This is a genomic window from Flavobacterium sp. IMCC34518 (genome assembly GCF_027111095.2).
Lineage (GTDB): Bacteria > Bacteroidota > Bacteroidia > Flavobacteriales > Flavobacteriaceae > Flavobacterium > Flavobacterium praedii.
In genome coordinates this window covers 2,731,788-2,785,432 of sequence record NZ_CP114284.2, presented here as the reverse complement: position 1 = coordinate 2,785,432, position 53,645 = coordinate 2,731,788, and the positions used below count along the sequence as shown (strand labels likewise).

Below are 53,645 nucleotides of genomic sequence, written 5' to 3'. Positions count from 1 at the left end.
TAATTGTTTTGCCTGAAACATCGCCCATTTGTTCTAGAATTTCAAAAATGGCAGTTGGTGGTGTGGCTATCAAAATTACATCTGATTTTGCAACGGCTTCATTTATTGAAAAAATAGTTGTGTTCTGATTTTTCATTAACTCAACGCCTTTAAAATTATTCACATCTTGCACACCTAAATTTATGGTATGTCCTTTTTTTGACCAATTGGTCGCTAATGCACCGCCTACGTTTCCAGTGCCAATAATTGCTATTTTCATTTTTTTCTTTTTAGTAAATAATTTCTAGTTCAAATTGTTCTATATTTTGCAAATAAAGTTTCCAATATTGTTCAGCTATTGCTTTTGGGCTATACTTTTCATCGTTGGGATTCACAAAACCACAAACGGTTAATTGAGCGATATGAACATTAGTTCCAGTTGCTTTTTTCTGAAATGCTTGAACTAAATTTCTTAAAGCTGCTTTTCCAACACTCAATGATGTTAATTGATCGTCTCCACTCAAAGCGAAACCACCATTGGTAACAAAAAGGTTCCCTTTATTTTCTTTGATACAGAAAGGCAAAACCATTTTCATTAGATTAAAGTAACCACCAACATTAACATCCATTTGTTCTCTGATAGTTTCCCATTTTTGGTCTAAAATATCCATTCCAGAAAATGCCACGGCATTGTATAAAATAACTTCTGCATGACCTTCTTTTTCTTTGATGGATAGTAGCGCACTTTTCAAACTATCTTGATTAGCTACATCTGCAACAGCATAAGTAGCATCTATTCCATTTTTAGCCAAGTCCATAACTTGCTCTTGTAGTTTGCTTTCTGTTCTCGAAATGAGAGCAATCTTGAAATTTTCTTTACCAAACTTATCAGCAACACCTTGACTTATTCCAGGTCCTGCTCCTATAATTGTAATTAATTTTTTCATACTTAAAATTTTTATGAATTAATATTTTTGTGAAACTTATAGGGGCTATTAAAAGAAATGTACACACACATTAAATAAAAAAAGGTCGAAAAAACCAATAAAACCAATACTTCACACCAAAAAAGGTCGAAAACTGGAATAATTTAAAATGTGCATTTAGCTACTATTAAGTACCGTTTTACTACCATTGAAATAGCGATTAATTACCCATATAAGCTACTAACTACCACCTACGCCTATAAATATACATAAAACTACTATTTACAAGCCTTAACGACCTTGTTTTAATGAAAAGCTTGCCTATTATGGCAGGCTTTTTTTATGCCCAAACCCCAAACTTGCCCAAAAACGTTATTTAGGTAAAAAACTCTATACATGGACAAATAGATGGACAAATAGGTGGACAAAAAACACCAAAATAATAACCCGAAACTATACCGAAACTACACAAAAAAGGTGTTTAGTACTTAAAAACACTTTGAGTTAGGGGGTGTAAATACATGAAAAACACATAAATATAAATGTTAAATCCTTGATTAATTGAGGTTTTATGTTCGTTTTATGGGCTTGCCAGCATGAATAACAGTACTACTTTGGTTTCGCTTCACATTTCCTAGCACCTGATAGAGTCTTTTTACATCATCAATATGGACATCAAAGGGTTCGTGGATTAAACGCCCGGAACTCTCATATTTTTCCTCATTAACGGAACATGCTAGCCAGTTTTGTGGCAGATCACTTTTTTGGAGTCTCTTAATAACTCTGTACTCTGTTGTTTCTATTAGATAGTCTTGACCATACACAACTAACCTTTTATTTTGAACCTCTCGCAATGCTGCAATACTTCCTGACTTGTATTCCGGATACATACTATCTCCATGTACGCGCATTGCTGCGGTAGCATCACGAAACCAGTCCCCCGCATCAATCATTTCTACAGATTCATGAGTTGGGTCAAGCATAGCCGTTTCTAGGGTTCCTGCTGTGGCCACACCATCATATAATGGGATTAGTTTTTTCTCTTCACGAGTATGATTTATAGAAGGTTCACTAAAAGCATTCAATTTTTCTTTTAGCATGGATCCTGTACCTGTTAGAAGCCAATCTAAATTCAAATCTGAAATTTCCGATAATATATTTTCGATTGTTTTTGAATTCACAGGTGTTTCACTTGCTTTTCCTCTGAAATTAGCAGACGTAACACCTATTTTTTTGTAAAATTCTTCCTTGGCAATCCCTTTATATTCAAGTAATTGAATAATTCTTTTTTTTATCATCGCAAATATATTATCGGTTATTTGTTTTATAGAAAATATATTTTCTATATTTGTAAAACAAAATACAAAATACAAGTTTTAAAAAACACTTTCAAAACATAGTATAAAAAGCAAAGATATGAAAATAAGAATCCATCCAGAATTTAAAACCCAAATGGCAACGGAATTTAAAACCAGTAAGCAAAATGTGAAAATGGCACTTGACTATTACAATAATTCAGAGTTAGCAAAAAAAATAAGGCTAAGAGCTAAAGAGCTTTTGTTGCAAGAAGCGGAAGGAATAGTAATAGAGGATTAATCTAAATAATAACGGCATACCCTACCAATGAAATTACCGAAACTAAAAACGAGACTATGCAAACCACTTCACAAATTGAGAGAAGCTTATTCTGTTTTGAAAAAACGGGTTTGTAGTTTTCTTTATTCTGACGGATTTGTTCTTGCACCGATTCCACAAGATCCTTGCCCATCCTGCGGTGCTGAACTAGCACAATGTATAGGGCTGATGTCCCAAAAAGGATGGACAATAATAGGGACAGTAGTAAAGCATAAAAAAGGAGGTTGTTGTGATATGGTGGTTTCTCTAAAGACACAAGTATTGCAAGCAAAGCACTCGCAACGGTAACTATATGTTTTAGAAAATCCATTAACAAGTCACGAATAGTTTCTTTTAGTTGGACAATTTGCTCAATAGATGAATTAATACTCATATCACTATAATTTTTAAAGGTTAGATGTTTCAAATATAGTGATTACTCCCGAGTGGCACACTCCTAGTTTCGAGTACTGGGCGGGAACAAAAAAAGACCATTTAAACCCTGTTTAAATTATGTACGAACACCATAATAACCTACTATCCATCCCTGCTAAACTTCTTTATGAGGACTGGGGATTGGTTACTTACAAAAACTATCTAAAATTATGCACCCGAGGAAAATTAGTCCGTACCAAAGAAGGACGTGGACCAGGTAATGAACCGTTTGTAAGTTTTCACGATTTACCAGTGCATCAAGGTGTTGATTTTAAAAAACTGTGCATTGAAGCTTTAGGTGAACCCAAGGAGGTTGTGGTTCGCAATAAATTAGAAAACTACATTATTCCAGACGTCAAAGCAATACGATTTTTCGCAGAACACCGCAAACCTTGTGGAAAACCTATATCACTTGAAGATCAAAGAATAAAAGCAACCAATGCCATCATTTTAAATGCCATTCGAATAGTACTTAATGATCGTTTAACAAAGTCTAAAACATTCGGGCGAAAACCAACTGAGATTTGGAAAAATATTAGTGATGCCGTTAATGCTATCAATCCAAAAAAATGGAACTTCTCTCTACCTGGAAACCCTAGACGATTAAAAGCCAAATATGAGGAGTATTTAAAAAATGGCTACGAAGTTCTTCTTCACAAAGGTGAAGGACAAAAGAATGCTCAGAAAATCAAAGATGATATTGCCGATTTTATACTTGCTAAATATTGCTTACCAAACAAAATGTCTATCCCTGAAGTATTGCAGGATTATGATAGGGAAGCTGTCAAACGCAACTGGGACACTTTGACCGAAGCAGCTATTTATAACTGGCTTTATGAACCCGAGAGAGAACGCATCTGGACACTAGCGCGCCACGGAATATCTGCCTACAACAAAAAGTACAAACACACTATCACTAGAGATAGAAGCGACTGGTTTCCTAACGCATACTGGGCGATTGACGGCACAAAACTTGACTGGATTCACTACTGGGATGAAAGCTCTAATAAAATGGGCGCAAAGCTTAAAATTGACGTGATGTTTGATGTCTATTCCGAAAAAATAATAGGTTGGGACTTATCCTTTACCGAAAGTCATATAGAGCATTTCAAAGCGGTTAAAATGGCGGTTAATGAGGCACAATGTCGCCCTTATTACCTCACTTATGACAATCAGGGAGGTCATAAAATGGATAGAATGCAATCGCTTTACGATTCACTTATGGCACTCGAAGGTGGCATACATCATCCTAATAAAGCCAAAAATCACGGTAATCCTGCCGAAAATTTATTTCAAAGAATACAACAGCAAGTTATAACCAAATTTTGGTTTTCAGACGGTCAAGGTGTGACCGTTAGACGTGACGACAATAAGATGAACACCGATTTCATTCTTGAAAATAAAGATCATTTGAAAACAGTTGACGAATTACAAAAAGCGTGGTTAGCAGCTGTCAATATTTGGAACGATAACAAACATCCACATTTTAAAATGAGCCGTAGCGAAGTCTATCAGCATGAAATGCCAATGAAAGAACCTCTTACGCTTTGGGATATAATGGATAAGATGTGGATTGAAGAAACCAAGAAACTAGTAACCTACAAAGGTTCTGGAATGAATCTAAACATTGGCGGTGTCGATTATGAATTTGAAGTTTACAATAAAAAAGGCAAAGTCGATAGTGATTTTAGGTACAAAAACATCGGTAAGAAATTTAAAGTACGGTATGATCCCGATTTTCTGGACGGATATGTCCAACTCTACTCCAAAGACGAAAAAGACAATTATGTATGGGTAGCCAATGCAGAACCGAAACGCAAACATCAAAACATACCCGCTTTAATGAAAGAAGGCGACAAAGAAAGATGGCTTGCCGATATGCAAGTTCGAAAATTAGAATTAGAACAAACGCAACGAGAATTAAAAGCACTCGAAGATCGTACAGGCATCAATAGACAATCGCTAATAGAAGACACCGATTTGCTTATAAAAATGGGTGGCAATATGACCAAAGTAGAGCAATTAATAACCGAAGCAGTAGATAACGAATACGATTTTTAACCTAACCAACACCAGCAATGACAACAGAACAAAAACACCAAATTACAAAAGAGATAAAACACCTATGCGCTTTGACATCTCAAAACAAAGTAGCGACGAAAGCAGGTGTATCATCGGCTACCATTAGCCAAATGATAAACGAGAATTGGGGATTAATAAAAGATGAAATGTGGCGTAAAGTAAAAGTGAAGCTTCGCATTGAGTTGGATTGGAAAACCGCCCAAACCACCAATCTAGAATATATCTATCGCCACGCCGAAAAGGCAAAAGAAAAGTCTATCAGCTTCGGAATATCCTACGATGCAGGAGCGGGCAAAAGCCAAACCTACAAGTTAATCGCAAGCACATTACCCAATGTTATTTATATCGAATGTAAAACATTTTGGAAATCAAAAAGCTACGCAAAAGCACTCGTTACAGCTTGTGGATTAGATGATTTTGGCACAACCGAAGATTTAGTAGAGCGGTTTATTGACCACTTAAGCGGTTTAGACAAACCACTAGTAATCATTGACCAAATGGATAAGCTAAAGGATGGTTCGATGGATTTCTTTATAGACTTCTACAATGATTTAGTAGGGCATTGTGGTTTTTTATTATCTGGAGTTCCTGCACTCGAAAAAAGAATCAAACGAGGTGTAAAAGCAGATCGCTCTGGGTACTTCGAGTTGTGGTCTAGAATTGGCAGAAAGTTTTTGAAACTAAAACCACTCACACTAGCCGATGTAAACGCTGTTTGTGTAGAAAACGGCTTAACAGACCTCGATAGAATAGAAACTATTTTCGGCAATTGCGAAGGTGATTTAAGAAGGGTCAAGCAAGATGTAGAGAGTTATTACCTAAATCAAAAAAAGGTAGCATAAAATGATAAAAGTCCCCAGAGCATACAGTTACGAAGATATTGAAAGAATAAAATTTAAAACCATAAAAATAGACGAAGAATGGAAGGAACATTTAGGCGAACCGCAGTTGGGCAATAGTCATTGGTTAGTATATGGCGGTTCGGGACAAGGAAAAACATCTTATGTGTTGCAAGTGGTCAAACAGATATGTGTGAACTCTCAAAAAGTACACTACAATACTTCGGAGGAGGGTATGAAAAAAGGGTTTAAAATGGCTTTGAAACGAAACAATATGAAAGGAGTTACAGGTTTCAATTACCATCAGGAAAATATAGTTCAGTTAACGGCAAGGTTAAGCCGACAGCGACAACCAAAGATAGTAGTAATTGATTCGGTTCAATATTTTTTTAGAAAGATGCGAACCGAACATTATTTCGACTTTATCAGCCAGTTCCAAGACACTACATTTATTTGGATTAGTGGAGCTGATGGTAAAAAACCAAAAGGCAAAATTGCCGATGACATTTATTATGATGCAGACATAGTGGTAAATGTGACAGATTATCAAGCTGTAATTGAGAAAAACAGATTTGAGGCCTACGAACCTCGCATAATATGGCAAAAAGGTTACAACGACAGACAAGTTAAACTATTAGAAAAAGGATAAGCAATGAATATAACAACCCAAAACCAAATTAAAGATTACCTACAATGGTCATCTGAAGAATACGAGGACAGACTATTATTAAGCATGATGAAATGGTGCCAACTTTATGGCCAATATCCAAGCATCGTGCAACAACTATTGGCAAATGCTCAGGTTAATAAATGGTTTATGAGCGAGTATCACAAATGTGAGCTTCAATTCTTAAAAATTGTAAATGTTATTCCTCCACAACCCGACCAACTTCAGGCACACTACAAAGCTTGTACAGCTAGAGTAATGGTAATTCATCCCAAAGCATTGTTAGAAAAAATTAAACGAAATAAGGACTTTTCAAATCTAATAGTAACTCATACACCAGTTTATTATGCCAACTAACATGACCCCACTACAACTCGAAAACAAAATTACCGAGCTAGAACAATCGCTACAAGACAATCCAAATAACCCAAACCGAACCATAATCGAAACCGATTTAAGAAAGCTAACCGAAGCTAGAACCTACGAGCGTGACACCTTCGATTTAAGAGAACATAATTTCCAAAACGTATGAGTACAGTTCAAATAATTAACCGTCACGATGATTTGTTTGCAGTATTAATCTACTGTTCAGAACAACAGATATTTGGAAAACCTGCTTGTTTTACCACATTAGAACGCATCTGCATCAATCAGGAACGGGGCGCATTGCTAAGCCAATTAAACCAAGAAACGCCCCAAAGCGAAGTTAGGCAATACCAATGCCCACCAAAATTAGAGAGCAAAATTCGCTTTATCACCCAAAAAGTAATCGACAATCACTTAATAACAAATTAAACCCATGAGTACAACAGAAATGATCCAAGAAGCAACAAAAACAGTAGATTTATTAAAAGACTTTACAGCAGAACAATTAAAAGAAGCTTTGGCAAAAGTAGAAGCAAAAAAAGATGATGATCGTCAAGCCTATAAGGATTTAGTAGAACAAACAGTACCCAAAGCCATATTTAAATTATGTACTGCATCCGAGATACTTTCAAATGCCAAAACCGAAGCCTTTCAATTTTTCGAAGATATTCTAAAGCTAAAAGCCGATGTGTACGGAATTAAAGAAAAACAGCAATCTCATACCTTTTCAAGTGATAAAGGCGAAATCACAATCGGATACCGTATTACAGATGGTTGGGACGATACAGCAAACACAGGAATTGCCAAAGTAGAAAAATTCATTACTTCACTTGCTAACAATCCCGAAACTGAGGCACTGGTAGAGGGCGTTTTTACACTGCTAAAAAAGGATGCCAAAGGAAATTTAAAAGGGAGTAGAGTTTTGGAGCTTCAAAAGCTTACCCAAAAATTCAACAATGAAGAGTTTACCGATGGTGTAGATATTATTTCAAAGGCGTACAAGCCTGTACGCTCTGTTTGGTTTGTAGAGGCGAATTTAATAGACGAAAATAAAGTAAAGACACCAATTCCTTTGTCTATGTCGGCGGTTGATTTTTCAAAAGGTTACAAATTTGAATTCTACAATGAACCAGTAATTGAAACCGATGCAGTCGATTAGTTGCACTACAGTACTGCTAGCCATTCTCCTAGCAGTACTCAACGGAAAAGCCATTCTAAACTACTTCGAATGGCTTCGATTCAAAATTAAGATTTATTTCAAACAGCTAGAAAACAATGAGAGTAACCATAGCCCCAATAACTGACCACGAAAGCTACCAAGTAAATGAACATTACGTTTATAAAGACCAGTTCAATAACTGGACAAGCAAAAGTGATCTGTCCGATAAAGAACTTAGAGCCTTCCGCAATTATGAAAAGCTCGTGATTAACAATCCAAAATTCAAAAAACACACCAAAGCAACATATAAAGGATAACAATTATGTCAAAAAAAGAACAAAAATTAGAAGTACAAATTCAGTTACAAGTAAAGATTCTAAGCGCAATTCAAACCTGTTTTGATAAAGATTCCGAAAACTATATTGATATAAATCAAATAGAGAAAGACGGAAATCTAAACGATTTATTTCACGTATTAGGCACAAGAGTGCCGCAGCACATTTTTAGCAAAATAACAGGTCAAAAACCTGACCCATTAGAGTTCAACCATATTTGTAATAAACTGATTTTTCAAGATAGAGAAGACACAAAATAAGTTGAGTTAGTCGGTGTCCCGAGTGAAAATGGCTTTTGCGGGTTCGAGTCCCGCCTCGGGAGCAAATTTAAGACAATAAGACAATGAGTAATTATACATTAAGGAACATATCAGTTCCGTCATCGAAGGCTGTTGTGATTGAAAAAGATGCCGAAACGGTATTATATATTAATCCTTATAAAATAGATCCGCTGAAATATAAAGAACTACAACAGGTAATAATCAAATTTTTAAATAATGACAGCAACTAAACCAAGAATCTACACAGGGGAAGGCTCACCCGTTGATGATTATTTCAATCCAAAGTCAACGACCCCGACCCCGAAGAGTAGCCAGAACCAAGACCAAAGCAACTGGGGATTATTCGATAAAAATAACCAACAGCACAAAACACTACTCTCGTTACTTAGACAGGCACAATGGACAATACCGCACGAAAGATGGGGTGAAGTGGCAGACTTACCAAGGCTAAGCGAGTTTTTAAAGAGCGATAAATCACCCATTAAAAAGCCTTTAAAAAAGATGGAACCGTGGGAGGTTTCAAAGATAATAGAAGCTTTCAAGGGAATAGTAAAATCAACATACAAGTAAGATGAAAGAAGAACTCATAAAAGATTTCCACTGGTTAATGTTTTGGTGTTTTACGTCAGGTTATGCTGCAGGTATTTGTACATGGTTATCATGGCCATCTAAAAAGAAATCTACCAAAACAATCTATTGCTTTCAATGTGAAATTGAAATGCCTGTTCAAGTAAAAAACGGACGCCTTTACTGTGCCAATTGCAAGTTATATCACAAACATGGAACATTATAGCATCATAGAAATATGTCCCCACGACATAGCCGAAATAGTGGTACTTGAAAGTATTGTTACATGTGAAAGAACCATACTAGTTTGTGCCGAATGTGGTGAACCATTATCAGAACCTAAAATAGAATGTTAATATGAAAATAAAACTAAAACTTAGCTCTGACGAACTAAGGGTAATTTCCGAAAAAGTGAGCCTTGTAAACACAATCAACTTACAGCAATTAGGAAAAGAAAAAAAAAGCGCTTATAGCATCTTGATTGATATTGTTGATAAAGTAGTACCAAAGGCTCAAAAATTAAGCCGTCAGTTAGCTATAGCCGACAAACCGCATGAGCTAACACTCAAATGGCACGAAGCGGAAGCCTTGGAGCAATATTTATTACACTTTGAGGAAAGCGATATTTTTTCAAGCAATTTAATTCGAAAAGTAACCAATAAACTTAATCAAAAATTAGCATAATGCCCATAAAAAGTAAAGTCCCGAAACCTACCGAGAAAGCTGAAAGTATATTTCAAACCGAAGCAAGGCTCAAAAAAGAAGCTCTTGAAATATCAAAGAATTTCAAACACACCAAACCCGTAATATTATTAGCAGCTAATGGAACTAAAAGACAACTTAATTAAAGATTGGCAAATGTTGATGACAGGAATCAAACAGATTGCTCAAAAGGTACCTGAATTTAAAGTAAAAGTTCAGCCTGATAAATACATAGTAATTAACAAATACAAAGTGATTTGCCACTTTATAAACAATGAATATGTAGAGGCTAAAGTAAGTTTTAATGATGAAGATTACTTAACAGTCCGTCATGTAAAAAGCCACGCTTCAACAGTAGAAACCATTTTAACATTTATACGAAACAATCCAAAACCATGATAAAAAAAATATACATCGCTGGTAAGGTAACGGGATTGCCATTTAAAGAAGTGGCAGTAAAATTTTGCACTACGGCCACTCAAATAAAAGAATTAGGACTTGAATTTGTAAACCCTGTTGAGTTAGTGCAAAATAACTTGTTTGGAGATGCTGAAATTCGCCAAAGTTCAGAGCGTGAAATATGGGTTTTTGCAATGAAAAAATGTATTAATGCCATTTTGGAGTGTGACGGTGTAATCCTTCATGATGACTGGATGCGAAGCAAAGGCGCAAAACTTGAAGTTGAAATATGCGACCAATTAGGCATACCCACTTTTAATAACCTTAATGATCTCCAAGAATGGAACAACTCACAACGTACCGAGCCAAAGGCAAAGAAATAGGATTAGTATTCCTATTTAAATATGATTTAAACGGCAATTTAAAGCTCTTTGAAATATCTGAAGGGGAATTGAATGAAGAACAAATAAAGTGGTTGTTTTCTCATTTTCCTGCTACCGAAAGCATAATGAAAACTATTTGGATGAGAGATAAAAAATACAAGAAAGTATTTGAGGTTGAAAAGTCACCCGCCGATCTATGTTTTGAAGCACTTTGGAAATTATACGATCATAAAATTGCAAAATTCCACGCTGAAAAGGCATTTGAAAAACTGAAAGAGGAATCGGTTATCAAATGTTTTCTATCGATTCCTATTTATAAAAAATATCTAGCACACAGCAAAATAGCACAAGCACATCTTGCCACCTATATCAATGGTAGATATTACGAAAATGAGTATAAATAATAAAAGCAAATACTAATGCCAAAACAATTTACAAAGGTTACCAAAACCTACTCGACAAAAAACAAATTACAACTCTTAATTTTAAATGAATTGCAACTAATAGATTGTATTCTTTTTACCAATAAAAATGAAGCTTCCAATTTTGTAAAACAGCTTTATGAAAATGCATTAAGAAGCTACAAAGGTAATGCAGCGGTGCCTTCGCTAAAAACTCATGAAGCAAATAAAGATGACACACTTTTTTATGTGGATGATGTCATCAGTATTTCAATGTATAACGTTCAAACTGATTTATCATGATAACAAAAAACATGGCTGAACTCGAAAGAGAAGTCCAAGACTACCAAAAAGTTGCTAAGTCTGGTAAACTGAAATGGCAAAAGAAAAAGAACAAGATGACTCATTTAACTCCTAAAAAGAAAAAGAGAAAATGATACTACCATTTAGCACACAGATCAACAGCAAGCCAACCTATTTTATTGAAAAAATATGGCTTGGACTTTTAAGAAGTCATTTAAACCTCATAGGTTATCATAGATTTAGAAATGAAGCTGCTATAAATAATGTAATTGATCAATGGGATATTCCAGACAGCATATATCCAAAGTTCAACACTATCCGAGACGATAAAAACAACCGTTGGAAAGTAGGAACAATAATTGATTTCTTTATCAATTGCCGTCAACCAAATATGTTTCGGTTTGCTCCAGTTCTGCCAGTGGTGAGTACACAAAAAATTCTCATTACATACACAAAAACAAAAAAAGCAATGGTATTCATTGATGATAAATGTTTTTACATGCAAGATTTCTCGCTAGAAAGTAATAATAAAATGCTACACTTAGCACATAACGATGGATTCGACACAATAGAGGATTTCTTTGATTACTTTAATAAAGACTTCACGGGTAAAATTATTCACTGGACAGATTTAAGGTATTAGAAAAAAAATACTACATTTGAAAACTAATTAAAAAAATAAGCAATGGATTTAACACAGGAAGAATACGAGCAAAAAAGGCGTGAGGTAATTGCTAAATTCAATAAGCAATTTATTGAAAATAATTACAGTACTGATGCATACACACACAAGGCCGTTGAGCTTTTAACTAGAGGAGTTAATCCTTATGAAATTATTGAACATTTAGTAACGGCTAATCAGGAACTCTTAAAAGAATTCGATAAACTGATTAGAAATCATACACAGCCACCCATTATATTAAAAGAAGATAAATAGAAGATAAATAACTATAAAACTAAAATTATGAAAGTATTAAAATGGGTTGGAATTGCATTTGTGGGATTAATTGTTTTAGGTTTATTATTACCTGATAGTGATAAAAAAACCAAAGCTACTTCCAACACAGTAGCCACCGAAACAGAAAAAGAAGACATTGAAGTTATTAGGCATAATGAAACTACAACTGACATGACTAGAACTGTACATGTTGAAGTAAAAAATAATACAGATAAATTATTGAGTACAGGTCTTATAAAAATAGTGTACACCGATAAAGGCAATAATATTGTTGGGACTGGTCAGGGTACTATTTTAAATCTTGGTGCGGGTAAAACCAAAGTAGTTGATTGCCTTGCAATGAGTATTGATGGCGCAACAAATTATGAGGTACAAGTTGAGCCAATGTTATATGAATAATTTAACTGAATGACCGATGGATTTTATATAATCAGTCCAGAACTTAAGTAAACACTCAAAAACAATTTAATACCATTTTACCCACTTGAAAAAGTGGGTTTTTTTATGCCATAAAAGTTTTTTATATTTGTCACATGCCAAGAGATATAAACCTACAAAATCAAAAAAAACAGGAGATTGTTGCTTATTTCAATAAGCTCTCTTCGGTAATGGATTTTGGTGTAAAAAAGTATACTATTGCATATTGCACAGCGGCGACAGCTCAAAAATTCTATTTGCGTCCCAAAACGGTAGAAACCTATATTTATCGTTAGACTTCAATATCTCCGTACAAATTGCTTTGATTGCCTACTGGTGGCACAACTTCCCTAATTACTTCCGTTTCCATTTGCTCAAACTTCATATTTACATACAAGTCTTTTGCCGAATCATCAATCATTGTTAACTCATAGCGTTGCACGTACAATATACCCGCCCCGCCTGTTTCTACGGGGTTAAATCCTGTGCGACGCATATTACTGTAGTAATTACCAAAAGTAGCGTGAAAACAGGCGTTTATTTGCGCCAAATAATCAAGAAAATTAAGGGCTTTTTGTTGCTTCTTACTTCCTTTTGACGTGTCTGCAAAGGTTTCGTAGAATAAATAGAGATCTACCTGCAGGCGTAATTCTTGAATTTTTTCACCTTGATCTTCGGTACCCAATACACGGTATCCAAAAAATACTGCAGGTGATTTAAATGGATGCTCATCGGCCATAAATGAAACTTGCTCGCTCCACAAATCTATATGCTTTATTTTTGGAATATTATCGGTAATTCTTTGCTCGTGTTCTAGGTATAAGTTTTTTAAATCTTTCATTTAAAAGGTATTTAATTAGTTTTTAAATCGTTGTAAAATCATCTTTTTAAACTTAGCATCAATCAAATTATTAAAAGCTTCGGACGGTCCCATAAATTGGCGTTTAGGTATTGTAAAGGTAAAATGTGTTTTCTTAGTCAATGCCATTCCTTTGTATTTGCCTTCGCCTGTCTGTTTGTATTTGAACCAAAAAAACTTTCGCATTTTGGCAGTTACAGGTATGTTTACTAAGCCTCCTTCATTATTAATTTTAGCATATTTAGAATCAGAGCTAGCAACAACCTGCTGAATACTACTACTTGATATTTTTACACTATCGCGCAAAGCTCCTGATTGGGTCAAAATGGCACGTCCCGAATCAGTATTGTTTTTTCGCTCCTGCCATGGTTGTATTGACGTATCAAGAAAACCTTGCCTTTCAAAATTACCCATAATGAAATTTATCATTTCAACCTCGGCAATTGTCTGTGCATCAATGATTAATTGGCGACCTATTTTATTAAAATCGGGGATTTTCTCTAACATGTTGAATATTTGTATATATTTGCACTATATAAATGAGGGCGCGGATCGGTAACGATGCAAGCCCTCTCCCTTTTTTATAGAATTCCTTCCAATTTTCCGTACTCCTTTTTTAGTATATTATCTCTGGTCAACTCCACTGCTTTACCATTTCGAATAAAGAAAACCCGATCAATTTGTTTTCCTCTTGTTGGACTAAACTTATTCGATAATTGCTTTGTAATATCCTCCAATTTTAGCTTTTTAATGTTGTCCAGGGAAAACACAATTGAGTAATGATTTTTACCTATTCCCATTTGTTTTTTAGCATTATCAAAGCTGTTGGTAATCCCTTTTATAGATTCAATGTTTTTCAAATCAGAATTGAGTCCGTTAATTTCATATTCTGGGTTTTTGCGGTCTTTTATAAACTCACTGTGAGGCTTAATTTTTACGTTTATACCCAATTCGTCTACTAGAATTTTGGCATACTTATGGTTTGACTCAATATCATACGGGTCTGCCCATGTAGACACTTCTAATGTTGCTTTTTTATTGGTATGAACTAAATTATAATCGGGTTCTGCAAGCTTCATGTTTTCAAAACTTGCCTTGATTTTTTTGGCATCGGCGGCTGGAAATATAAAGTAAGGATGTTCCTCTTCATTAAATGCCATATTAGTTTTACCTACGTTTCCATGAAAGCCTGGTGTTGGGTTTCCTTCGGGAGTTCCTTTGGTTGGTTCCGCATCAGATTGAATGGTATAACATCTACAAGGACCCCATCCATTGGGTGGATACCATTTGTCCCAATAAGGATCATCAATTGGTTTAGTAATATCATGCTGACTTTGATGCTCTGGACGTACATGATTATCTTTAACGGTTTTATAAGTCAAGTTTGGGTATAAATGCTTTTGACTTTGATATTTTTGCCATTTTTCTGCCATTGCACCCGAACGATTAGCAACTCCATACTCCTGTTTTAGGTATTGTAAATTGTATTGCTCATTCACTTTCAAAGCCTCTTTTTTGAAGTCGGCAAATGATTTATTTTTATCTAAAAAGTAATTCATCTTTGCCAACTCTTGATACGTTTTTGCACCCGAAAAGCGATACAAGTTTTGGTTGAGCTGTAATTTGCTCTTTGCATTTGTACTGTAATCAACAAAGGTATTACCGTAACCATCTACTAAAGCTCCTTTAACATCGTCCAAAATTGTGGTCAATAAGTCACTATTCAGATCAGAAGGTTTTAACGTTCCTTCGTGTAGCTGTTTGGCAACTTTCTCAATTAGTTTAGTATAATTAGTTAGTTCAACAGCTTCAAATTTATCATGTTCGTGATCACATTTATGATTGTAAAATGCTATAGTTTCGTTCTGTAAAAAGCTACTGGCTGTAACTTTTGAGACTTTTTTTTTTGAGTACCAGGATTAACCGGAGGAACTGGCAAAGCATCTTGTTTCATTCCTGTAATTGGAATTCCTGTTTTATCAGTTATGAATTTAATGTCTGGTAAAAAACCTGCATTAGCTAATTTCACGGCTGCATCAACTACTTCGATTGGTGTCATTTCTTTGGACTCATCCCAATCGAAAGTGTAGTTTTTCAGCACTCCATATATAGGACTAATCAACTGTAAACGCCAAATAAGTTCTGCATTAATTAAATCCTTAATATCCGTTTTATCGGAATCATGACGATCTTGAGAAACGTCTTGCATTACTTTTAGACTGCCATAGGTTCCGGTAGCTCCTGCATCGGTGGTACCGTCCTGACCTAAAATTCTTTTAGTCATTTCGGAGTTACGTCGTTCTATGTGCTTATCAAAAATCTCATAAGAACTAGATCCAGTCGAGTTCATTACTTCAATTTTTTCATTGCCTTTCAACACCGCCCAATGGTTGCTTACCATGTTAGCCATCATATCGGCTAATTCATTCTCACGACTTTCGCTATAGCTGTCAGTTGTAACCCAACGTGGTGGAATACCATATTTTTCAATATATTCATTCCAAGCTGCTAGAGCAAATTTCTTTGCCAAAGCATCGGGCGCAACATCTTTAAGGATACCTAAGTCTTTGTTTTTACCTATTTGAATGTAATAGGGTTTTAGCGGATCTTCTTTGTACGAGTAACCTGTTTCGTCTCCGTTTTCTTTTACAATTAATCCTTTGAGAGGTAAAACGTTTTCTTGCTCTATGGCGTTCACGTTTTCTAGTCCCATTGTTTCGGAATTCAAGTCCCAAAGTTCTACAACAGTTGTACCTCTGAATTTCGCTGTAATAGCGTGGTGAATGAATGAGTTGAACCAAGGTAGCTCAAAAAGCTTATTTATTTCGGGATTCGTTTTCCCTGAAGCATCTACAAGTTTAAAACGGGATTGCTTTATTTTTAATGTCCGGCTTTCTATAACGCTTGCTAAATGACTATCTAATAATATACTGTCGTATAAGTCTAATAAAGGCTTACGATTTGCATTTTCTGCAAGCTGCGCCAATGTCATTGCATCTTTCCACTTTTTTAGAGTTTGAACTTGCAGTGATTTGCTCTTTGGCAATATGATGTTTGACGGTCTATTGTCGTAGGTTCTACCTACTTTTGCTCCTTGTGCCATAATTATAAATAAAGGTCTTCGTTTTTACTATTGCCCCATTTTACTTCTTTACGAGTAATTTCCAGTACAGGAAAAGCGGGTGTTTCTTTACCGTCCTTAACGTCTTTTAGCCATTGCATTGCCCATTTGTATTCCTCACTAAAAGTGGTGGGAATTTTGCGAGCTTTGTTTCTCTTTACAATGCAATAGTTGACCAGGGCGCATAGCACTTTTTTAACTAATGGTTTGTCTTCATAGTCTTCACTAGTCAGGAATATTTTAGCCACATCGTAGCGGTCTCTAAACTTACCTTTCATTAGAGCTATATTTTCAAGTTCTACGGTATCGAGTATGTCTAAATCGTCTTCGATGCTATCATCTAGATAGTCCTCAAATATTTGAGCGATTAAGTCCTTCTTTTCTAAAAAATATAGTGCCATTAGTATACGTGTTTGCGTTCAACTCTTCCAGTCATTGGCTTTCCGCCTTTTGACTTTTCATAAATATGTTTTGATAAAAAGCTAATGCATTGCTCGTCAGAATCGGGTGCATCATCGTGTCCGTGATAGCCCGGTTCTATGCCTAAAAGTTGCGCTTTGCCGACCTGAGTGTCATTATGGCTTTTTAGTTTTTCGTTCCAATACACACGTCCATTTTGATAATAAGGATGTATCGATACAATTCTATCGTATTTTTTAATTCGGGGATTGTCAACTTTAGTCATTCGTAAATCAATTTCAAATGCGTCCTCAACTTCTCTTATTGTTCGCTCCACTTCGTCATTCCAGAATTGTGCTTCAAACCTCCAATGTACCCTTACGCTTTTAGGAAGTTCCTTTTCGTAGTCAGCCATAAATTCAAGCGCAGCACGCATTTTTGTTTTTTTGACAAAACAATCAATGAGGTAGAACTTTTTTTCTTTGAGCCCCCAAATCCTTACTGCATTGTAATCGGCTGTGGCAGTTCCTGCATAGGCAACATCCCAATGTGCAACTACATGCTCGAAATGGTCTAATCGGGGGAGTTTGCTCCATTGGATTAATTCCTCTGTAAAAATCTTTCCTTTTACGTGAGGCTCATTATTGTATTCAGCCAAACAAGGCAAAATGCCAATTTCCTGCTCTAAAATTTTATAGTAATCAGGTTTATATTTTTCTTTCCATCGTGGAGCATACGTTACTTTGTCGTAAGCCTTAATGTGGTGTACTTTCCATTTTGGATTTAAGATTTGTAACTTCTTTTGAATCATGATTGGAAATGCTGCATTATTTGACTGTATAAATCGTCTAATTTCGCCGTCCATTGTTGGAATCAAATCATACAAAATCCACTCGACAACATCGTCCTGACGTTTCTCATTTTTGATAGTGTCTTTAGTTTCAATATCGTCAGGAACTAAATAGTTAGGACGTTTGTCCTGGACACGCAAACCCCTTACAGATTGTCCCATACCAAGAGCCTGACCAATGAAACCGCTTTTAGTTGTGAAAAATCCCTCTTCCCAACTTCCCAGCATCTTTTGCTCCCCAAAGTCGGCTATAATTCTAGGGTTGTTTTCCAATTCTGCCCGAATATCGGCAAGCAATTGAATAGATTTTTTTTCATTGTTACCAATGATTACCAAATACATTGGCTCTTTTTTTAAATAATGTAGCCAAAAAGGAATAAGAATATCGGTTGTAACTGATTTTGCTAATCCACGGCCCCACTCTGCAAAACCTTTGAATACTTTGTTTTTGGCAACCATATTGGCAAATTCGACATGAAAATCAGCACAATCAGCAGTAGCATAATGAGGAAAGTAATAATTAACCATAAAACGATAATCCTTGCTAGCTTTCTCAATACGTACAAGTTTTTGTTCCTTTGTCTCGTTTGGGTCAACAGAACCACCCGAGGCACGAATTAAGTTTATCTTTTCAAGAAACCGTTTTTGCGCTATTTTATCAAGATGCTTCATTATATATTACCTCTAAAGCTGTGCTCTTCCGTCAATGATTTTATTTCGTTTGTTTTGAAGTTATAAGCGATGCCTACAACTTCCTTGCGTTTGTAGTTTTTGTGTCCTATTTTTTTATAGGATACTATATCTCCCACTTTGGTTTCTTTAAAAAAAGCATCTTTTAATAAAGCTGCAGCGATTTGTATTTTCCAATCGTGGGAAGTTGCTTTATTAAGCAATAATGAAATGATAAGTTTAAACATGATTTAATTAGTATTTAAGGGCTAATTCGTTAGTATGATTTTCAAAGAATTCCATAATCTCTAAATGTATTTTTGGATTGACTTTTACCAGCATATCGCTCATAATTAAGTCCATCACATTGATGTAGGTGTTATACGGAATTCGGTATTCTTTTTCGAAGCCGTCCTTTGCTTTGTTTAGTTTGGCCAGTGCATCTACAAGTTTTGTTTTTTGGTCTTGTTTGGCATCGGGGTCACTTTCCATTGCGACCAAGTTTTCGGCATACATATCAATTAGGCTATTGATGTTTTTTAAGCCGTTTTGTTGAGAGCCTAATAATGCGTTCCTTCGTTCCTTCCACTTGAATTTTTCGACCCAATCGCCCACAGTTTTTTCACTAACTCCAACTAATTGGGCAATGTCTTTGGCTGTTTTCTTGCCTTTGATGTATAAATCCTCTGCGAGCTTTTGCTCTCTAATTTTTGCCATTGATGTGCTTTTTCTAACACAAAATTGCACAATCATTACGTAATGAATTGATACTACTTTCTTAGGTCAGGAATACAAACCGCATCAACAGGAGTACACTCCTAACGTTGGATTCATGATTTTTTTTGTCCCCGAAATAATCCAAATTTTGTCATCACAATAATTCGCAACACACTATGAAAACAGTAAAAATCTAAATGAAAAGCGCCTATAAACATATATGTATCATTGGTGCTGGAGGAACTGGATTAACAGCCGCCACATTTTCCGCCTTAGCGCATGATTATCCTTTGGTAATTACGGCGGAAGCAAAAGACAATACAGCTTATCTAAGAATTACGGGATTGATTTATGAGTGGAATAATTCTGCTGAAGAAATCACAAGAAAAATAGATGAGTTTTTAGCGCAAGGAATACAGGATGTTGAAGTATATCTTAATGGTCCGGGTGGCGATGTTTTTCAGGCTGCCGAAATCGAAAACCAAATACAACGCTTTCCGGGTTCTAAAAAAGGAACTGCGGGCGCATTGCTAGCATCTGCATATACAAAGATTGCCTCTTCACTGGATGAATGCATTCAAGCCGAAAACGGACAATATATGTATCATAAACCATCCGGGCATTTATCGGGTAATGAGGATGCAATTGCCTCTGGTTTAAAGTTGCTTCAAAATATGTCTATTCAATACAAAGAAGCCTATTCCGCAAAAACTGGTATTTCTGTAGATGTTATTGAGGCCAATTGGTCAAAAGGCGATGTTTGGCTTTCTGCCAAAGAAGCTGCTGAGCTAAAATTTATTTCAGGGGTAACCAAAAAAGCTCCTATTACAAAGGAAACCAAAGCACTTTTTCAAGCTTGTGGTTCTCCGACAATTCCAAAAATTACAAATCACACAAAACCTTTAAAAACTATGGATCAAAAGATCATTGCTCTATCCTTAGGGCTTCCGGAAGATGCTTCCGAAGAAACAATCAAAGCAAAGATTCAAGCCAATAAATTGGCGGCTGAGGAAGTTGCGGGATTGAAAGCCGAAAAGGCTGCCAAAGAAAATGCGGACGCTACAGCCAAAGTAGACACTTTGATTAATGATGCAATCGCTGAGAAAAAAGTAAACGCTACACAAGGCGAAAGTTTGAAAACATGGGCGAAAACTGATTTTGCGGGTTGTGAAAGCTATATCAAAGGACTTACAGCTTTAGGAAAAGTATCGGCTGCGATTGTTCCGGGTGCTGCAGGAGCAGTAAAAGCATTTGCAGAAATGACAGAAATTGAATTACAAACAATGGCTCAGGATGATCCTGAGGCATTCAAAGCGGCATACGTTGCATCACTTGAAGTAAAAAAATAAGAAGACAAAAACTAGAGAGAGAAAAACAGGCTGCAACGCTTTGAGCCGTAGCCTGTTTTTAGTAAAAAAAAACAAAAATCAATAATAAAAAATATGAAAAAGTTAGGATTAGTATTAGTGATGCTGTTGTTATCAGTAGTATCCATAGCGGGAACTTTTAACCACAGTATTCCAAAAGAGCATAAGGTAAACTTACGTACTTGTGGTGTTTCAATTGTCGATGGCGATTTGTTGAACGAATTGAATGAGAAATTCATTTTAACCAAATTCAGAAGTTTGGGGACATGGCTTTCAGAAGTTACAAGTAAGGATGCTTGGGTGGGTAACAATACCATTAAGATTCCAAAACGTAAAGGCGATAGCGCACCAGTTGTATTAATAAACAACACTGTGTATCCTATGGTTTCCAGTGGAAGAGATGACGAGCAAGTAGTTGTTTCACTTAATAAATATTCTACCGAAAACAGACACGTAACACAAGATGAGTTGTATGCTATTGCTTACGACAAAGAAGGTGATATCAATATGGAGTTGAAAGAAGAATTGGAAATAAAAGTGACTGAACATGCTTTGTATTCTATATCTCCTGTCTCTAATTCTGCCAGTACACCAGTTCTTGAAACTACTGGACCATTAGATGGAACTCGTAGACGATTGGTAAAAGCGGATGTAATTCGATTAAAAGCAGCCTTAGACAAAGCCTCTGTACCAAAAACAGGACGTATCTGGGTAATGAGTTCTACTCATGCAAACGATTTGTTAATTGAAGATTCTGTATTTGAAAAAGGTTACCAAAACCGTGTTGATGGTGCAATCGCTATGAGTTATTATGGGTTCAAAATTTATGAAGAGGTATATACACCAACATACCACGCTACAACAAAAGGGAAATTAGCTTTTGATAGTGTAACGGCTGGTAGAACATCTTCTATAATTTTTCACAAATTAAGCTGTGTAAAAGCAAAAGGAACGGTTGACCGTTTTGCTAGAGATAGAAAAGCAGACCCAGAAAACAGAAAATCAGTAGTAGGGTACGATTTGTACTTCGGTTGTTTTGCAATCCAAGATCAAGGATTGGCCGCTATTATTGATGGTGTAGCCTAGTAAAAAGTAAAAAAGGCTTTAGTCTTGAATTGCACCGCCACAGCCTACACGGCACACAAACAAAGTGGTGTGAACATTAACATGAGCAAAAATCAAACTAAAGCCTTTTTTAAAATCTATTTAAAATGAAATTAAACGAAAGCGGATATATTTTACTTGGAGGCTTCGAGGGATCAAGACTATATCCTTATTTGTGTAGTGCAAAAGTTCCAACGATTGGTAAAGGAAACACAGTCTATCCAAACGGTAGGAAGGTCACTATGAAGGACCCGCCAATAACAAAAGCTTTTGCCGAACAAATGTTTCGCTCAACAGCTGATTTATTTGCCAAAGATGTAACTGGTTTGATAAAATCAAGTGTTACTCAAAACCAATTTAATGCATTGGTCTCTTTTGCTTACAACTTGGGAACCGACATTGATGCCGATGATATTCCAGAAGGATTAGGAGATAGTACATTGTTAAAAAAAGTAAACGCAAATCCAAATGACAAAACTATTGTCAACGAGTTTCTAAAATGGAATAAGGCAAAAGGAGTTGTGGTACCAGGATTAACAACACGCAGAATCAAAGAAAGTCAAATCTATTTTACACCATGAGTAAAGAAATCCCAAAGGAAATAAAATCATCTTTAGATCAAGCGGCGCAGCAATACGCACAAAGCCCCGCTACTACCAACGCAGGAAGGATATTGCGATTTGTAGCTCGCTTTGTAAGTGTAGATACAATTATACAATTGTTTGCCCATAAATTGGATAATACTGTTAAAACCATTTAATAACGATATAAAATGAATAAAGAAATTAAAGACGAAGCTATTGAGGTATTCAAACAATACCCACTGGCAAAAGTAGTGTTTATCACTCCAGATGTACAAGCCTTCTTAAAAGAAGATAGAGCCCGTATTCATAACAAAGACTTTGTAACGGTAAAACGTTCGGATGTTATTGAAGAGAAAAAAGAAGATAATGCCCATAAAGAAGGCAAAAAAAAGGCTGAGGAATTGATCGCTTTTGCAGCTTCTGCGGAATCAATTGAAGAGCTAGACGCTATCCTAGCCGCTGGCGAAACAAGAACTACAGTTGTTGCTGCTTTCGCGGCAAGAAAATTGGAATTAACCCCTAAACAAGACTAACGATGAGTTTTGATGGTGTAATAGTAAACAAAGGTGAAGGCGGATTAAACCGTACTGAAACATCTACCGATGCTGTAATGGCATTGGTAGCATTTGTCAATGACCCATTGACAAATACACCAGATGAAGTAATTCAACTGTTAAGTGTATTGGATGCGGAAGCATTGGGATTTGATGCGGCTTATGATGCCAATGAGGCTGTTTTGCTTCATCATCATATATCAGAGTTTTTTAGGCTCGCGCCAAACGGAACATTGAAGCTAGTGGTTACTGAAAAAACTACAGCAAAACTGTTTTTTGAAAGTGCTCAAGCCAAAGCAGAATTTAGAGCGCATACAGATGTAAAACGCATTGGTTTTGTATATAATGCTGATGTAGTTGCTTTGGACTTAGTTGCCGAAATCAACGCTTGTCAGTTATTTATAAATAATTTGTTTGCCGATAAAATTTACCTAAATGGGATTTATCTTGAAGCAAGAAACATTTCGAAAGCAGCCGTTACCAGGAGAACACTTTCTGCGGGAAAAGTAAGCTTGGTAATTGCTCAAGACCCTGCAATCGCATCACTAGATGCGGCTTATTCTCATTATGCTGCAGTTGGTTCTATTCTTGGAATGCGTGCCGTTCGCAAAGTGAATGAAAATTTAGGCTCTGTTGACATAATCACTAAACCAAATGCCCGAAAAGGTGAATTGACCTACCCGTTAACGGATAGTTTAAAAGGGTTATGGTTGTCGGCTGCTTTGAGTGATGGAACGCCAGTTTCGTCATTAACTGATGTTGAAAAACGTGCATTAACCGCGAATGGTTATATCTACGCAGGAAGCTTCCAAGGCTTTGCGGGTGTGTACTTGAATGGTGAACCAACTTGTACCAATATCTCATCCGATTACTCTACAGGAGAAAACAATGGTGTATGGGATAAAGCAGCTCTAGGTATTAGAAATGCACTTTTACCTAAAGTACGTGGCTGGTTCCAGAGAGACCCAGTAACCGGTAAGCTGAAAGACACTTCTATAACTTCTTTGGAAAATATTGGAAAGAAACCATTACAGGCTATGCTTGTAGCTGCGGAAATAAGTGGATATGATTTGGTAATTCCTGCGGGACAAAACCCAAACGATCAAACGCCTTTATTGGTTAAAACAACAGTAACACTTGGAGCAATCATCCACACATTTGAGGTTGATTTATCACTAAACTAAAATTATGCAAGTAGCAACATTAATAAACGCCTTCGGGCGTATGGCTGGTTGGAACTCTGTAACCGCGAACATATTGGGACGTGATGTAGAGGGTATAACTGAATTGTCTTATGAAGACACCATCGAAAAAGAACTAATCAAAGGCGCGGGTAGAATGCCTATTGGTGTTGGTGAAGGAGATTACACTGCTAAAATGGGTCTTAAACTGTACCAAGAAGAGGTTATCGCTATACTTGATGCTTTGCCACCTGGAACACGTTTACAGGACATTGCTCCTTTTGATGTAATTGTCCAATACGTTTATAATGCTCGTATTTACAAAGACATTATTCGTAATGTAGAATTTGTAAAAGCAGGGAGACAGGTAAAAAAAGGAGACAAAACAGTCGAACAAACTGTTGAAGTTATTTGTACACACATAGACTGGAATGTTTAATTATGGAAGCTAAAAAATTAGAAGAAATCGAAACAATTGCTGACCCAATAGGATATTTAAGCGATGCAGAAATGACCGATTTGAAAGCAAAAAAAGGCACAAAGTACATTCACGAAGTCATTACAATTGACGATGATGAGCAAACACACGCTACTTACTTTTTAAAACCAAACCTTGATCAATTGCAAATGTTAGCAGATTATGCTAAAAAGAGCGAAGAAATGGACGGTTTAAAGGTACTTTTTAATACTTGTAGAGTTGGTGGTTCTGAGGCTGTACTTGTAGATGATGAAATGAAAGCATCGGCTTATAAAGCCTTAGCACAACTTTTCAAAAGAAGGGAAGCGGTTGTAAAAAAGCGATAGCGGATGAAACTATTTCGTCCGATGATGATGCTGATTTTTACAGGCGTGGAAATGCTTTGATAAGAGGAGCTTTTCACGTAGAACCTCGAAAACTTACAATTCATAAATGGGCGCAGCTCTATCAGGAGGCAATGTATTTGAAGACATTGGATGCCGAAATACAAACTAACATTTTAGGTAAAATATTCGGAGGTAAAACCGATACAGAATAATGGCAGATCAAGAAACTAATTGGATACTTAAACTCATCGATGAAATAACAAGCCCCGTAAATGAAGTTACGGGTGCTGTTAAAAAGATGGAAACATCTATCGAATCAGTTGACAAACAAGTAACCAAACTTGGTGTTGATTCTGCAAAGTCCTTTGAAAAGTCGAATGCTTCTTTAAAACAACTCGCTGTAAATGCAGGTGCTGATGCAATTACCAATTTAGGTCAACCCTTATTGGATGGGGCGGTTGGGGCTTATGCCTTGGACTCATCCTTAAAAGAATTGAGTGCAATAACAGGAGTTACAGATGAAGCACTTTCGCAAATTAAAGTAAATGCGCGTGAAACTGCTGTCGAGTTTGGAAGCAAAGCCCAGGACAACATTAGAAGTTACACATTGTTGCTTTCTAAGTTATCGCCTGAAATCGCTAAAAACCCCGAGGCACTAGACCAAATGGGAAATAGTGTGGCAATGCTTGCCGAAACAATGCACGGAGATTTAACAGGTGCAACCAATGCAGCATCAAGTGTTATGAATCAATTTGGCGTTGATTTGAGTGATCCTGTTGAAGCGGCAAACCAAATGGATATTATGCTAAATAATATCACGGCTTCCGCTAAAGTAGGTAATCAGGAAGTTGACCAGGTTGCCGTGGCAATTGATAATGTAGGTGCGGTGGCAAAAAATGCAAATGTATCTTTCATAGAAACCAATGCAGCGTTACAAGTACTTGGAAAATATGGCAAAGAAGGTGCTGAAGGCGGTATCGCATTGCGTAACGTTTTGGCTACAATGGGTAAAAAGGAGTTTTTGCCTAAAGAAGTTCGAGAGCAACTTAAAGGAGCTGGTGTTGATATTGATGTCCTTTCAGATAAAAACAGAACATTAGCAGAAAGGTTAACAGAGCTTAAGAAACTCGGAAGTAATGATGCTTTGCTTGGCGCAATGTTTGGAACTGAAAATACAGTCGCTATAACAGGACTTTTGGGAAATGTTGAATTATTAAAAACATACACAACCCAAATTACCGAAGACCAAACAGCGCTTGCTGATATGGCTGCAACAATGGGTACAAGTTACCAGGAACAAAAAGACAGGATTGTTTCTTATTTTGATGATATTAAGTTGAGTATTTATGGAGCTACCGGAAGTATGCTACCGTTCATTGACATAGGCTTGCAGGGAATAATGGGAATCATAAACCTTGCACCTGGACTGGTGGCTCTATCAAGTTTATACACAATGCTCAAAGAGGCAACATACTTGCAAACGGCAGCACAATGGTTATTAAATATTGCCATGGATGCAAACCCAATAGGGTTAGTAATTCTTGCAATTTCGGCACTAGTTGCAGTTGTAGCCACTATCATCACTTATTACGAAGATTGGGGCGCAGCTTTATCCATTGTAATTGGTCCACTTGGCTGGATTATCAATTTGGTTCAAAGTTTTGTACGCCATTGGGACAGTATAACCGCTGCTTTCGAAAAAGGAGGCATTGTAGGAGGTATAAAACGTATAGGGTTAGTATTACTTGATGCGCTATTGTACCCAGTTCAACAGCTTTTAGGACTATTGGCAAAAATACCAGGTCTTGGAGGACTGGCAGGAACCGGAGGAAAATGGATTGCTGAAATGCGCCATAATCTAGCACTTGATGAAGCCGACCCAAAAAAGGCTAAAGAAAAAGAGAAAAGCAAAATAGTTGGTCCCGAAGGAAAACCCGCAGCAGTTCCAGCAACACCTATAGTAAGTCCAAGTAGTATTGGAGCAGACAAAAGTGGTGCAAATTCTACAGGAGGGAAAATAATCAACATGACACTTAACGTGTACAACACTTATAAAGTGGCCAAAGAGGACTTAATGAACTTTGAAAAAATAACCGAGCATGTTGTGGGTAGAATAAACGATACCATGAAAGATGCCTTAATAGCTGCGGGATGATAATAGAATATAGTTTACCACCACTGGCCAATTTATTTATGGATGCTTTCGGCATTAGAATAGGAGGCATATATAGACCAGAAGCGGCCACTGGTAATCCAGATGATCCAAACGCATTATTTGCGGGACTGGAAGTTGTGAAGGAAATAAACGAATCGTATGAGACTAGCGATATGGGTACACCGATTGTGTTTCCTATTCTTTTTTCGTCAGGAGTGTATAAAAAGTATAATGAGCGTGGCGAAATAGTCGATAAAAAGATGGGTGATTTTAGATTGCCAATTGCCTCGATTGTTTCTTTTAGAAGGGATAAGATTATGGGTGTTACCCGAATTAACGGCGGTAAAGGAACCGTAAAAGAAATTTATGGATTTGATGATTGGCAAGTCTCTATAAATGGTTTTTTGATTCCAGACGGATCACAACCTCAAGGTTTTAAAAACCCATTAGAACAAGAAAAGGAATTGATTAACTGGGATAATTTGGCAAGTAGTATAGAGGTCTTTGGTGAATTGTTCACAGTTCGAAAGATTAAGCGATTGACAATAAAAGGAGTGACTTTTGAACCAATGCGAGGTAAACCTAATATTCGAACATTCACTGTAACTGCAATAAGTGATGATCCTATTGAATTGAATACAAAAAGTAGAATATGACATTAGCAATGGTTTCAAAAATAATCTTTCCGGAAACGGCTACTCATGACGAAATTGTAATTCGAAAATGCAATTCTGTTCGTATTGAAAGTTCATGGGAACTATTAACTGATACAGCTGTTATTGTGTTGCCACGAAATGTAAAGGACTTTGACAAACTGAACGTAAAGGCAATATTTAAAAAAGGTGATCCCGTTGAAATCTATTTGGGATATGATGAGAATCTATTGTTAGAATTCACAGGCTTTATAAGTGAAGTATCGGCGGATATTCCTGTAAAAATAAAGTGTGATGATTATATGTACTTACTCAAAAAGCATTCGGTTAATGTATCGATGAAAAGTACAAAACTGGAGGACTTGATTAAGTTGATTATTCCTCCTGGTATCGAGTATGATGTTGCCGATATCAATATCGGTACCAAACGCTTTCCAAATACAACGGCTGCTAAGATATTGGAAGAATTGCAAGGCAATAATATCTACTCTTATTTTAAAGGAAAGAAGCTGATTGTTGGTAAAATTTATAGTGACGATGTGTCGGAACCGGTTGTATTCAATTTTACTAAAAATGTAATCGACAATAACCTTCAGTATAAAAACAAGGAGGACGTAATTATAAAAATAATTGCCAATTCAACACTGCCAAAAGGTAAAAAGTTAAAAGTAGAGTATGGTGATGATTTTGGAACAGAGCAACATTTATCCTATTACAATATAACTCTCGAGGCTGAATTATTAAAACTCGCAAAAGCCGATTATGATAAATTTAAAGTAGATGGATTTGAAGGTCATATAACAGTATTTGGAACGCCAAGCGTAATACACGGTATGAAAGCTCAAATATTAAGTTATCAGTATCCCGATAGAAAGGGATTGTATTTTATAAAAAAAGTGGTCAAGGAATTTGATGACAGTCCAAAATACCACCAAACTATTGATTTAGACAAAAAAGCAGAATGACAAAGGTATTAGCCGAATTTAAAAATTTAATGACCAATAAAATGAAGTCACATGTGCCATTACAAACGGAATGGGTAACGGTGAAAGAAATTGATTGGGAAGAAAAAACAATGACGGCAATCGGTTTGTTAAACGCTCTTGAATATCATGATGTATTGCTTGGTTTGGGTGCTGTAAACTATAGACCAAAAATAGGTACATCAGCTTTGGTTGGGTCAATTCATAATGGTGAAGCTTGTTTTATGATTTCCTGCGAGGAAATTGAAGAAATTGAGATTATAGATGAATCGGGTTTTAAATTGAATTTAAATAATGGTTTATTACTAATTAATGGTGAAGAGTTTGGCGGAATAGTAAATGCAAAAGAGTTAAAAACACAAGCGGATAAAAACACTTTGATTTTAGAAAATATTCAAACTGTTTTTGAAAACTGGATTCCAGTCGCAAATGATGGTGGTGCAAGTTTGAAAGCTTTGGTTACCTCATTTACCTCACTCGAACGCACAGATTTATCCAATATTGAAAACATAACAATAAAGCATGGTAATGGCTAAAGGTATCCTACTTGATGAAAATAATGATCTAAAAATTGTAAACGGAAGGTTGCAATTGGGTAATACATTGATGCAAGAAGTGGGTATTATTTTGCAAATGAATCAAGGTGAATTAAAGTTTGATCCATTACTTGGTGCCAATCTAGTTACAGAAATGAGAGGTGTTCCAAATCCTCATAAAATTGAAAGTATAATTGATACACAGCTTGCTCTTGACGGAAAAAACTACGATGATATAAAAGATTTAATAATGCAAAAAATTACTTAATGTTTGAACTTTTACGCCCCTATTTATTATTGGTTTTCACTGCTTTTGTTGGAGGTTTCTTTGGTTGGTTTTTTACTCGTAGAAAATACAATGTAGAAGTTGACACAAAAGAAATTGGTAATGGTAGTGCGGTTGTAAAGCTTTACAAAGAGGCGCTGGACGATTTGCCTATTCGGTACGAAGAAAAATTCAACTCTTTAGATCGACTCTTTACACAAAAGGAAACAATTCTAAAAGAAGAAATAAGCTTTTTAAAAAAGGAGCGGGATTTGTGGAAGCGAAAATACAATGAGTTGATGCGCATACATAAGAAATACAAATTAGATCACCCATGATAGTACAAGAAAACCAATCCTTATTTGATATAGCAGTTCAAGAAGACGGAAGTGTTTTGGCTGTTTTTGAATGGGCATTGGCCAACGGGCTTTCAATTACGGATATCTTAGAACCTGGACATAAATTGACCGTTCCAAAATCTAATTTCAACAATATTGATGTAGCTAATTATTTTAAGGGGAGAAACCACAAAATAGCAACATGCTCAATAAACGGGAATAATAATTTACCAGAACAACCAAGCGGCATTGGATCAATGATAATAGGAACTGATTTTATAGTAACAAAATGGCAAGAACAATAAAAGAAATAAAATTAGCATTCACAACTATTTTTATGGCAAATACAGTACTGCAAGAAGCATACGGTTTTGCTGAAGGCGCAATTTTTGAAAATGAGTTTTCAAAAGTTTCCCTCGAAAGTATTTTGTTTGACATTTTCGCATTTGGAGTCTTTGTTCTAGAATCACTATTCGACAACCATAAAAAAGAAATCGACACTGCACTTTATGAGCAAAAGAGTGGTACACCTCGTTGGTATCGTAACATGTCTTTGGCATTTCAATATGGCTTTGATTTGCTTACCGATACTGATAAATTTGATAATATTGGGTTTACAATCGACCAGATTGAAGCTTCAAAAATTATAAAATATTGCTCTGTTAAGGAATCAATAGAGAGTAACCGATTAACGATAAAAGTTGCGAGCGAATTAGGTGAAGACTTAACACCACTAGATTTAACTCAGATTACAGCTTTTAAAGAGTATTTGGCAGAAATAAAGTATGCAGGGGTAAAGATAAATGTAGTTAATAATCCTGCGGATAAATTGGCATTAAATATGGCTATTTATCGTGATGTATTGGTTCTTGATGATAGCGGAAATTCAATTATAAATGGTGGTAAACCAGTTGAAAAAGCAATTCACGATTATATGAAAGCATTGCCATTTGATGGCGAATTAGTCTTGAATGATCTGATAGCAAAACTAAGAGCCGTGGATGGTGTAAAGAACGCTAATATTATCAATGCCACCTCGAGTGCCTATAATAGTGCAACTGATGATTATTTGGGTTTTATGCCGATAAATGTGAAAACTATTCCAGTTGCAGGATATTTTGAAATTGTAAATTTTGACAATGTAACCTATGTGGTATGATATAGATTATAACCGATTTGGGATTTTAAACCTACCTACTTTTTTGCGAAAGCCTATTATAGTGAGTTGGGTTCAAGTGTTACTCACTCCAATTGCTAATTTGCATTATAGCTGGAAACAAAAAAGATTGTCAGATTGGTATAAAATCAATCATACGGGTCAAGTTTGCTTATTACGAAAGGTGCTGAATGATACGCTTGATGTTGCCGAAAGGCGTATTTATATAGGCGAAGGCAATTCGTTTCCGCGAAAATACATATACACCAGGGCGGAAAAGAAACCAGTGTTTTTGGGTAGAATGTATATCTACCAAAATAGCGAATACACGAATACAGGTGTTGACTTTATTGTTTTTGCTCCTGCTGAAATTATAAACACACGAATACACGAATTAAACGCATTGATAAATTTTTATAAACTGGCATCCAAAAGATATAAAATACAACCGATATGAATATATTGAATTTTAATCAGAGTGTTGGGTTTCCGTTGGAAACGAACATACTTGATGACATGCAAACAAGCTACAATATTTTCAATGCACTTGGAGCTATTGCGGGAAACTTTACCATTATCTCAGGATGCACTACAGTAGGAACCACGGTAAGTAATGGTGTAGTTTTTATTAATGGCGAAGTTCTTGAATTTAAAGGAGGCTTAGTACAACCAAATGTTATTATTATTGAAAACAGAACAGCCCTTGAATTTGAAGATGGTAACGCCCACGATGTAATTTATAACCGTCGCGCCACTTTTGGAACCGCCACTACTCAATGGCCTTGGAGTGATTTTAAACGCGGGTTTGAAACAAAGTTAATTCCAGAAGCTTTGGACGCTAAAGAAGATAAAACCACTATTGCTGAATTGATATTAAGGATTGAACAATTGGAAGCACGTCCAGCCAGCAATATACCTATAGGACTTATTGCAGTTTGGGGACAACCAGTAGCGGATATTCCAGACGGTTGGGTAGAATATACACCTCTGAAAGGGCGTATGCCTGTTGGATTGGATACAAGTATCCCTTTGTTTGATACTTTATTAGATTATGGAGGGGATTCTTCAAAAACATTATCTATTAATGAACTCCCTAAGTTTAGGTTAAAACTAGCTAGTAAAATACCTTCTAATGTTAATGATATCGACAGAGGCTCAGGTTCTTCAAATTTTTCTCTCGACAATGCTGTTGAAGCATACACAGAATATATAGGAGGAGACCAAGCTTTTGATATTATGAATCCTTATCGAGTTGTACACTTCATTCAATACCTAGGATAATGGCAATAGTAAATATAAATACAATTAAAAACTGGTTTAAAACAGGTTTAAAACCAACACAAAATCAGTTTTGGGACACATGGGATTCATTCAGACATAAAAATGATAAAATTCCAGTAACCGAAATTGAAGGGTTAAACGAATTACTAGCGGGGGTTAGCTCATCTACTATTTATGCACCAGGACAACTCTTGATTTTTAAACGATCCCCAAATACCAATACTGCAATTCTTGAATCAGGTGATTTTTGCAAAGGTTTCGTAGAGGGAGTATTTATTGAGGGAATTTATCTGGAGGGTAATCCAGAACAACTAGGAAACTTTAATATTATTAATCAAATAGACTTTTAAAATGAAACAAAAAAAAAGAATTAAAGCTCTCGAAAAAGAGATTTTGGAACTTAAAAAAATCATCAAAAAAGATAGCGTAACGCTAACAGATGAAAGTAACCCCAATCAAGTGGTGGCAATTAGTTTTAGAAATGGAGTTTTCTCTACCGATAAAATTACTACCGAAATTGTGGTTGAAACCGAAAATATTACTAACGAACAAAATTTAAATTAAGATGAAAAAGTTACTATTAGGATTATTATTTTTTGTGGCGATTGCCACGCAGGCGCAAACGTATACTATTGCCAATACCTTAAAGTTAGGAACGGTAAACCAAGGTACGGCTCACGATAGTGTACTTGTGAGAGGTGTGGATAAGATTGTGAAGTTTGTTCCTAGGAGTGAGTTTGGTGGTGGTGGCGGTTCGCAAGATTTACAAAGTGTTTTAGACAATGGTGACGTAGCTTCTGGCACTATATCTTTATTGCAAGGTGGTTCTGGTTCTAGAGCTGATTTATATGGACATGGTTTGTATTTTAATAATGGATATATAGATCAAAATTTTAGTATTCAATCTGATGGAATAAGGGGTTATAATGATGCAGAAAATAGAATTAATAAACTATTATTTTCTAAGATAACAGATGGATTTGCTAATTTTTATTTTCCTGATAAACCATCAGGCACATATACACTAGCTACAACAGATGATATACCTACGGCTAGTGTAAGTTTCCAAGCCGCTTATAATGGAGGTAGGAACTTTTCGGGTAGTAATAGAATTAATTATACAGGTACAGGAGCTTTGGATAGGTATTTGTCGAGTTGGTCTCCGGACACTTTTAAAGCTCAAGACGTTTTGTTTAACCAATCAGTAGGATTAGATCCTACTGGACTTAGTTATTTAGACACAAATATAGGTGGAGGTAATGCAATAGATTTTAGGAAAACCTCCGGAGGTTACAATTCTTATAAATTTCCAGAAAAAACTGAAGGCACCTACATTTTAGCAACCCTTGATGATATAAAAATAGGCACAACAGCTCCAGCATCATCAACTGCGACAGGAGTGACTGGCGAAATAAGAGTAGTTTCTGGTTATATCTATTGGTGCATTGCCACGAATACTTGGATTAGAGCATCTGGAACGACTTTCTAAAAAAACAAAAAATGTCAAAAATAACGCTAAACCCTTCTATTGCTACAGTCTTAGACATTGACCCAATCGCCCTAAACGAGCGGGTCAACGTTTATTTAACTGCTGACGAAAACTGGACTGGCGAATTTGAGTTTGTGGTTTACAATTCAGCCGTAAAAAATAGATTTGTAAAGCCCGCTAATGCTTTGACAGTAGTTGAAAAACGAATGACATTGGTGATTGAGCCTATTGTACAAGGATTGACGGCTACTGCAAATTACTATGAGATTGTGAGTACGAGTACCAAAAGAATAGTTTTTAAAGGGCTTTTAAACATTACAAAATGATAGTCGAAATTACAACCGATTCGCCAAATATTGTATTTGGTATCGCAGGCGAAAAAATGGTAGTTACTGTTGATCTCAAAAAAGATGGTGTTGACGGTAAAAGTGCGTTCGAATTGGCTGTTGAAGTTGGCTATACGGGTACACTCGAGGAATTTACGGCTAACTTGGTAGAGCCGGACGTCGATTTTAACGCTTATTACATACTTTCAAAAAATTAGAATATGACAACAGTTCAAAGAATTATCGCATTAGCATCGGCTATTGGTGCCGATATTAAAACTCTTACCACCAAACAGGGTGATTTAACCGCATTATCAACTACAACCAAATCAAACTTGGTTGCCGCTATTAATGAGATTTTTGCCGCAATTGGATCATCAACAGTAATCAATGATACTTTGGGGGACGGAGCGACCACAAGTACATGGAGTGCCAATAAAATCTATGACACTATTGAAACGGCAAAAATAGCCATTAAAAATGAGTTGACAGGCGGAGCGGCTGCGGCTTTTGACACACTTTCCGAACTTCAAGCGGCTTTGGGTAACGATGCTAATTTTGCTTCGACAATTGCAATGGCATTAAGTCAAAAAATTCGTTTTGATGCGGCTCAAGCTTTGAGCGGTGCTGAAAAATTGCAAGCTTGTAACAATCTTGGCATTGGTGATCCTGACTATAATTTCGTAACCGATTATAACACCGCCAAAGCGTAATGAATTTAATTGATAGAATTATTGAGTTGGCCACGGCAATAGGTACCGACGTAAAAACTATCAATAGTTCGTTGTTGTCGGTTGTCCCTGATGCGGTAGATGCCAGTTTTACAGCAGGTGTAAATACATCTGTCTATTTACCACCGGCAACACTTACGGCAAATAGAACAATAACAATTCCAGCGGGAACCAATGGTGATATTATTGAGTTTTACAACAATGAGGCGGGTTTTGTTTGGCAATTGGGTGGTGGTGGTGTATATCTGTCTGATAACATTACAGTCATTACTTTTTTGTATGCGAACACCAATTATATTATAAAGAAAATCTCTGGTAAATGGAGAGTAGTAAATTAATTATTATGAAAAAAATACTTTTATTCCTGGTCTTATTTGTCGGCTTAAATATGTCGGCTCAGGTGCAATTTGGCAATGTTCAAAAACTGGCCACGGTTACAGCTTCAGGAAATATAACCACACAGAATTTAGTTCCCGCAGGTGTTGCAACGGCAAATAGTGCTGTTGAAATCACATTGACAGGGGCAAATCTTTTGTCTATTCAAACTACCGGAACATACACAGGAGCATTGAGTGTGCAAATCACGATCAACGGAACGACTTGGGTCACTCTAGGAGGTACGCAAATTATAAATATAAATTCGCCTAATACAGGTCTAGCTTCAATTACATCGGCGTTGCAATCTATTTTTCAGTTAGAAGTTGGTGGCGCATTAAAAGCTAGAGTTACAGGGTTGGCCGCAATGACAGGAACGGCAACGGTTACAATGATAGGATTGCAAAATACCTCAATCGTTGGGCTTGATTCTGCTATACCTCCGGGTACTAATGCTATAGGAGCTGTAACGCAGTCGGGAACTTGGACAGTTACGCAGGGAACGGCAGCCGCAGCTGCATGGTTGGCAAATCCGCTAAATCCCGCCGTAGCAACTACGGGTGATGTTGGAGCAAAATCGGCAACATTCAACGGTGCAACCCAAACCAACACCACTGCCAAAGGCGTTGTCGTAATTTTTAATGTTGGTACGGTTTCAGGAACTTCTCCAACGATGGTGTGCAAGCTTCAAGGCTCTGCTGACTCGGGAACAACTTGGTTTGATTTGCCAAGTGCCACAACCGCGATACTTACAGCAACGGGAGTTTTTGGAATTGAAATTTATCCCAATATTACAACTGTAGCTGCTACAACAACTACTGGAACAACGGCACAGATTTCTAGTGTTTTGCCAAGAACATGGCGTGTTGTTTATACTATTGGTGGCACATCGCCAATATTTATGCTTACGAATGTGCAGGTTAATTATTTACTTTAAAATTCATATAAAATGAAAAACATTTTTAAAAATTGGCGTACAACATCAACTGGAATAGTGATGTGCGCAGGTGCAATTGTAGCTTTTATAAACGATAAAACACAAATTATACCTTGTTTAACGGCTTTCCTTGGAGGTATTGGTCTCATCTTTTCAAAAGATAGTAATCAAACAGGAGTAGCAAAATAAGCTAGGTTCTCAGGAGGACGGGAAGTAAAAAAAGTCCTCCGAATTTTAAAATAGGTTCGACACTAAAATTAAAATTAACGCATTGAAGGTTATCGGAGGACAATATGTCTTCAGGTACTTTCAATGCGTTTTTTATTTTAATTAGTGTCGAACTGCAAATATAGAATAATCAATCATCAATCAAAAATCGAATGGAAACAAAAAAGAAAGTTTTTACAACGGCACCTTTGCCGTTTATGGGTCAAAAAAGAAAGTTTTTAAAACAGTTCAAACCTGCATTACTTGGATATTCGCCTACAGCTACTTATGTAGATTTGTTTGGAGGCAGCGGTTTGCTTAGCCATACAGTAAAGGCAATTTACCCTGATGCACACGTAGTTTATAATGATTTTGATAATTACCGTGAACGGCTTCAAAACATCGATAAGACTAATCAACTTATCAGTGATTTAAGAGTAATCTTGAAAAATTACGTTAAAGATGGACGAATTTTAGGAGCAATTCGAGACCAGGTAATGGAACGGATATGTACCGAAGAAAAAACAGGTTATGTGGATTATATCACACTATCAAGTTCTATATTATTTTCAATGAAATATGCGCTTTCCTTTGAGCAAATGGAAAAGGAAACGCTTTATAACTGCATCAGACAATCGGGCTATGATGCTACTGGTTATTTGGATGGATTAGAAGTAGTAAGCCAATGTTACAAAGAATTATTTGCGAAGTACAAAGATTTACCTAATGTAGTTTTTTTGGTTGATCCGCCGTATTTGTCTACCGATGCCGGAACGTATAAGAGTTATTGGAAACTTAGGGATTATTTGGACGTACTGCAGGTACTATATGGAACTAAGTATTTTTATTTTACTTCAAATAAGTCATCTATCATTGAGCTGTGTGAGTGGATTGAAACGAAAACGCCTATGAGTAATCCTTTTACGGGTTCTACAACGGCTACAATGAATGCAACTGTGAATTATAATGCTAGTTATACGGATATAATGCTATACAAAAATGAATAAGTATCATCAAATATTGAATAAAATCATCACTAGAGGTAAAAAGCAACAAAATAAAAAAGGCTCAATCACTTATCTTTTAAATCAAACATTGGAATTAAAGCCAATTGACCTGTTAGAGCTATTTGAAGGGCATGCCGTGGCTCGAAAAAAGCTAAAAGATGAATTAGGTCTATTTATGGCAGGGGAACGCTCTACGGAGGCATATCGAAATGTAGGTGTAAGTTGGTGGGATTATTGCGGTCCAATTCTGGTCAATAGTTACCCTACGTACTTTGAACAACTGCCTAAGCTTATTGAGCGTATCAATAAAGAAAAGCGCACATCAAAGAATTACGTGTTATTTCTTGGTTCTAACAACACGGAGAGCAACCAACAGCCATGCCTTAGCCTTATACAGTTCCAAATAGAGAACGGAAAGCTTATTGTTACGGCATATCAACGTAGCTCTGACGCAAATCTAGGCTTGCCTGCTGATATATACCACTTGTACTTAATAAGTAAACAGATTACACTACCGTTGAAGTCTATTACGTTGTTTTTGGGCAATGTGCATGTGTATGAGAATAATGTTGATGGTACGCAGGAGTTATTGAATGGCAATGAGGTTAAGTTTGCTTTAAATGTTGTTTAAAGGGTAATTAAAAAGGCTTTACAGATGTAAAGCCTTTTGTATATTTGTTCTCAAAAAATGTACATTTGAATTTAGATTTGTGTACATTTCAATTTTTCGATTATACTTATCAGGCAAAAAATACCAAACAGGTATGCCTACGAAAATAATAAATGATAAATAAACCGAAACCAAAGCTAATGGAATAGAGAGTAAATATAAACTTGTTGAGATTAAATTACTTCTATGAACTAAAGCGTTGTATGTAATCAACTTTACTTTTACTTCTACATATCTTCTTAATAACAAAAATGCAAAAGCATTTAAAAACATTACAAAACCATAAAACATTGATGCTTGGTACAAATGAAAATGTTCCGCTAAAAACGCAGTAGGTAAAGGAATTAATGACATTGCGAAAAGCAAAAAAGCATTGTACCATACCAATTTTGAATTTGAATAGGGAAGTTTATCAAATAACGAATGATGATTTACCCAAAAAATAGCCACCACGATAAAACTCAATAAATACGCTAATAGTTTGGGGATTAATTGAAATAAATTATTCCAAACATCTTGATTTGTAAAATTCTCTTTCAGTTCGGGAATGTGTAATTCCAAAACCATAATGGTAACAATAATTGCAATTACCCCATCGCTAAATGCTTCTATTCTGTTTTTATTCATATCAAAATTCATTTCGTAAAAAAACACCTAAATTGTTAGTATTGGTATAATTATTTCTACCTAATTGAGACAAATCTAAACCTGCTCCAAATTGGAATTCTTTTACTTTTAACCCCAAACGAAAACGTTGTGTAAAAGTAAAATTGTTTTGTTCAACAGTTGGCAAAGCATTTACCAATTCAATTTGCGAAAACAAGTTTAACTTTTCAGTTAATTTTGGTGTGTATCTTGCCAAAAAGAAAAAATCTATATTGGGCCCTTTTAAAGTTTCGGCAACTAACCAACTAAAAATAGTATAGTTTTTTTTAATTTTTGCAAACTGAATACCTGCTTTTGGAAAAATTCCTCTATTTAAAATACTTGCAACAACAACAGGAGCAAAACCTTTTAGTTTTGGTGCATTGTAACTAAATGCTTCTGTAAACCCAAACTGTGGTAAGTTGGTGGTTTCTGTCATTTTACAATCTATACTTGCACGATTTCGGTTAAAAAACAAGAATTTAGAATTTTGTCCTTCTTTGTTTTTGAAATATTTGAAAAACATAATATCAACCGTTGCTTTCTTATTTCCTACAAAAACTTCCACAGGAATTTGTGCAAAAGCAATGCCTCTAAAAAGAAGCATTGATATTATTGCAAAATATATTTTAAAGTTTATTTTCATTATTTATTCAAGGCTTTAACTACTAATTCTGCTGCTGCCGCACCTGAATTTTGTTGTTGTCCTGTAATTAAATTTCCATCTTGAATGGCATACGAACTAAAAGGTGCTGCAACTTTGAATGTTGTACCTGCAATTTTTTTGGCTTCATCCTCGATTCTGTAGGGTTGAATTTTCATACCAACGGCTTTGTCTGCAAATTCTTCTTCGGCATCGGCAAAACCAGTCCACGTTTTTCCTTTTACCAATAATTCGCCATTTGATTTTTTAGCGTCTAATAATAATGTGGTTGAATGACAAACAGCTGAACTTGGTTTTCCTGCTTCGTAAAATTCAACAAATAATTTTTCTAAATCTTTATTACCTTTGAAAGTGTACATTGGTCCTTGACCGCCTACCAAAAAGATAGCATTGTAATTTTTAGCATCCACTTCTGTCAATTTTTTAGTATTTGCCAACATATCATTGAACGACTTTTGTTGCATATAACCTAAAGAAATTATATCGTGAGCAGAATAACCACTTGCATCGGTTGGATTAGAATAACCGTCCATTTCCAATTTTCCGCCTTCGGTTGAAACCAATTCTACATCATAACCAGCCTCTTGAAAAACTCGTAAAGGATGTGTTAATTCAGCCGCCCAGAAACCAATAGGCCACCCAGTTTGTTTGCTTACACTTGGCGAACTTGCCACCATTAAAATTTTTCCTTTTGCAGGAGCACCGTGAAAATGAACATAACTATTTACTTCTGTTATCATTTTTTTTGATTTTAAATTTTTATTAGATTTTTGATTTTGTGCCATTAACCCCATAGTTGATAGGAATAATAACGACATTGTGAAAATTGACTTTACCATATTTTTATATTTTTTTTAAATTATTATTATTCAAATATCAGAACTATATCTACCTTTGGCAATAGTTAAACCCAAAAGTGCGATACATACTTTTTGGTAAGTATTAATAAAATCAATAGTTTAAACAATGCCAGATTTCAAATACAACGGTAAAATATACTACAATCCAGTACAATTGGTAATGGAACAAATAGGTGGAACTTGGAAAGCTCCAATTTTGTGGCGACTGCAAGACCAAACTATGCGATATGGCGAACTAAGAAAAGACATTCCACATATTTCAGACAAAATGCTAACAACTCAATTAAGACAATTGGAAGAAGACGGTTACTTAAGCCGAAAAGTATTTGCTGTCGTACCACCAAAAACAGAATATAGCCTAACCGAACAAGGAAATGAAATAATAGGTTTAATAACAGTAATCAGAAATTATGGACTTAAAATGATGGAAAAACAAGGATTGAAATAATAACGGCGGATAACAGCGGTTTGAAGCAATTGGGGGGTTTTGGGCTTAATTTAAAGTTGGTTTTGTATTTGCAAAGTTCAGTCATTAACCGAAATTTAAGGCTTACTTTACCCAGATTACGAAGTCTCCCGACTTCGTACATTTTTTAAAAGTTCTTGAAAGCCTTAAACATGTCAAAAGTCTCCAGACTTTTAACGAATAGACCTTTGCAACAGCATATTTTTTTTTAAAATCATCATAAAAAGAACAAAACCATTATTATCTAATTATATCTTAATTTCGAAATACAAACTCTAAAGCATTTTTAATAACAAAGGTATTCACGGTAAAAGTCAGGAGACTTTTAGTAGATTTACATTTTACAAGAACATTTAAAAAAGTTCGAAGTCGGGAGACTTCGAAGATCTGAAATTCCATTAGCCAACTCTTCATTGCGATTCTGAATCCTACTTTCCATATTCTATTTATTCTGTTAACTTAATCAACCTATTTTCATTTAAAAATACTTATGTTGATACCAATTTTTCAAAATAAAGATACTATTTCAAAACCAGCTCTACGAAGTCTCCCGACTTCGTACATTTTTTAAAAGTTCTTGAAAGCCTTAAACATGTCAAAAGTCTCCCGACTTTTAACGAATAGACCTTTGCAACAGCATATTTTTTTTTAAAATCATCATAAAAAGAACAAAACCATTATTATGTAATTATATCTTAATTTCGAAATACAAACTCTAAAGCATTTTTAATAACAAAGGTATTCACGGTAAAAGTCAGGAGACTTTTAGTAGATTTACATTTTACAAGAACATTTAAAAAAGTTCGAAGTCGGGAGACTTCGAAGATCTGAAATTCCATTGGCCAACTCTTCATTGCGATTCTGAATCCTACTTTCCATATTCTATTTATTCTGTTAACTTAATCAACCTATTTTCATTTTAATATAAAACTTATGTTGACACCTATTTTTCAAAATAAAGATACTATTTCAAAACCAAATTTAACTCCTCTCCTTCTACAATTTTTTTATTAATAATTGCAAACCAAAGCGGCGGTATCAAAGCCAAAAGCATACTTCCAGGATATCCCAAGGGCAATTGCAAACTATCGTCCATGTGACGTAATATTTGATATTTACGCGTTGATTTATAATGATGATCACTATGCCGAGTAAGTTCAAATAACAAAATTCTTCCCATTTCATGATCGCTATTCCAAGAATGTTTAGGCAAAACACGTTCTGGACGACCCGAAGGCAAAATTTTACGTTGCAAACCGTAATGCTCTATATAATTGATTATTTCTAACAGTAAAACTCCAACAAAAGCAATTGCTACTGCAAAAGGAACTAATGCGAATCCAAAAAGCAAACCTACAACCAAAAGATAAAGCATTTCATAAATTGAGAACCGAATCATTTCATTGTTCCAACTCCAAATTGTTTTGTTTTCCCGCTTCAATCTGTCGTTTTCCAATTTCCAAGCGTCTAAATATTGTCCTATTATTGATCGAAAAAAGAAAGCATAAACCGTTTCATTTTTTCTGGCAGTTGCAGGATCGACCATAGTTGAAACATTTTTATGATGCCCGCGATTGTGTTCTATAAAAAAGTGTTGATACAAAACGAATAGCAAACCTGCTTTGGCAAAAAACTGAGAAACTTGATCCGTTCTATGTCCCAATTCATGAGCTACATTAATTCCAGTAGCACCCAAAACAACACCAATACTCAAGGTCAAGCCAACCAATTCTGAAGTTGTTAAAGCTTTAGTCTGAACTGTGTATAAATAGTAATACGTCAAAAACAAACAAATAGGTGCACAGATAAATAAAAGCAAATCAAAAAATACTTTTTTGGAACGATTCTCTTCTTCTTCCATTGGAACATTTATTTCAGAAGCAGGTATAATGGCATCCAAAATCGGAATAATACCAAAGGCCAAAATAACGGTTGCCCAAGACCATATTCCTCTATTTTCCAGTGCTATCCAACCAGAAAAAGGAATTATATAAGCTAGTATGTATTTTAAATCTTTCATACTAATTAGTTTTAGAATTTCGCCAAGATTGCCAAGCACCAGTTGACCATAAAGCCACTATTATAAGTACAGGTTGAAAAGGAAGTCTAGCCCAACGAGCTGCTTCGGTATCTAAACCAAAAGCATTTCTATGTTCCACCAATTGAGCAATATTTCCTGGAAAAACCAAAACAAAAAACAAAGCTACTATCCAACCCACTTTTACTCTTTGCTTCAAAACAAATAGCAAAGACAATCCCAAAATGATCTCAACAAAACCAGAAAGCAAAACCACCCAGTCAGGATCTATTGGTAACCAAGGCGGAACTTGAGCCAGAAATTCTGTACGACTCCAAGTAAGATGGCTGATTCCTGCCAAAAGCAAAAAACATCCTAAAATAATTCTACCCGCATTTTGATAAATTGAAGGTTTCTGATTTTGAACTGTTGTTGATTCGCTTTTCATCTTAGTTGTTTTTTAATAGTAAGTACACAAAGAAAAATGAAAAAAAACGGTAAAACAATAACAAATGTTATCAAAATGTTAGGCATTTTTCAATCTACTCAAATGAACCGATGAAACATTAAGATACGATGCAATATAATGCTGAGAAACTCTATTGACAATACCCGGAAAAATTACATTCATCTTGTTGTATCGCTGTAAAGGAGTTTCGGTATAAAGCGACTGAATCTTATTGCTAAAAATAAAAAAATAATCCTCGGCCAATCTTCTCCCTAACTTTTCTCCTTGTTCGAGAATTGAATAGCCTTCATGAAGTGTTGCAAAAGACATCACAACCACTTCCGTTGCTTCCAATGCTTGAATCGAATAATTGGAAGCTGTCTTTTTGAGGAAGCTTTCGTAATCTGCAGAAAAAGTATTTTCTAAAGAAAAATGAAAGGTATGTTCTTCTTCTTTTTGATCTACAAAAAATACTCTCAACAAACCGCTATTGACAAAATATATTTCTTTACAAACACTTCCAGGAGAAAGAACCATTTGATTTTTGGTAAATTTTTTTATCGTAAATTTTGGGGAATACAAATTCCATTCGGCTTCTGTAATTGTAATATAAGAAGACAAAACTTGATGTATTTGTTGGAGTTGGTTTTCGAGCATAAAACAGTGATTCTAATAAATGATCAAGTGGAAATTTGAGTTACAACTTTTATAACAATTCCAAATTTACACTTTTATTAACGATTCCTACTTTTTTGAATTTGACCTACTATTTCTTTTCTCAACCAAAGCTAATTATAAAAACAACTGCCCTAGCCCTGATGGGAATGGAAAGCCTTGCGAAACAGACTTGATTTTTTTCTGGATATAAAAGAGCGACCAAAGGAAGCTCCTTTTATATCCTAGAAAAAACAAGGATGTGAGCAAGCTTGAAATGACAGCAGGATTTGCTCCCTCTAAAAATTTTGAATACTACAAAAAAACTCCCAAGTTACCTTGAGAGTTTTTAATATGAAATATTTTAATGCTTATGCGTTACTAGCAGCCGCAATTAAATTTAAAGCTGAACCGGCTTTGTACCAACCAATTTGCCCTTCGTTGTAAGTGTGGTTTGCCAAGATAACATCTTTGGTTCCATCGGCATGAACAAATTCAATCGTTAATGGCTTACCTGGCGCAAAATCAACTAAATCTATGAAGTTGATAGTATCGTCTTCCTGGATTTTGTCATAATCAGCTTCGTTAGCAAATGTCAATCCTAAGAGACCTTGTTTTTTAAGGTTGGTTTCGTGAATACGGGCAAATGATTTCACCAATACCGCTTTTACTCCCAAGAAACGAGGTTCCATAGCAGCATGTTCACGAGAAGATCCTTCGCCGTAATTCTGATCCCCAACAACAACTGAAGGAATTCCAGCCCCTTTGTAGGCACGAGCTACTGCAGGAACTGCATCGTATTCCCCTGTCAATTGATTTTTAACCGAATTTGCTTTTTGGTTGTATGCATTCACGGCACCAATCAACATATTGTTTGAGATATTGTCTAAGTGTCCGCGGAAACGCAACCATGGTCCGGCCATAGAAATGTGGTCGGTAGTACATTTTCCGAATGCTTTGATTAACAATTTGGCACCAGAAATATTTTCACCATCCCAAGCATCAAATGGAGCCAATAATTGCAGACGATCTGAAGTTTCGCTTACCACAATCTTAACGCTTGATCCATCTTCGGCTGGTGCTTGAAAACCGTTGTCCTCAACATCAAAACCTCTTTTTGGCAATTCGTCACCAAATGGAGCAATTAATTTCACTTCTTCCCCTTTGTCATTCAACAAAGTATCCGTCAAAGGATTAAAGTCCAATCTTCCTGAAATAGCCAATGCAGCTACCATTTCTGGTGACGTTACAAAAGCGTGTGTATTTGGGTTACCGTCTGCTCTTTTGGAGAAGTTACGGTTGAATGAATGCACGATTGTGTTTTTCTCTCCTTTGTCTGCCCCTGCTCTATCCCACTGTCCAATACAAGGTCCACAAGCATTGGTAAATACTTTGGTTCCCATTTTTTCGAAAGTAGCGATAATACCGTCTCTTTCGATAGTGTACCGAATTTGTTCCGAACCAGGATTGATTCCAAACTCTGCTTTTGGGGTAATTCCGTGTTCTACTGCTTGGTTTACGATTGAAGCCGCGCGAGCCATATCTTCGTACGAAGAGTTCGTACAAGAACCGATTAAACCCCATTCTACTTTTAATGGCCATCCGTTTGCAGCAGCTTCCGCTTTCATTTTTGAAACTGGAGTTCCGCGGTCCGGAGTGAAAGGCCCATTGATGTGAGGCTCTAATTCTGATAAATTGATTTCGATAACTTGGTCAAAATACTGTTCCGGATTTGCATATACTTCTGGATCTCCAGTCAAGTAAGAAGCCACTTTATCGGCAGCATCCACAATATCCTGACGATCTGTAGCCGCTAAATACCTGCGCATGGAATCATCGTAACCAAATGTAGAAGTTGTAGCGCCAATCTCGGCACCCATATTACAAATAGTTCCTTTTCCTGTACATGACATATTTAAGGCGCCTTCGCCAAAATATTCGACAATAGCACCGGTTCCTCCTTTTACGGTAAGAATATCGGCTACTTTTAGGATCACATCTTTAGGAGCAGTCCAACCGGACAATTTTCCAGTCAATTTTACTCCAATTAATTTAGGAAATTTTAATTCCCAAGACATTCCAGACATAACATCTACAGCATCAGCACCACCAACACCAATGGCCAGCATTCCTAAACCACCTGCATTTACTGTATGAGAATCGGTACCGATCATCATTCCTCCGGGGAAAGCGTAGTTTTCTAAAACAATTTGGTGAATAATTCCTGATCCTGGTTTCCAAAAACCAATACCATATTTATTCGAGACAGATGAAAGGAAATCGAAAACTTCTTTTGATTGTTTATTTGCGACAGCTAAATCTGATTCAGCTCCGTTTTTAGCTAAAATCAAGTGATCACAGTGAACCGTAGTTGGAACTGCAACTGTTTTCTTTCCAGCATGCATAAATTGCAACAAAGCCATTTGGGCCGTTGCATCTTGACACGCTACTCTGTCTGGAGCAAAATCAACATAATCAACTCCTCTTCCGTAAGCTTGCCTAGCAGTTCCATCCCAAAGGTGACTGTACAAAATCTTTTCGGTTAAAGTAAGTGGACGACCAACTATTTCGCGTGCTGCATCAACACGACTTGTCATGTTAGCATACACTTTTCTAATCATTTCAATATCAAAAGCCATAATATTTCAGGTGTTTTTGTTATTATATTTTGAACATTACAAGGTACAAAAAAACAGACTACAAAAAAAAGCCTGAGTCTATTGACTCAGGCTTTTAAACTTTAATTAACTAATTATGTGAATTATTTAACTAATAACTTATGAGAAGGTGCAAACTTAGTAAGATTAATACCTTCTACTGCAGTTTTATATTCTTCTATAGTTGGTGTTCTACCAAGAATTGTAGACAAAACCACAACTGGTGTAGAAGAAAGTAGTGATTCTCCTTTTTTACCTTCAGTATCTTCTACAACTCTTCCTTGGAAAAGACGCGTAGATGTTGCCATTACTGTATCTCCTTTGGCAGCTTTCTCTTGGTTACCCATACAAAGGTTACAACCTGGGCGCTCTAAGTATAACATATTTTCGTATGAAGTACGAGCTGCAGCTTTAGGAACATTATCGTCAAATTCGAAACCAGAATATTTTTGCAAAATTTCCCAGTCCCCTTCTGCTTTTAATTCGTCAACGATATTATAAGTAGGAGGCGCTACAACTAATGGCGCTTTGAACTCTACTTTACCTTCTTGCTCATCAATGTTCTTAAGCATTTGAGCAAGGATTTTCATATCTCCTTTGTGAACCATACAAGATCCGACAAATCCAAGATCTACTTTTTTCACTCCACCGTAGAAAGATAAAGGTCTAATGGTATCGTGAGTATATCTTTTAGAAACATCAGCATTATTAACATCTGGATCTGCAATCATTGGCTCAGCAATCTGATCCAAATCAACAACAACTTCAGCATAATACTTAGCATTTGCATCTGGTCTTAGCGCTGGTTTTTCGCCTGAAATAATGGCAGCGATTCTTTTATCAGCTATAGCAATCAATCCTTTCAACACTTGATTTTGGTTATCCATTCCCTTATCGATCATGATCTGAATTCTACCCTTCGCCATCTCTAGCGATTCGACCAAAGTATAATCTTCAGAAATACAAATAGACGCTTTTGCTTTCATTTCAGCAGTCCAATCTGTAAACGTAAACGCTTGATCCGCATTAAGAGTTCCTAAATGAACCTCGATAATTCTTCCTTGGAATACATTCTCTCCACCAAATGTTTTAAGCATTTGAGATTGTGTAGCATGAACTACATCACGGAAATCCATATATCCTTTCATGTCTCCTTTGAAAGTTACTTTCACAGATTCTGGAATTGGCATGGATGCTTCACCAGTAGCCAATGCAAGAGCAACAGTTCCTGAATCAGCACCAAAAGCAACACCTTTGGACATTCTTGTATGAGAGTCACCACCGATGATGATTGCCCACTCGTTTACAGTAATATCGTTAAGTACTTTGTGAATTACATCCGTCATTGAATGATAAACTCCTTTCGGGTCGCGAGCTGTGATCAATCCGAAGTCGTTCATGAATTTCATTAATCTCGGAATATTTGCTTTAGATTTATTATCCCATACTGAAGCAGTATGACAACCTGATTGGTAAGCACCATCAACAATTGGAGAAATCACAGTAGCAGCCATAGACTCTAATTCCTGAGAAGTCATCAAACCAGTTGTATCTTGTGAACCAACAATATTTACGGTAACACGAACATCTGAACCAGCGTGTAATACTTTACCTGGAGTAGTTCCAACAGCATTTGCATTAAATATTTTTTCTACAGCTGTAAGACCTTGTCCTTCAACAGAAACCTCTTTTGACGGAGCATACACAGGAACAATATCAATCCCAAGTGTCTTTGATGCAAATGTTTGCAATTTTTTTCCAAACACAATTGCGTAAGATCCACCAGCTTTTATAAATTCAATTTTCTGAGGTGTAAATGCCTTAGAAATATCGATCAATTCTTTGTCTCCGCTATAAAGTTTTTTAGTTTTTGTGTTGATTGTAAGAACCGTACCAGTAGCTACAGAGTAAACTTCTTCAAGAATAGGATCACCACTTTCATTACGAACTACTTCACCATTAGCGTCAGTCTTTTTTACCCAGTTTTTAAGATCCAAACCAATACCACCAGTTACATCTACAGTTGTTAGGAAAATTGGAGAAATACCGTTTGTACCTGCAACGATTGGAGCAATATTAATAAATGGAACATAAGGACTAGCTTGTTTACCACTCCAAAGTGCCACGTTGTTTACACCTGACATTCTTGAAGAACCAACACCCATAGTACCTTTTTCAGCGATTAACATCACGCTCTTATCAGGATTCGCTGTTGCTAATGCTTTAATTTCAGCTTGTGCTTCAGGAGAAATTAAACATTTACCATGAAGTTCACGATCTGAACGAGAGTGCGCTTGGTTTCCTGGAGAAAGTAAATCTGTTGAAATATCTCCTTCACCAGCAATAAAAGTAACTACCTTAATTTCTTCTGCTATTTCAGGCAATTTAGTAAAGAACTCAGCCTTAGCATAGCTCTCTAAAATAGCTGCAGCAATTTCATTACCGCCTTTGAAAGCCTCAGCTAAACGATCTGTATCTGCTTCATAAAGAAAAACTTGTGTCTTTAAAACTTCTGCAGCATCTTTTGCAATAGCTATATCATTACCTAATGCTAAGTCAAGTAATACTTTTATTGAAGTTCCACCTTTCATGTGTGACAATAACTCTAAAGCAAAAGCAGGAGTAATTTCAGCAACTACTGATTGACCGAGAACGATTTCTTTTAAAAAATTAGCTTTTAAATTAGCCGCAGGAGTAGTCCCAGGAACAACATTATAAATAAAGAAATTAAGAGACTCTGCTCTATACTCGTTATTCAAATCTTTAATTTGTTCAATGATTTCGCTTAGCAATTCAGCGCCATCAATCGGTTTTGGGTGAAGACCCTGCCCTTTTCGTTCTTCGATTTCTTTAATGTAATCGCTATAAGTCATAATGATATCTTTTCAATGTTATATGGCAAATTTCTTTATTATTTCAAAATTTAAAAGCCATAATAATGAGTATTTATTTTTTTTGCCTTGCAAACTTAATAATTAAAGACGAGAATTTAAAAAAATTTAATAGAAGTCAACTTTTCAAAAATTATTATTGCAAAATAATTATTTTTCGTGAATTATAATGAAATAAAATCGAATATATCAATATTTATTGAGAATTCAATAATTATGATTTAATTTTATAACAAAACTACAACGATTGAAATGAAAAAAAACACTGTATTCCAATAAGAACAGAGTGTTTTTTAAAAAAAAGACATAAAATACTTATATCAATTTTGAAATTATCATTTCTTCTGAAATACCTTCGGCATCCGCTTTATAATTTTTGATGATTCGATGTCTCAAAATTCCGGTTGCAACTGCTTTTACATCTTCTATGTCAGGCGAAAACTTTCCATAAAAAGCGGCATGAGCTTTAGCAGCCAAAATTAAATTCTGCGAAGCTCTTGGGCCAGCACCCCAATCCAAATAATTTTTTACAAATTCATTAGAAAGTGAATTATCTGGACGTGTTTTACTAACTAAAGTTACAGCATATTCCACCACATTATCCGCAACAGGAATACGACGAATCAAATGCTGAAAATCTATAATTTCTTGAGCCGTAAACAACGCATTTATTGTTGTACTCTGATCAGCAGTTGTACGCTTGACTACTTGAACTTCTTCCTCAAAAGAAGGATACTCTAATTTTATGGCAAACATAAATCGGTCTAATTGTGCTTCAGGCAAAGGATAAGTTCCTTCTTGCTCAATAGGGTTTTGAGTAGCCAAAACAAAATAAGGCAAACTTAATTTATGATTTACTCCCGCTATAGTTACAGAACGCTCTTGCATTGCTTCTAACAAAGCTGCTTGAGTTTTTGGCGGCGTTCTATTAATTTCATCGGCCAAAATAATATTTGAAAATATTGGACCCTTTAAAAATTTAAACTGACGGTTTTCATCTAAAATTTCACTACCTAAAATATCTGAAGGCATCAAATCTGGAGTGAACTGAATTCTTTTAAAATCCAATCCTAATGCTTGAGCCAAAGTATTCACCAATAATGTTTTGGCTAAACCAGGAACACCAACCAACAAAGCGTGACCTCCAGAAAAAATACAAAGCAAAATCTGATCTACAACATCATCTTGACCAACAATGATTTTAGCAATTTCTTTTTTTAATTCATTACGTTTTTGGACTAAATTCTGTATCGCTGTTACATCCGACATTTTATATTATTTTTTTAATTAAAAAAGAGTTAGCTCTATGAAAACATAAAACTAACTCTTTTTATTTATTTAATGAAAATTATTTTTTAAGCCAATTGTTGGTAAAAGAACAATCTTTATATTCATCAACAATTTTTATATAAGTATCTTTTATTTTTGTATCAAACCATTTACCAATAGCTTTGATTTGTTTTTCTTTCAAAGCTAAATCTTTAATTTTAATATAATCTTTAGCGTAATCAGCAGTATGTTCATCTATTCTATTGGTCACAATCATAATTTTATAATCTTTCTTTCCTTGATTATCTTCAAGCAACGGCATTGATATCTCATTATCTTTCAAATTAGAAACTTGACTATATAATGACGGATCCATTTTTGTCATTTCAAAACGAGTATCTTGTGTCTTAGGATTAACTAAAGCACCTCCATTAGCTCTTGTTTCCTTTTCATCCGACATCGTCCTAGCAGCTTCCGCAAAAGTAATATCTTTGTCTAATACCTTCTTTCTAATTAAAGTAATTTTCTCTTTTGCTTCTTTCAAAGATTCTTGTGAAACAACTGGCGAAATAAGAATGTGTCTTAGTTCAATTTCTTGACCTTTAATTTTTTCTACATAAATAATATGATATCCAAATGTAGTTTCAAAAGGCTCCGAAATTTCTCCTTCAGCAAGACTAAAGGCAACATCTTTAAATTCTTTTACAAAAGGGGTTTTTCTTGTCATTTTATAATAACCCCCATTTTTACTAGATCCTGGATCTTCTGAATACAATACAGCTTTAGTAGCAAAACTAGCTCCCTCTAAACATTCTTTCCTAAAACTATTTAGTTTATCGATAACTTTTTGTTTATCCGCATCTGTAACCTTTGGCTTTATAACAATTTGAGCAACTTCTAACTCAGCTCCAAAAAGAGGCAAATCCGCTTTTGGAATTTTTTTATAAAACTCACGTACTTCTTCTGGCGTTATTTCAACTTTATCAATTATTTTATTGGTCATTTCACCAGTTAATTTCTGTTCTTTCAAAACATCAAAGAAATAAGTTCTAAAATCTTCCTCAGATTCTTTTTGATAAAACTTAACTATCTTCTCCATAGATCCTACTTGTTCCAACATATACCCCAAGCGCTCATCCATCATTCCTTTAACTTCAGCATCGCTAACAATAATACTATCCTGAACCGCTTGATGCGCATATAATTTTTGCTCTAACAAACTACCTAATACTTGACACCTAGAAACATCTTTAGTAGATCCTCCCTGACTTGTAATTTCTAAAAATCCTTTATCAATATCAGAATCTAATATTATATAATCCCCAACTGTTGCTACCACGCCATCAATCTTTAGTTTTTTTCCTGAAGGCACATTTACCTTAGTTGTAGCAGCTACACTATCTTTAATAATTTCTTGAGCATTCACGAAGGTTAAAGTAGAAAACAATAGAAAAAAAGACAACACAACTTTATTAGTTATGGATTTCATCTGAACAATTTTTAAAGGCATTTTTTATATTTTATAATTAATTATTATTTAAAAAAGAGATTGCGGAAAAATTTCATTTCACTCAATTAGAGGATCTTAAAACAAAACAAATAATTTAAATTAAATTTTCAAGAATTAAAACAATTTAACCCAACAAAAAACTTACAATTTTAATAACTTAAACCGAACAAAAATAACAATTCGAATGCATTAAACAAGTTTCCATACTACTATTAACAAAAAATTATTAAGTTCTTATATTGTGATAAATAAATCAAAAGAAGGCAACACTTTTTTATAACTATATATTTTTTTTAAATAGCATTTATAAATAGTACTTTTGCAAACTATTGATATAAAAATATGAGTTTTTTAAAAGAAATACAACGAAGACGAACTTTTGGGATAATCTCGCATCCCGATGCTGGAAAAACGACCTTAACTGAAAAACTACTTCTTTTTGGAGGAGCAATTCAAGAAGCTGGTGCAGTAAAAAACAATAAAATAAAAAAAGGTGCAACGAGCGATTTTATGGAAATTGAGCGTCAAAGAGGAATCTCTGTTTCTACTTCTGTTTTAGCGTTTAATTATAAAGAGAAAAAAATAAATATTCTTGACACGCCAGGTCACAAGGATTTTGCCGAAGACACTTTTAGAACTTTAACTGCTGTTGATAGTGTAATTGTTGTTATTGATGTCGCCAAAGGTGTCGAGGAACAAACAGAAAAGTTGGTAGCCGTATGTAGAATGCGTAAAATACCAATTATCGTTTTCATCAATAAATTAGACCGAGAAGGTAAAGATGCTTTTGATCTCATGGATGAAGTGGAACAAAAGCTGGGATTAACTGTAACTCCTCTTAGTTTTCCTATCGGAATGGGGTATGACTTTCAAGGAATTTACAATCTTTGGGAACAAAACATCAATCTTTTTAGCGGAGATAGCCGTAAAAATATTGAAGAAACTATAGCATTCTCAGATGTAAAAAGCCCAGAGTTAGAGAAAATAATTGGACCAAAACCAGCAGAACGCTTACGTGAAGAATTAGAACTAATTGATGAAGTTTATCCAAAATTCGACCGTCAAGATTATTTGGATGGTAAACTACAACCAGTATTTTTTGGTTCAGCTTTAAATAATTTTGGTGTTAGAGAACTTCTTGATTGTTTTGTTGCTATTGCACCATCACCTAGACCAAAAGACTCTGAGACAAGATTAGTTGATCCAAAAGAAGATAAAATGTCTGGTTTTGTATTCAAAATCCATGCTAATATGGATCCAAAACATAGAGACCGCTTGGCTTTTATAAAGATTGTATCTGGGACATTTGAACGAAACAAACCATATTATCATGTTCGCCAGAAAAAGAACCTAAAATTCTCAAGTCCAAATGCTTTTTTTGCCGAGAAGAAAGAAATTGTTGATATTTCTTACCCAGGAGATATAGTTGGTTT

At 35.6% G+C, this 53,645-nt stretch carries 77 protein-coding genes (2 of these 77 cut by a window edge); 55 read left to right on the top strand and 22 right to left on the bottom strand.

The window, feature by feature from the left end; genetic code table 11:
* The 3 genes from OZP06_RS11965 to OZP06_RS11955 form a co-directional block, all read right to left on the bottom strand.
* Positions 1 to 259: the start of an NAD(P)-binding domain-containing protein gene (locus tag OZP06_RS11965; protein ID WP_269222050.1), read on the bottom strand. It extends 353 nt beyond the left edge of the window; the window shows 259 of its 612 coding nt (coding positions 1-259); the start codon lies at positions 257 to 259; its stop codon lies beyond the left edge, outside the window.
* 10 nt (positions 260 to 269) lie between these two features.
* A complete protein-coding gene (locus OZP06_RS11960; RefSeq protein ID WP_269222049.1) occupies positions 270 to 926 on the bottom strand; it encodes an SDR family NAD(P)-dependent oxidoreductase in 657 nt (218 codons plus the stop codon).
* Positions 927 to 1,474: 548 nt separating this feature from the next.
* Complete coding sequence (locus OZP06_RS11955) at positions 1,475 to 2,278, bottom strand: LexA family transcriptional regulator (protein WP_281323759.1); 804 nt, start codon at positions 2,276 to 2,278, stop codon at positions 1,475 to 1,477.
* 43 nt (positions 2,279 to 2,321) lie between these two features.
* On the opposite strand from OZP06_RS11955, the gene OZP06_RS11950 reads away from it, so the two are divergent.
* Positions 2,322 to 2,501 (top strand): hypothetical protein, encoded by a 180-nt coding sequence (locus OZP06_RS11950; protein WP_281323758.1) that lies wholly within the window; start codon positions 2,322 to 2,324, stop codon positions 2,499 to 2,501.
* Between the two features lies 1 nt (position 2,502).
* On the opposite strand, the gene OZP06_RS11945 is transcribed toward OZP06_RS11950, so the two are convergent.
* Positions 2,503 to 2,913, bottom strand: coding sequence for a hypothetical protein (locus OZP06_RS11945; RefSeq protein ID WP_269222047.1), 411 nt, complete (start codon positions 2,911 to 2,913; stop codon positions 2,503 to 2,505).
* A 119-nt stretch (positions 2,914 to 3,032) separates the two neighbouring features.
* Here OZP06_RS11945 and OZP06_RS11940 point away from each other — a divergent pair, with 119 nt between their 5' ends.
* The 23 genes from OZP06_RS11940 to OZP06_RS11830 all read left to right on the top strand — a co-directional run bounded on the left by OZP06_RS11940 (position 3,033) and on the right by OZP06_RS11830 (position 13,109).
* The gene (locus OZP06_RS11940) at positions 3,033 to 5,015 is read left to right on the top strand and encodes a hypothetical protein (RefSeq protein WP_269222046.1); all 1,983 of its coding nucleotides are present in this window, start codon (positions 3,033 to 3,035) and stop codon (positions 5,013 to 5,015) included.
* A 17-nt stretch (positions 5,016 to 5,032) separates the two neighbouring features.
* The gene (locus OZP06_RS11935) at positions 5,033 to 5,878 is read left to right on the top strand and encodes an ATP-binding protein (RefSeq protein ID WP_269222045.1); all 846 of its coding nucleotides are present in this window, start codon (positions 5,033 to 5,035) and stop codon (positions 5,876 to 5,878) included.
* 1 nt (position 5,879) lies between these two features.
* Entirely contained in the window at positions 5,880 to 6,524 is a 645-nt protein-coding gene (locus tag OZP06_RS11930; protein WP_281323757.1) for an ATP-binding protein, read from the top strand.
* A gap of 3 nt (positions 6,525 to 6,527) precedes the next feature.
* Entirely contained in the window at positions 6,528 to 6,899 is a 372-nt protein-coding gene (locus tag OZP06_RS11925) for a hypothetical protein (protein WP_269222043.1), read from the top strand.
* Positions 6,889 to 7,074, top strand: coding sequence for a hypothetical protein (locus OZP06_RS11920; protein ID WP_269222042.1), 186 nt, complete (start codon positions 6,889 to 6,891; stop codon positions 7,072 to 7,074). Before OZP06_RS11925 ends, OZP06_RS11920 begins: the two co-directional genes overlap by 11 nt.
* Positions 7,071 to 7,337 carry a hypothetical protein gene (locus OZP06_RS11915; protein ID WP_269222041.1) on the top strand — a complete coding sequence of 89 codons (267 nt, stop codon included), beginning with the start codon at positions 7,071 to 7,073 and terminating at the stop codon, positions 7,335 to 7,337. Before OZP06_RS11920 ends, OZP06_RS11915 begins: the two co-directional genes overlap by 4 nt.
* Before the next feature lie 4 nt (positions 7,338 to 7,341).
* Positions 7,342 to 8,067 (top strand): DUF3164 family protein, encoded by a 726-nt coding sequence (locus OZP06_RS11910; RefSeq protein WP_269222040.1) that lies wholly within the window; start codon positions 7,342 to 7,344, stop codon positions 8,065 to 8,067.
* Between the two features lie 116 nt (positions 8,068 to 8,183).
* Entirely contained in the window at positions 8,184 to 8,384 is a 201-nt protein-coding gene (locus OZP06_RS11905) for a hypothetical protein (protein ID WP_269222039.1), read from the top strand.
* Positions 8,385 to 8,389: 5 nt separating this feature from the next.
* The gene (locus OZP06_RS11900; protein WP_269222038.1) at positions 8,390 to 8,662 is read left to right on the top strand and encodes a hypothetical protein; all 273 of its coding nucleotides are present in this window, start codon (positions 8,390 to 8,392) and stop codon (positions 8,660 to 8,662) included.
* A gap of 83 nt (positions 8,663 to 8,745) precedes the next feature.
* Positions 8,746 to 8,913, top strand: a complete 168-nt coding sequence (locus tag OZP06_RS11895; protein ID WP_269222037.1) for a hypothetical protein — start codon at positions 8,746 to 8,748, stop codon at positions 8,911 to 8,913.
* Positions 8,900 to 9,253: a hypothetical protein gene (locus tag OZP06_RS11890; RefSeq protein WP_269222036.1), complete on the top strand. Its 354-nt coding sequence runs from the start codon at positions 8,900 to 8,902 to the stop codon at positions 9,251 to 9,253. The genes OZP06_RS11895 and OZP06_RS11890 overlap by 14 nt, the downstream gene beginning before the upstream one ends.
* 209 nt (positions 9,254 to 9,462) lie before the next feature.
* A complete protein-coding gene (locus tag OZP06_RS11885; RefSeq protein ID WP_269222035.1) occupies positions 9,463 to 9,606 on the top strand; it encodes a hypothetical protein in 144 nt (47 codons plus the stop codon).
* A 1-nt stretch (position 9,607) separates the two neighbouring features.
* Positions 9,608 to 9,934, top strand: a complete 327-nt coding sequence (locus tag OZP06_RS11880; protein WP_281323756.1) for a hypothetical protein — start codon at positions 9,608 to 9,610, stop codon at positions 9,932 to 9,934.
* Complete coding sequence (locus tag OZP06_RS11875) at positions 9,934 to 10,098, top strand: hypothetical protein (protein WP_269222033.1); 165 nt, start codon at positions 9,934 to 9,936, stop codon at positions 10,096 to 10,098. Before OZP06_RS11880 ends, OZP06_RS11875 begins: the two co-directional genes overlap by 1 nt.
* Positions 10,073 to 10,351 (top strand): hypothetical protein, encoded by a 279-nt coding sequence (locus tag OZP06_RS11870; RefSeq protein WP_269222032.1) that lies wholly within the window; start codon positions 10,073 to 10,075, stop codon positions 10,349 to 10,351. The genes OZP06_RS11875 and OZP06_RS11870 overlap by 26 nt, the downstream gene beginning before the upstream one ends.
* On the top strand, positions 10,348 to 10,734 hold the full coding sequence (locus OZP06_RS11865) for a DUF4406 domain-containing protein (RefSeq protein ID WP_281323755.1): 387 nt from the start codon (positions 10,348 to 10,350) through the stop codon (positions 10,732 to 10,734). Before OZP06_RS11870 ends, OZP06_RS11865 begins: the two co-directional genes overlap by 4 nt.
* Complete coding sequence (locus OZP06_RS11860; RefSeq protein WP_269222031.1) at positions 10,692 to 11,138, top strand: hypothetical protein; 447 nt, start codon at positions 10,692 to 10,694, stop codon at positions 11,136 to 11,138. Before OZP06_RS11865 ends, OZP06_RS11860 begins: the two co-directional genes overlap by 43 nt.
* A gap of 15 nt (positions 11,139 to 11,153) precedes the next feature.
* Positions 11,154 to 11,438: a hypothetical protein gene (locus tag OZP06_RS11855; RefSeq protein ID WP_269222030.1), complete on the top strand. Its 285-nt coding sequence runs from the start codon at positions 11,154 to 11,156 to the stop codon at positions 11,436 to 11,438.
* Entirely contained in the window at positions 11,435 to 11,572 is a 138-nt protein-coding gene (locus OZP06_RS11850; RefSeq protein WP_269222029.1) for a hypothetical protein, read from the top strand. The genes OZP06_RS11855 and OZP06_RS11850 overlap by 4 nt, the downstream gene beginning before the upstream one ends.
* A complete protein-coding gene (locus OZP06_RS11845; RefSeq protein WP_269222028.1) occupies positions 11,569 to 12,081 on the top strand; it encodes a hypothetical protein in 513 nt (170 codons plus the stop codon). Before OZP06_RS11850 ends, OZP06_RS11845 begins: the two co-directional genes overlap by 4 nt.
* Before the next feature lie 42 nt (positions 12,082 to 12,123).
* A complete protein-coding gene (locus OZP06_RS11840; RefSeq protein WP_269222027.1) occupies positions 12,124 to 12,375 on the top strand; it encodes a hypothetical protein in 252 nt (83 codons plus the stop codon).
* Between the two features lie 27 nt (positions 12,376 to 12,402).
* Positions 12,403 to 12,795, top strand: a complete 393-nt coding sequence (locus OZP06_RS11835; RefSeq protein ID WP_269222026.1) for a hypothetical protein — start codon at positions 12,403 to 12,405, stop codon at positions 12,793 to 12,795.
* A 134-nt stretch (positions 12,796 to 12,929) separates the two neighbouring features.
* On the top strand, positions 12,930 to 13,109 hold the full coding sequence (locus OZP06_RS11830; RefSeq protein ID WP_281323754.1) for a hypothetical protein: 180 nt from the start codon (positions 12,930 to 12,932) through the stop codon (positions 13,107 to 13,109).
* On the opposite strand, the gene OZP06_RS11825 is transcribed toward OZP06_RS11830, so the two are convergent.
* The 8 genes from OZP06_RS11825 to OZP06_RS11790 form a co-directional block, all read right to left on the bottom strand.
* Positions 13,106 to 13,654 (bottom strand): hypothetical protein, encoded by a 549-nt coding sequence (locus tag OZP06_RS11825; RefSeq protein ID WP_269222024.1) that lies wholly within the window; start codon positions 13,652 to 13,654, stop codon positions 13,106 to 13,108. The two genes, OZP06_RS11830 and OZP06_RS11825, sit on opposite strands and share 4 nt — an antisense overlap.
* A 15-nt stretch (positions 13,655 to 13,669) precedes the next feature.
* Positions 13,670 to 14,179 carry a phage virion morphogenesis protein gene (locus tag OZP06_RS11820; protein WP_281323753.1) on the bottom strand — a complete coding sequence of 170 codons (510 nt, stop codon included), beginning with the start codon at positions 14,177 to 14,179 and terminating at the stop codon, positions 13,670 to 13,672.
* Between the two features lie 74 nt (positions 14,180 to 14,253).
* Complete coding sequence (locus OZP06_RS11815; protein ID WP_269222022.1) at positions 14,254 to 15,384, bottom strand: phage minor head protein; 1,131 nt, start codon at positions 15,382 to 15,384, stop codon at positions 14,254 to 14,256.
* Between the two features lie 140 nt (positions 15,385 to 15,524).
* Positions 15,525 to 16,775: a DUF935 family protein gene (locus OZP06_RS11810; RefSeq protein ID WP_281323752.1), complete on the bottom strand. Its 1,251-nt coding sequence runs from the start codon at positions 16,773 to 16,775 to the stop codon at positions 15,525 to 15,527.
* A gap of 2 nt (positions 16,776 to 16,777) precedes the next feature.
* Positions 16,778 to 17,194: a phage protein Gp36 family protein gene (locus OZP06_RS11805; RefSeq protein WP_281323751.1), complete on the bottom strand. Its 417-nt coding sequence runs from the start codon at positions 17,192 to 17,194 to the stop codon at positions 16,778 to 16,780.
* Positions 17,194 to 18,714, bottom strand: a complete 1,521-nt coding sequence (locus OZP06_RS11800) for a hypothetical protein (protein ID WP_281323750.1) — start codon at positions 18,712 to 18,714, stop codon at positions 17,194 to 17,196. Before OZP06_RS11800 ends, OZP06_RS11805 begins: the two co-directional genes overlap by 1 nt.
* Positions 18,714 to 18,959, bottom strand: coding sequence for a hypothetical protein (locus OZP06_RS11795; protein WP_269222017.1), 246 nt, complete (start codon positions 18,957 to 18,959; stop codon positions 18,714 to 18,716). Before OZP06_RS11795 ends, OZP06_RS11800 begins: the two co-directional genes overlap by 1 nt.
* A 7-nt stretch (positions 18,960 to 18,966) precedes the next feature.
* A complete protein-coding gene (locus OZP06_RS11790) occupies positions 18,967 to 19,428 on the bottom strand; it encodes a hypothetical protein (RefSeq protein ID WP_269222016.1) in 462 nt (153 codons plus the stop codon).
* Between the two features lie 197 nt (positions 19,429 to 19,625).
* Here OZP06_RS11790 and OZP06_RS11785 point away from each other — a divergent pair, with 197 nt between their 5' ends.
* The 29 genes from OZP06_RS11785 (at position 19,626) to OZP06_RS11645 (ending at position 38,092) form a co-directional block, all read left to right on the top strand.
* A complete protein-coding gene (locus tag OZP06_RS11785) occupies positions 19,626 to 20,777 on the top strand; it encodes an ATP-dependent Clp protease proteolytic subunit (RefSeq protein ID WP_281323749.1) in 1,152 nt (383 codons plus the stop codon).
* 93 nt (positions 20,778 to 20,870) lie between these two features.
* Entirely contained in the window at positions 20,871 to 21,881 is a 1,011-nt protein-coding gene (locus tag OZP06_RS11780) for a hypothetical protein (RefSeq protein ID WP_269222013.1), read from the top strand.
* Between the two features lie 125 nt (positions 21,882 to 22,006).
* On the top strand, positions 22,007 to 22,480 hold the full coding sequence (locus tag OZP06_RS11775; RefSeq protein WP_269222012.1) for a lysozyme: 474 nt from the start codon (positions 22,007 to 22,009) through the stop codon (positions 22,478 to 22,480).
* The gene (locus OZP06_RS11770; protein WP_269222011.1) at positions 22,477 to 22,659 is read left to right on the top strand and encodes a hypothetical protein; all 183 of its coding nucleotides are present in this window, start codon (positions 22,477 to 22,479) and stop codon (positions 22,657 to 22,659) included. Before OZP06_RS11775 ends, OZP06_RS11770 begins: the two co-directional genes overlap by 4 nt.
* A gap of 12 nt (positions 22,660 to 22,671) precedes the next feature.
* Entirely contained in the window at positions 22,672 to 23,016 is a 345-nt protein-coding gene (locus OZP06_RS11765; protein WP_281323748.1) for a hypothetical protein, read from the top strand.
* A gap of 2 nt (positions 23,017 to 23,018) precedes the next feature.
* The gene (locus OZP06_RS11760) at positions 23,019 to 24,221 is read left to right on the top strand and encodes a DUF2586 family protein (RefSeq protein ID WP_269222009.1); all 1,203 of its coding nucleotides are present in this window, start codon (positions 23,019 to 23,021) and stop codon (positions 24,219 to 24,221) included.
* A 4-nt stretch (positions 24,222 to 24,225) separates the two neighbouring features.
* Positions 24,226 to 24,657: a hypothetical protein gene (locus OZP06_RS11755; RefSeq protein WP_269222008.1), complete on the top strand. Its 432-nt coding sequence runs from the start codon at positions 24,226 to 24,228 to the stop codon at positions 24,655 to 24,657.
* A 2-nt stretch (positions 24,658 to 24,659) separates the two neighbouring features.
* The gene (locus tag OZP06_RS11750) at positions 24,660 to 25,022 is read left to right on the top strand and encodes a hypothetical protein (RefSeq protein WP_269222007.1); all 363 of its coding nucleotides are present in this window, start codon (positions 24,660 to 24,662) and stop codon (positions 25,020 to 25,022) included.
* Between the two features lie 211 nt (positions 25,023 to 25,233).
* Entirely contained in the window at positions 25,234 to 27,177 is a 1,944-nt protein-coding gene (locus OZP06_RS11745) for a phage tail tape measure protein (protein ID WP_269222006.1), read from the top strand.
* Positions 27,174 to 27,833, top strand: coding sequence for a DUF6046 domain-containing protein (locus tag OZP06_RS11740; RefSeq protein ID WP_281323747.1), 660 nt, complete (start codon positions 27,174 to 27,176; stop codon positions 27,831 to 27,833). Before OZP06_RS11745 ends, OZP06_RS11740 begins: the two co-directional genes overlap by 4 nt.
* Positions 27,830 to 28,795: a hypothetical protein gene (locus OZP06_RS11735; protein ID WP_269222004.1), complete on the top strand. Its 966-nt coding sequence runs from the start codon at positions 27,830 to 27,832 to the stop codon at positions 28,793 to 28,795. The genes OZP06_RS11740 and OZP06_RS11735 overlap by 4 nt, the downstream gene beginning before the upstream one ends.
* Positions 28,792 to 29,349, top strand: a complete 558-nt coding sequence (locus OZP06_RS11730) for a hypothetical protein (RefSeq protein ID WP_269222003.1) — start codon at positions 28,792 to 28,794, stop codon at positions 29,347 to 29,349. The genes OZP06_RS11735 and OZP06_RS11730 overlap by 4 nt, the downstream gene beginning before the upstream one ends.
* Entirely contained in the window at positions 29,342 to 29,617 is a 276-nt protein-coding gene (locus tag OZP06_RS11725) for a hypothetical protein (RefSeq protein WP_269222002.1), read from the top strand. Before OZP06_RS11730 ends, OZP06_RS11725 begins: the two co-directional genes overlap by 8 nt.
* Positions 29,617 to 29,952: a hypothetical protein gene (locus tag OZP06_RS11720; protein ID WP_269222001.1), complete on the top strand. Its 336-nt coding sequence runs from the start codon at positions 29,617 to 29,619 to the stop codon at positions 29,950 to 29,952. The genes OZP06_RS11725 and OZP06_RS11720 overlap by 1 nt, the downstream gene beginning before the upstream one ends.
* The gene (locus tag OZP06_RS11715; RefSeq protein ID WP_269222000.1) at positions 29,949 to 30,257 is read left to right on the top strand and encodes a hypothetical protein; all 309 of its coding nucleotides are present in this window, start codon (positions 29,949 to 29,951) and stop codon (positions 30,255 to 30,257) included. Before OZP06_RS11720 ends, OZP06_RS11715 begins: the two co-directional genes overlap by 4 nt.
* Positions 30,242 to 31,111 carry a nucleotidyltransferase gene (locus OZP06_RS11710; RefSeq protein WP_269221999.1) on the top strand — a complete coding sequence of 290 codons (870 nt, stop codon included), beginning with the start codon at positions 30,242 to 30,244 and terminating at the stop codon, positions 31,109 to 31,111. Before OZP06_RS11715 ends, OZP06_RS11710 begins: the two co-directional genes overlap by 16 nt.
* Positions 31,101 to 31,565 carry a hypothetical protein gene (locus OZP06_RS11705; protein WP_269221998.1) on the top strand — a complete coding sequence of 155 codons (465 nt, stop codon included), beginning with the start codon at positions 31,101 to 31,103 and terminating at the stop codon, positions 31,563 to 31,565. Before OZP06_RS11710 ends, OZP06_RS11705 begins: the two co-directional genes overlap by 11 nt.
* Positions 31,562 to 32,389 carry a hypothetical protein gene (locus OZP06_RS11700; RefSeq protein ID WP_269221997.1) on the top strand — a complete coding sequence of 276 codons (828 nt, stop codon included), beginning with the start codon at positions 31,562 to 31,564 and terminating at the stop codon, positions 32,387 to 32,389. Before OZP06_RS11705 ends, OZP06_RS11700 begins: the two co-directional genes overlap by 4 nt.
* Positions 32,389 to 32,739: a hypothetical protein gene (locus tag OZP06_RS11695; RefSeq protein WP_269221996.1), complete on the top strand. Its 351-nt coding sequence runs from the start codon at positions 32,389 to 32,391 to the stop codon at positions 32,737 to 32,739. Before OZP06_RS11700 ends, OZP06_RS11695 begins: the two co-directional genes overlap by 1 nt.
* A 1-nt stretch (position 32,740) precedes the next feature.
* The gene (locus tag OZP06_RS11690) at positions 32,741 to 32,953 is read left to right on the top strand and encodes a hypothetical protein (protein ID WP_281323746.1); all 213 of its coding nucleotides are present in this window, start codon (positions 32,741 to 32,743) and stop codon (positions 32,951 to 32,953) included.
* Between the two features lies 1 nt (position 32,954).
* Positions 32,955 to 33,878, top strand: a complete 924-nt coding sequence (locus OZP06_RS11685) for a hypothetical protein (RefSeq protein WP_269221994.1) — start codon at positions 32,955 to 32,957, stop codon at positions 33,876 to 33,878.
* 11 nt (positions 33,879 to 33,889) lie between these two features.
* Positions 33,890 to 34,204, top strand: coding sequence for a hypothetical protein (locus tag OZP06_RS11680; protein WP_269221993.1), 315 nt, complete (start codon positions 33,890 to 33,892; stop codon positions 34,202 to 34,204).
* Positions 34,201 to 34,422, top strand: coding sequence for a hypothetical protein (locus tag OZP06_RS11675; RefSeq protein ID WP_269221992.1), 222 nt, complete (start codon positions 34,201 to 34,203; stop codon positions 34,420 to 34,422). The genes OZP06_RS11680 and OZP06_RS11675 overlap by 4 nt, the downstream gene beginning before the upstream one ends.
* Before the next feature lie 3 nt (positions 34,423 to 34,425).
* Entirely contained in the window at positions 34,426 to 34,917 is a 492-nt protein-coding gene (locus tag OZP06_RS11670; protein ID WP_269221991.1) for a hypothetical protein, read from the top strand.
* A complete protein-coding gene (locus OZP06_RS11665) occupies positions 34,917 to 35,273 on the top strand; it encodes a hypothetical protein (protein ID WP_269221990.1) in 357 nt (118 codons plus the stop codon). The genes OZP06_RS11670 and OZP06_RS11665 overlap by 1 nt, the downstream gene beginning before the upstream one ends.
* Positions 35,274 to 35,278: 5 nt before the next feature.
* Positions 35,279 to 36,247, top strand: coding sequence for a hypothetical protein (locus OZP06_RS11660; protein ID WP_269221989.1), 969 nt, complete (start codon positions 35,279 to 35,281; stop codon positions 36,245 to 36,247).
* 12 nt (positions 36,248 to 36,259) lie between these two features.
* Positions 36,260 to 36,436: a hypothetical protein gene (locus OZP06_RS11655; protein WP_269221988.1), complete on the top strand. Its 177-nt coding sequence runs from the start codon at positions 36,260 to 36,262 to the stop codon at positions 36,434 to 36,436.
* A 191-nt stretch (positions 36,437 to 36,627) separates the two neighbouring features.
* Positions 36,628 to 37,461 (top strand): DNA adenine methylase, encoded by an 834-nt coding sequence (locus OZP06_RS11650; RefSeq protein WP_269221987.1) that lies wholly within the window; start codon positions 36,628 to 36,630, stop codon positions 37,459 to 37,461.
* Positions 37,454 to 38,092, top strand: coding sequence for a thymidylate synthase (locus OZP06_RS11645; protein ID WP_269221986.1), 639 nt, complete (start codon positions 37,454 to 37,456; stop codon positions 38,090 to 38,092). Before OZP06_RS11650 ends, OZP06_RS11645 begins: the two co-directional genes overlap by 8 nt.
* Before the next feature lie 18 nt (positions 38,093 to 38,110).
* On the opposite strand, the gene OZP06_RS11640 is transcribed toward OZP06_RS11645, so the two are convergent.
* Genes OZP06_RS11640 through OZP06_RS11630 form a run of 3 tightly spaced genes read right to left on the bottom strand, consistent with a single transcriptional unit; the run spans position 38,111 to position 40,180 of the window.
* Complete coding sequence (locus tag OZP06_RS11640) at positions 38,111 to 38,758, bottom strand: TMEM175 family protein (RefSeq protein WP_269221985.1); 648 nt, start codon at positions 38,756 to 38,758, stop codon at positions 38,111 to 38,113.
* 1 nt (position 38,759) lies between these two features.
* A complete protein-coding gene (locus OZP06_RS11635) occupies positions 38,760 to 39,422 on the bottom strand; it encodes a hypothetical protein (protein WP_269221984.1) in 663 nt (220 codons plus the stop codon).
* Positions 39,422 to 40,180 carry a type 1 glutamine amidotransferase domain-containing protein gene (locus OZP06_RS11630; RefSeq protein WP_269221983.1) on the bottom strand — a complete coding sequence of 253 codons (759 nt, stop codon included), beginning with the start codon at positions 40,178 to 40,180 and terminating at the stop codon, positions 39,422 to 39,424. The genes OZP06_RS11635 and OZP06_RS11630 overlap by 1 nt, the downstream gene beginning before the upstream one ends.
* Positions 40,181 to 40,406: 226 nt before the next feature.
* Here OZP06_RS11630 and OZP06_RS11625 point away from each other — a divergent pair, with 226 nt between their 5' ends.
* Positions 40,407 to 40,748, top strand: a complete 342-nt coding sequence (locus OZP06_RS11625) for a helix-turn-helix domain-containing protein (protein WP_269221982.1) — start codon at positions 40,407 to 40,409, stop codon at positions 40,746 to 40,748.
* A gap of 982 nt (positions 40,749 to 41,730) precedes the next feature.
* Here the strand turns inward: OZP06_RS11625 and OZP06_RS11620 are convergent.
* From OZP06_RS11620 to OZP06_RS11590, 7 genes are all read right to left on the bottom strand, one after another.
* Positions 41,731 to 42,786, bottom strand: a complete 1,056-nt coding sequence (locus OZP06_RS11620; protein WP_269221981.1) for an alkane 1-monooxygenase — start codon at positions 42,784 to 42,786, stop codon at positions 41,731 to 41,733.
* Between the two features lies 1 nt (position 42,787).
* Positions 42,788 to 43,231 carry a DoxX family membrane protein gene (locus OZP06_RS11615; protein WP_269221980.1) on the bottom strand — a complete coding sequence of 148 codons (444 nt, stop codon included), beginning with the start codon at positions 43,229 to 43,231 and terminating at the stop codon, positions 42,788 to 42,790.
* 78 nt (positions 43,232 to 43,309) lie between these two features.
* Positions 43,310 to 43,888 (bottom strand): Crp/Fnr family transcriptional regulator, encoded by a 579-nt coding sequence (locus tag OZP06_RS11610; protein ID WP_269221979.1) that lies wholly within the window; start codon positions 43,886 to 43,888, stop codon positions 43,310 to 43,312.
* 368 nt (positions 43,889 to 44,256) lie between these two features.
* On the bottom strand, positions 44,257 to 46,524 hold the full coding sequence (locus OZP06_RS11605; protein WP_281323745.1) for an aconitate hydratase: 2,268 nt from the start codon (positions 46,522 to 46,524) through the stop codon (positions 44,257 to 44,259).
* Between the two features lie 122 nt (positions 46,525 to 46,646).
* Positions 46,647 to 49,418 (bottom strand): bifunctional aconitate hydratase 2/2-methylisocitrate dehydratase, encoded by a 2,772-nt coding sequence (locus OZP06_RS11600; protein WP_269224608.1) that lies wholly within the window; start codon positions 49,416 to 49,418, stop codon positions 46,647 to 46,649.
* A 330-nt stretch (positions 49,419 to 49,748) separates the two neighbouring features.
* On the bottom strand, positions 49,749 to 50,702 hold the full coding sequence (locus OZP06_RS11595; protein WP_281237729.1) for a MoxR family ATPase: 954 nt from the start codon (positions 50,700 to 50,702) through the stop codon (positions 49,749 to 49,751).
* A gap of 79 nt (positions 50,703 to 50,781) precedes the next feature.
* Positions 50,782 to 52,212 carry a peptidylprolyl isomerase gene (locus tag OZP06_RS11590; RefSeq protein WP_269221978.1) on the bottom strand — a complete coding sequence of 477 codons (1,431 nt, stop codon included), beginning with the start codon at positions 52,210 to 52,212 and terminating at the stop codon, positions 50,782 to 50,784.
* Positions 52,213 to 52,554: 342 nt separating this feature from the next.
* On the opposite strand from OZP06_RS11590, the gene OZP06_RS11585 reads away from it, so the two are divergent.
* A protein-coding gene (locus OZP06_RS11585) for a peptide chain release factor 3 (RefSeq protein ID WP_269221977.1) crosses the window boundary here: on the top strand, positions 52,555 to 53,645 show its 5' portion. The gene runs 499 nt beyond the window's last position; the window shows 1,091 of its 1,590 coding nt (coding positions 1-1,091); its start codon is at positions 52,555 to 52,557; the stop codon falls past the right edge of the window.

Excerpts from the sequence above, each read along its gene's own strand:
- OZP06_RS11915 (WP_269222041.1), top strand. The coding sequence starts at position 7,071 with ATGAGTACAGTTCAAATAATTAACCGTCACGATGATTTGTTTGCAGTA.
- OZP06_RS11695 (WP_269221996.1), top strand. The coding sequence starts at position 32,389 with ATGGCAATAGTAAATATAAATACAATTAAAAACTGGTTTAAAACAGGT.
- OZP06_RS11755 (WP_269222008.1), top strand. The coding sequence starts at position 24,226 with ATGCAAGTAGCAACATTAATAAACGCCTTCGGGCGTATGGCTGGTTGG.
- OZP06_RS11665 (WP_269221990.1), top strand. The coding sequence starts at position 34,917 with ATGAATTTAATTGATAGAATTATTGAGTTGGCCACGGCAATAGGTACC.
- OZP06_RS11710 (WP_269221999.1), top strand. The coding sequence starts at position 30,242 with ATGGCAAGAACAATAAAAGAAATAAAATTAGCATTCACAACTATTTTT.
- OZP06_RS11790 (WP_269222016.1), bottom strand. The coding sequence starts at position 19,428 with ATGGCAAAAATTAGAGAGCAAAAGCTCGCAGAGGATTTATACATCAAA.
- OZP06_RS11920 (WP_269222042.1), top strand. The coding sequence starts at position 6,889 with ATGCCAACTAACATGACCCCACTACAACTCGAAAACAAAATTACCGAG.
- OZP06_RS11960 (WP_269222049.1), bottom strand. The coding sequence starts at position 926 with ATGAAAAAATTAATTACAATTATAGGAGCAGGACCTGGAATAAGTCAA.
- OZP06_RS11950 (WP_281323758.1), top strand. The coding sequence starts at position 2,322 with ATGAAAATAAGAATCCATCCAGAATTTAAAACCCAAATGGCAACGGAA.
- OZP06_RS11705 (WP_269221998.1), top strand. The coding sequence starts at position 31,101 with ATGTGGTATGATATAGATTATAACCGATTTGGGATTTTAAACCTACCT.
- OZP06_RS11930 (WP_281323757.1), top strand. The coding sequence starts at position 5,880 with ATGATAAAAGTCCCCAGAGCATACAGTTACGAAGATATTGAAAGAATA.
- OZP06_RS11895 (WP_269222037.1), top strand. The coding sequence starts at position 8,746 with ATGAGTAATTATACATTAAGGAACATATCAGTTCCGTCATCGAAGGCT.
- OZP06_RS11825 (WP_269222024.1), bottom strand. The coding sequence starts at position 13,654 with ATGAAAGATTTAAAAAACTTATACCTAGAACACGAGCAAAGAATTACC.
- OZP06_RS11780 (WP_269222013.1), top strand. The coding sequence starts at position 20,871 with ATGAAAAAGTTAGGATTAGTATTAGTGATGCTGTTGTTATCAGTAGTA.
- OZP06_RS11605 (WP_281323745.1), bottom strand. The coding sequence starts at position 46,524 with ATGGCTTTTGATATTGAAATGATTAGAAAAGTGTATGCTAACATGACA.
- OZP06_RS11845 (WP_269222028.1), top strand. The coding sequence starts at position 11,569 with ATGATACTACCATTTAGCACACAGATCAACAGCAAGCCAACCTATTTT.
- OZP06_RS11725 (WP_269222002.1), top strand. The coding sequence starts at position 29,342 with ATGGCTAAAGGTATCCTACTTGATGAAAATAATGATCTAAAAATTGTA.
- OZP06_RS11935 (WP_269222045.1), top strand. The coding sequence starts at position 5,033 with ATGACAACAGAACAAAAACACCAAATTACAAAAGAGATAAAACACCTA.
- OZP06_RS11805 (WP_281323751.1), bottom strand. The coding sequence starts at position 17,194 with ATGGCACTATATTTTTTAGAAAAGAAGGACTTAATCGCTCAAATATTT.
- OZP06_RS11700 (WP_269221997.1), top strand. The coding sequence starts at position 31,562 with ATGAATATATTGAATTTTAATCAGAGTGTTGGGTTTCCGTTGGAAACG.
- OZP06_RS11745 (WP_269222006.1), top strand. The coding sequence starts at position 25,234 with ATGGCAGATCAAGAAACTAATTGGATACTTAAACTCATCGATGAAATA.
- OZP06_RS11690 (WP_281323746.1), top strand. The coding sequence starts at position 32,741 with ATGAAACAAAAAAAAAGAATTAAAGCTCTCGAAAAAGAGATTTTGGAA.
- OZP06_RS11655 (WP_269221988.1), top strand. The coding sequence starts at position 36,260 with ATGAAAAACATTTTTAAAAATTGGCGTACAACATCAACTGGAATAGTG.
- OZP06_RS11740 (WP_281323747.1), top strand. The coding sequence starts at position 27,174 with ATGATAATAGAATATAGTTTACCACCACTGGCCAATTTATTTATGGAT.
- OZP06_RS11875 (WP_269222033.1), top strand. The coding sequence starts at position 9,934 with ATGCCCATAAAAAGTAAAGTCCCGAAACCTACCGAGAAAGCTGAAAGT.
- OZP06_RS11940 (WP_269222046.1), top strand. The coding sequence starts at position 3,033 with ATGTACGAACACCATAATAACCTACTATCCATCCCTGCTAAACTTCTT.
- OZP06_RS11670 (WP_269221991.1), top strand. The coding sequence starts at position 34,426 with ATGACAACAGTTCAAAGAATTATCGCATTAGCATCGGCTATTGGTGCC.
- OZP06_RS11835 (WP_269222026.1), top strand. The coding sequence starts at position 12,403 with ATGAAAGTATTAAAATGGGTTGGAATTGCATTTGTGGGATTAATTGTT.
- OZP06_RS11645 (WP_269221986.1), top strand. The coding sequence starts at position 37,454 with ATGAATAAGTATCATCAAATATTGAATAAAATCATCACTAGAGGTAAA.
- OZP06_RS11870 (WP_269222032.1), top strand. The coding sequence starts at position 10,073 with ATGGAACTAAAAGACAACTTAATTAAAGATTGGCAAATGTTGATGACA.
- OZP06_RS11900 (WP_269222038.1), top strand. The coding sequence starts at position 8,390 with ATGTCAAAAAAAGAACAAAAATTAGAAGTACAAATTCAGTTACAAGTA.
- OZP06_RS11890 (WP_269222036.1), top strand. The coding sequence starts at position 8,900 with ATGACAGCAACTAAACCAAGAATCTACACAGGGGAAGGCTCACCCGTT.
- OZP06_RS11760 (WP_269222009.1), top strand. The coding sequence starts at position 23,019 with ATGAGTTTTGATGGTGTAATAGTAAACAAAGGTGAAGGCGGATTAAAC.
- OZP06_RS11680 (WP_269221993.1), top strand. The coding sequence starts at position 33,890 with ATGTCAAAAATAACGCTAAACCCTTCTATTGCTACAGTCTTAGACATT.
- OZP06_RS11635 (WP_269221984.1), bottom strand. The coding sequence starts at position 39,422 with ATGAAAATAAACTTTAAAATATATTTTGCAATAATATCAATGCTTCTT.
- OZP06_RS11775 (WP_269222012.1), top strand. The coding sequence starts at position 22,007 with ATGAAATTAAACGAAAGCGGATATATTTTACTTGGAGGCTTCGAGGGA.
- OZP06_RS11685 (WP_269221994.1), top strand. The coding sequence starts at position 32,955 with ATGAAAAAGTTACTATTAGGATTATTATTTTTTGTGGCGATTGCCACG.
- OZP06_RS11730 (WP_269222003.1), top strand. The coding sequence starts at position 28,792 with ATGACAAAGGTATTAGCCGAATTTAAAAATTTAATGACCAATAAAATG.
- OZP06_RS11715 (WP_269222000.1), top strand. The coding sequence starts at position 29,949 with ATGATAGTACAAGAAAACCAATCCTTATTTGATATAGCAGTTCAAGAA.
- OZP06_RS11785 (WP_281323749.1), top strand. The coding sequence starts at position 19,626 with ATGAAAAGCGCCTATAAACATATATGTATCATTGGTGCTGGAGGAACT.
- OZP06_RS11640 (WP_269221985.1), bottom strand. The coding sequence starts at position 38,758 with ATGAATAAAAACAGAATAGAAGCATTTAGCGATGGGGTAATTGCAATT.
- OZP06_RS11885 (WP_269222035.1), top strand. The coding sequence starts at position 9,463 with ATGGAACATTATAGCATCATAGAAATATGTCCCCACGACATAGCCGAA.
- OZP06_RS11945 (WP_269222047.1), bottom strand. The coding sequence starts at position 2,913 with ATGAGTATTAATTCATCTATTGAGCAAATTGTCCAACTAAAAGAAACT.
- OZP06_RS11675 (WP_269221992.1), top strand. The coding sequence starts at position 34,201 with ATGATAGTCGAAATTACAACCGATTCGCCAAATATTGTATTTGGTATC.
- OZP06_RS11595 (WP_281237729.1), bottom strand. The coding sequence starts at position 50,702 with ATGTCGGATGTAACAGCGATACAGAATTTAGTCCAAAAACGTAATGAA.
- OZP06_RS11830 (WP_281323754.1), top strand. The coding sequence starts at position 12,930 with ATGCCAAGAGATATAAACCTACAAAATCAAAAAAAACAGGAGATTGTT.
- OZP06_RS11810 (WP_281323752.1), bottom strand. The coding sequence starts at position 16,775 with ATGGCACAAGGAGCAAAAGTAGGTAGAACCTACGACAATAGACCGTCA.
- OZP06_RS11925 (WP_269222043.1), top strand. The coding sequence starts at position 6,528 with ATGAATATAACAACCCAAAACCAAATTAAAGATTACCTACAATGGTCA.
- OZP06_RS11795 (WP_269222017.1), bottom strand. The coding sequence starts at position 18,959 with ATGTTTAAACTTATCATTTCATTATTGCTTAATAAAGCAACTTCCCAC.
- OZP06_RS11590 (WP_269221978.1), bottom strand. The coding sequence starts at position 52,212 with ATGCCTTTAAAAATTGTTCAGATGAAATCCATAACTAATAAAGTTGTG.
- OZP06_RS11905 (WP_269222039.1), top strand. The coding sequence starts at position 8,184 with ATGAGAGTAACCATAGCCCCAATAACTGACCACGAAAGCTACCAAGTA.
- OZP06_RS11865 (WP_281323755.1), top strand. The coding sequence starts at position 10,348 with ATGATAAAAAAAATATACATCGCTGGTAAGGTAACGGGATTGCCATTT.
- OZP06_RS11735 (WP_269222004.1), top strand. The coding sequence starts at position 27,830 with ATGACATTAGCAATGGTTTCAAAAATAATCTTTCCGGAAACGGCTACT.
- OZP06_RS11855 (WP_269222030.1), top strand. The coding sequence starts at position 11,154 with ATGCCAAAACAATTTACAAAGGTTACCAAAACCTACTCGACAAAAAAC.
- OZP06_RS11630 (WP_269221983.1), bottom strand. The coding sequence starts at position 40,180 with ATGATAACAGAAGTAAATAGTTATGTTCATTTTCACGGTGCTCCTGCA.
- OZP06_RS11765 (WP_281323748.1), top strand. The coding sequence starts at position 22,672 with ATGAATAAAGAAATTAAAGACGAAGCTATTGAGGTATTCAAACAATAC.
- OZP06_RS11660 (WP_269221989.1), top strand. The coding sequence starts at position 35,279 with ATGAAAAAAATACTTTTATTCCTGGTCTTATTTGTCGGCTTAAATATG.
- OZP06_RS11840 (WP_269222027.1), top strand. The coding sequence starts at position 12,124 with ATGGATTTAACACAGGAAGAATACGAGCAAAAAAGGCGTGAGGTAATT.
- OZP06_RS11650 (WP_269221987.1), top strand. The coding sequence starts at position 36,628 with ATGGAAACAAAAAAGAAAGTTTTTACAACGGCACCTTTGCCGTTTATG.
- OZP06_RS11620 (WP_269221981.1), bottom strand. The coding sequence starts at position 42,786 with ATGAAAGATTTAAAATACATACTAGCTTATATAATTCCTTTTTCTGGT.
- OZP06_RS11860 (WP_269222031.1), top strand. The coding sequence starts at position 10,692 with ATGGAACAACTCACAACGTACCGAGCCAAAGGCAAAGAAATAGGATTA.
- OZP06_RS11910 (WP_269222040.1), top strand. The coding sequence starts at position 7,342 with ATGAGTACAACAGAAATGATCCAAGAAGCAACAAAAACAGTAGATTTA.
- OZP06_RS11880 (WP_281323756.1), top strand. The coding sequence starts at position 9,608 with ATGAAAATAAAACTAAAACTTAGCTCTGACGAACTAAGGGTAATTTCC.
- OZP06_RS11610 (WP_269221979.1), bottom strand. The coding sequence starts at position 43,888 with ATGCTCGAAAACCAACTCCAACAAATACATCAAGTTTTGTCTTCTTAT.
- OZP06_RS11770 (WP_269222011.1), top strand. The coding sequence starts at position 22,477 with ATGAGTAAAGAAATCCCAAAGGAAATAAAATCATCTTTAGATCAAGCG.
- OZP06_RS11615 (WP_269221980.1), bottom strand. The coding sequence starts at position 43,231 with ATGAAAAGCGAATCAACAACAGTTCAAAATCAGAAACCTTCAATTTAT.
- OZP06_RS11625 (WP_269221982.1), top strand. The coding sequence starts at position 40,407 with ATGCCAGATTTCAAATACAACGGTAAAATATACTACAATCCAGTACAA.
- OZP06_RS11820 (WP_281323753.1), bottom strand. The coding sequence starts at position 14,179 with ATGTTAGAGAAAATCCCCGATTTTAATAAAATAGGTCGCCAATTAATC.
- OZP06_RS11800 (WP_281323750.1), bottom strand. The coding sequence starts at position 18,714 with ATGAAGCATCTTGATAAAATAGCGCAAAAACGGTTTCTTGAAAAGATA.
- OZP06_RS11750 (WP_269222007.1), top strand. The coding sequence starts at position 24,660 with ATGGAAGCTAAAAAATTAGAAGAAATCGAAACAATTGCTGACCCAATA.
- OZP06_RS11850 (WP_269222029.1), top strand. The coding sequence starts at position 11,435 with ATGATAACAAAAAACATGGCTGAACTCGAAAGAGAAGTCCAAGACTAC.
- OZP06_RS11720 (WP_269222001.1), top strand. The coding sequence starts at position 29,617 with ATGTTTGAACTTTTACGCCCCTATTTATTATTGGTTTTCACTGCTTTT.